Consider the following 57671-nt stretch of genomic DNA (forward strand, 5'->3'; position numbering starts at 1 on the left):
GCAGCGGACTGCGGGCCGCCCGGGACGCCCTGACGGAACTCGGCCGACCGGCCCCCGACGGCGCGCTGGAAGCCGTATGAGCCAGACATCCGCAAGCGAAGGAGAACCCGTGACACCGGCCCACGAGCAGCTGGCAGCGCCACAGGCGCAGCAAGGCGTCACCGCGCTGCTGGAGCGCGGGCGGACCCTGTCCACCCCCGTCCTGCGCGCGGCGGTGGACCGGCTCGCGCCCCCCATGGACACCGTCGCCGCCTACCACTTCGGGTGGATCGACGCGGCGGGCAACCCCACCCGCGGCGACAGCGGCAAGGCGGTCCGCCCGGCGCTCGCGCTGATGTCCGCCGAGGCCGCGGGCGCCGCTCCCGAGGCGGGCGTGCCCGGCGCGGTCGCGGTGGAACTCGTGCACAACTTCTCGTTGCTCCACGACGACCTGATGGACGGCGACGAGCAGCGCAGGCACCGCGACACGGTGTGGAAGGTGCACGGCCCGGCGCAGGCCATCCTGGTCGGCGACGCGCTGTTCGCGCTGGCCAACGAGATCCTGCTGGAGCAGGGCACCGTGGAGGCGGGCCGGGCCACCCGGCGGCTGACGGTGGCCACCCGCAAGCTGATCGACGGTCAGGCCCAGGACATCTCCTTCGAGCACCGCGAGCGGGTCACCGTCGAGGAGTGCCTGGAGATGGAGGGCAACAAGACCGGTGCCCTGCTGGCCTGCGCCTGCTCGATCGGCGCGGTGCTCGGCGGCGCCGACGAGGCCACCGCCGACGCGCTGGAGAGCTACGGCTACCACCTCGGCCTCGCCTTCCAGGCCGTCGACGACCTGCTCGGCATCTGGGGCGAGCCCGCCGTCACCGGCAAGCAGACCTGGAGCGACCTGCGTCAGCGCAAGAAGTCCCTGCCCGTGGTGGCCGCGCTCGCCGCCGAGGGTGAGGCGGCGGAGCGTCTGGGTGAACTCCTGGCGGCGGACGCCAAGAACCCCGAGATCGGGGACTTCAGCGAGGAAGAATTCGCCGACCGCGCCGCGTTGATCGAACAGGCCGGTGGCCGGGAATGGACCTCGCGCGAGGCCCGTCGCCAACACGCCACCGCCCTCGCCGCACTTGACGGAGTGGCGATGCCGGAGGAGACCAGGCGAAACCTCTTCGCGTTGGCCGACTTCGTTGTGGTACGAGAAAGATGACAACTGCAACTGCCTGAGCGCAGTCGCCGACCGCGTCGCGTGCGACGCCGGCCGACGGACGCCCCACCGGCGCAGTGCCACACTGCAGAAGGGGAAGCCATGACAGCGACGACCGACGGAAGCGCGGGACCACTTCCACCTCGTGCCACCTCGGCCAGCGAACGGTCCGGCCCGGCCGCCACCACGGCGGCCACCGGACCGCTCGACCCCGTGGAGCGGGTCGCGGCCCGCACCGCGGAGCGCGCCACCGCCCACCTGCTCGCCGCCCAGCATCCGGACGGCTGGTGGAAGGGCATCCTGGAGACCAACGTCACCATGGACGCCGAGGACCTGCTGCTCCGTCAGTTCCTCGGTATCCAGGACCCCCGCGTCCTGGACGCCGCCGCCCGCTGGATCCGCTCCCAGCAGCGCGAGGACGGCACCTGGGCCACCTTCCACGGAGGCCCCGGCGAGATCTCCACCACCGTCGAGGCCTACGTGGCGTTGCGCCTCGCCGGGGACCAGCCGACCGACGACCACATGGCCGCCGCCGCCGCCTGGGTGCGCGCCCACGGCGGGGTCGCCGCCACCCGGGTGTTCACCCGCATCTGGCTGGCCCTGTTCGGCTGGTGGAAGTGGGAGGACCTGCCGGAACTGCCGCCGGAGATCATCTACCTGCCGAAGTGGTTCCCGCTGAACCTCTACTCCTTCGGCCAGTGGGCCCGGCAGACCATCGTGCCGCTCACCGTGGTCGGCGCGCACCGGCCCGTGCAGCCCTCGCCGTTCCCCATCGACGAACTGCACACCGATCCCTCGGTGCCCAACCCGCCGCGGCCCGCCGCCCCGCTGCACAGCTGGGAGGGCGTCTTCCAGCGCCTCGACAAGGCACTGCACGCCTACCGCAAGGTCAGCATCAGGCCGCTGCGCCGCACCGCGCTGGGCGTCGCCGCCCGCTGGATCATCGAACGGCAGGAGAACGACGGCTGCTGGGGCGGCATCCAGCCACCGGCCGTCTACTCCATCATCGCCCTGCGGCTGCTCGGCTACGACCTGGACCACCCGGTGATGCGGGCGGGCCTGGAATCCCTCGACCGGTTCGCCGTCTGGCACGAGGACGGCAGCCGCATGGTCGAGGCCTGCCAGTCCCCGGTCTGGGACACCTGCCTGGCCACCATCGCGCTCGCCGACGCGGGCCTGCCCGCCGACCACCCGGCCCTGGTCAAGGCCGCGGACTGGATGCTCAAGGAGCAGATCGGCAAGCGCGGCGACTGGTCGGTGCGCAGGCCCGAACTGACGCCGGGCGGCTGGGCGTTCGAGTTCGACAACGACAACTACCCGGACATCGACGACACCGCCGAGGTCGTCCTCGCCCTCAAGCGCGTCGACCACCCCGACCGCGACCGGCTGGCCTCCGCCATCGACCGCGGAGTGCGCTGGAACCTCGGCATGCAGTCGAAGAACGGCGCGTGGGGCGCCTTCGACGTCGACAACACCAGCCGCTTCCCCAACCGCCTGCCGTTCTGCGACTTCGGCGAGGTCATCGACCCGCCGTCGGCCGACGTCACCGCGCACGTCGTGGAGATGCTCGCCGCGGTCGGCCTGCGCGACGACCCCCGCACCCGGCGCGGCGTCGACTGGCTGCTGGCAGAACAGGAGCGGGACGGCTCGTGGTTCGGCCGCTGGGGCGTCAACTACGTCTACGGCACCGGCTCGGTGGTGCCCGCGCTGGTCGCGGTCGGCCTGCCCACCGCACACCCGGCGATCCGCCGCGCCGTGGCCTGGCTGGAGAGCGTGCAGAACGCGGACGGCGGCTGGGGCGAGGACCTGCGCTCCTACCCCGACCAGGAATGGGCCGGACGCGGCAACTCGACCGCGTCGCAGACCGCCTGGGCGCTGATGGCGCTGCTGTCGGCCGGGGAGCGGGACGGCAAGGCGGTCGAACGCGGCATCCGCTGGCTCGCCGACACGCAGAACGAGGACGGGTCCTGGGACGAGCCGTACTTCACCGGCACCGGCTTCCCCTGGGACTTCTCCATCAACTACCACCTGTACCGGATGGTCTTCCCCGTCACCGCGCTCGGCCGCTACCTGCACGGCGAACCCGCGCTCCTGGCCGACCCGCTGGAGGAGGCCGCCTGATGCCCCGTCCCTCACGCTCCTCCTCCCGTCCCCGCGCCGATCCCGTCCCGCCGTCCGCGCCACCGCGCGAACCCCTGCTCGTCGTCTGCGCACTGGCCGTCGAGAAGACGGCCCTGCGCGGCGGCGCGGCCGGCTCCCCGGCGGCGTCGGTGACGCTGCTGCGGACCGGCATGGGGCCGCGCGCCGCCGAGCGCGCCGTCGCCGACGCGCTGCGCGGTGACCCCGCGCTGCGCGGCGCCGCCGTGCTCGCCACCGGGTTCTGCGCCGGGGTGGCGCCCGGCCTGCTGCCCGGTGACGTCGTCGTCGACGAGCGGTCCGAGTCCGCCGCGCCGCTCGCCGACGCCCTAGCCCGGCACGCCCACGGCCGTGCCCGCGTCCACACCGGGCGCATCGCCGAGTCCGATCACGTCGTACGCGGCGCGGAACGGCTGCGGCTGCGGACCCGTGGGGCGCTCGCCGTCGACATGGAGTCCGCCGCCGTCCGGCGCGCCGCGCTCGCCGACGCGCCGCGTCCGGTGGCCGCCGTCCGTGTCGTGGTGGACACCCCTGAGTACGAACTCCTGCGTGTCGCGACGCTCCGCACCGGGATCACCGCGTTCCGCGTGCTGAGGTCAGTTTTCCCCGCCTTCCTCGATTGGCACCGTAACCACGCTCTCCCCTGGAGGTGAGCCAGATGGCCATGCCGCTCCGACAGTCCGTCCGGGTCGGGACGTACCTCTTTGAACAGAAAATGCTCCGCAGGCGCGAGAGGTTCCCGTTGATCGTGGAACTTGAACCGCTCTTTGCGTGCAACCTCAAGTGCGAGGGCTGCGGCAAGATCCAGCACCCCGCCGGAGTGCTCAAGCAGCGCATGCCCGTGGCACAGGCGGTGGGCGCCGTGGTGGAGTCCGGCGCGCCGATGGTCTCCATCGCCGGCGGCGAGCCGCTGATGCACCCGCAGATCGACGAGATCGTGCGGCAGCTGGTCGCCCGCAAGAAGTACGTCTTCCTGTGCACCAACGCGATGTTGCTCCGTAAGAAGCTGGACAAGTTCACCCCTTCCCGCTACTTCGCCTTCGCCGTCCACATTGACGGGCTGCGGGAGCGGCACGACGAGTCGGTCGCCAAGGAAGGGGTCTTCGACGAGGCGGTCGCGGCGATCAAGGAGGCCAAGGCACGCGGCTTCCGGGTCACCACCAACTCGACCTTCTTCAACACCGACACCCCGCAGACCATCATCGAGGTGCTGAACTTCCTCAACGACGACCTCCAGGTCGACGAGATGATGATCTCGCCCGCCTACGCCTACGAGAAGGCGCCCGACCAGGAGCACTTCCTCGGCGTCGAGCAGACCCGCGAGCTGTTCAGGAAGGCCTTCGGCGACGGCAACCGCAAGCGGTGGCGCCTGAACCACAGCCCGCTCTTCCTGGACTTCCTGGAGGGCAAGGCGGACTTCCCCTGCACCGCCTGGGCCATCCCCAACTACTCGCTCTTCGGCTGGCAGCGGCCCTGCTATCTGATGAGCGACGGTTACGTCCCCACCTATCGGCAACTCGTGGACGAGACCGACTGGGACAAGTACGGGCGCGGCAAGGACCCGCGGTGCGCCAACTGCATGGCGCACTGCGGCTACGAGCCCACCGCCGTGCTGGCCACCATGGGCTCGCTCAAGGAGTCGCTGCGCGCGGCCCGGGAGACCGTGGCCGGGAATCGAGGCTGATCACCATGACCACCACCACCAGCCAACCCGTCGCCCTCGGCATGCCGTCCGTTCCGTTGAAGCTCGCTGAGCGTCGTAAGAGCCGGAAGATCCAGGTGGGGTCGGTGGCGGTGGGTGGGGATGCTCCGGTGTCGGTGCAGTCGATGACGACGACGGTGACGGCGGATGTGGGTGCGACGTTGCAGCAGATCGCCGAGTTGACGGCGTCGGGGTGTCAGATCGTGCGGGTGGCGTGTCCTTCGCAGGATGACGCGGACGCGTTGCCGGTGATTGCGCGGAAGTCGCAGATTCCGGTGATCGCGGATATTCATTTCCAGCCGAAGTACGTGTTCGCGGCGATTGACGCGGGGTGTGCTGCGGTGCGGGTGAATCCGGGGAACATCCGGCAGTTCGATGACAAGGTGCGGGAGATCGCGAAGGCGGCGTCGGATGCGGGGACGCCGATTCGGATCGGGGTGAACGCGGGGTCGTTGGACAAGCGGTTGTTGGAGAAGTACGGGCGGGCGACTCCGGAGGCGTTGGTGGAGTCGGCGTTGTGGGAGTGCTCGTTGTTCGAGGAGCACGGTTTCACGGATATCAAGATCTCGGTGAAGCACAACGATCCGGTGGTGATGGTGAATGCGTATCGTCTGCTGGCGAGCAGGTGTGATTATCCGTTGCATTTGGGGGTGACGGAGGCGGGGCCGGCTTTTCAGGGGACGGTGAAGTCGGCGGTGGCGTTCGGTGCGTTGTTGTCGGAGGGGATCGGGGACACGATTCGGGTGTCGTTGTCGGCGCCTCCTGTGGAGGAGGTGAAGGTGGGGATCCAGATTCTTGAGTCGTTGGGGTTGCGGGAGCGGCGGCTGGAGATCGTGTCGTGTCCGTCGTGTGGTCGTGCGCAGGTGGATGTGTACAGGTTGGCGGATGAGGTGACGGCGGGTCTGGAGGGGATGACGGTGCCGTTGCGGGTGGCGGTGATGGGGTGTGTGGTGAACGGTCCCGGTGAGGCGCGTGAGGCGGATCTGGGTGTGGCGTCGGGGAACGGGAAGGGGCAGATCTTCGTGAAGGGCGAGGTCATCAAGACCGTGCCGGAGTCGAAGATCGTGGAGACCCTGATCGAGGAAGCCCTCAAGATCGCCGAACGGATGGAGGTGGACCCGCAGGAGGCGGACGGAGCCGGCCCGACGGTCACCGTCGCCTGAGCCGCCGTCCGGGCCGCCCGCCCGCGCGGCGGCCCGGACGCGGCCGCACGCCCGGTTGGGGAGAACCAGCGAAAGGAGGCCCCACCATGTCGTTGTTGGAGAGCATCCGAGGCCCGCAGGACCTCAAGGCGCTCGACGCCGGACGACTGGACGAACTCGCAGGTGAGATCCGGACGTTCCTCATCGACGCGGTCGCGAGGACCGGAGGCCATCTCGGCCCGAACCTCGGCGTGGTCGAGCTGACCATCGCACTGCACCGCGTCTTCGAGTCCCCCAAGGACAAGGTGCTCTTCGACACCGGTCACCAGTCCTACGTGCACAAGCTCCTGACCGGCCGTCAGGACTTCTCCAAACTGCGGGCCAAGGGCGGCCTGTCCGGTTATCCCTCGCGGGCCGAGTCCGAGCACGACGTCATCGAGAACAGCCACGCCTCCACCGTGCTGGGCTGGGCCGACGGCCTGGCCAAGGCCAACGAGGTGCTCGGCAACCACCACCACGTCGTCGCGGTCATCGGCGACGGCGCGCTGACCGGCGGCATGGCGTGGGAGGCGCTCAACAACATCGCCGCCGCCCGCGACCGCCCGCTGATCATCGTGGTCAACGACAACGAGCGCTCCTACGCCCCCACCATCGGCGGCCTCGCCAACCACCTGGCCACGCTGCGCACCACCAACGAGTACGAACGCGTGCTGTCCTGGGGCAAGCAGGTGCTCCAGCACACCCCGGTCGTCGGCCGCCCGCTGTACGAGTCCCTGCACGGCGCCAAGAAGGGGTTCAAGGACGCCTTCGCCCCGCAGGGCATGTTCGAGGACCTGGGCCTGAAGTACGTCGGGCCCATCGACGGCCACGACATCGCGGCCGTGGAGTCGGCGCTGCGCCGCGCCAAACGGTTCCACGGCCCCGTCCTCATACACTGCCTGACCGAGAAGGGCCGCGGATACGCCGCCGCCGAGCAGGACGAGGCCGACCGCTTCCACTCGGTGGGCGCCATGGACCCGCTGACCTGTGCCCCGCTCACCCCGTCGGCGGGGCGCTCGTGGACGTCGGTGTTCGGTGAGGCCATGGTCGAACTCGGCCGCGAGCGCGAGGACGTGGTGGCCGTCACGGCGGCCATGCTCCAGCCGGTCGGCCTCGGGAGGTTCGCCAAGGAGTTCCCCGACCGGGTCTACGACGTCGGCATCGCCGAGCAGCACGCCGCCGTCTCCGCCGCGGGGCTGGCCACCGGCGGCCTGCACCCCGTCGTCGCCGTCTACGCCACCTTCCTCAACCGCGCCTTCGACCAGGTGCTGATGGACGTGGCGCTGCACCGCTGCGGTGTGACGTTCGTGCTGGACCGCGCCGGGGTGACCGGCAGCGACGGTGCCAGCCACAACGGCATGTGGGACATGTCGATCCTCCAGGTCGTCCCCGGCCTGCGGATCGCCGCGCCGCGCGACGCCGACCAGTTGTGCGCCCAACTGCACGAGGCTGTCGTGGTGGACGACGCGCCGACCGTCCTGCGCTTCCCCAAGGAGACCGTGGGCGAGCCGATGCCCGCGATCGACCGCGTCGGCGGCATGGACGTGCTGCACCGCGGCGAGCGCGAGGACGTGCTGCTGGTCTCGGTGGGCACGCTGGCGTCCACCTGCCTGTCCGCAGCCGCCCTGCTGCGCGACCGCGGCATCGGCGTCACCGTCGTCGACCCGCGCTGGGTCAAGCCGGTGGACGAGGCGCTGCCGGGGCTCGCCGCGCGCCACCGGCTGGTCGCCGTGGTGGAGGACAACGGCCGCACCGGCGGCGTCGGCTCGGCGGTCTCGCAGGCTCTGCGCGACGCCGAAGTGGACGTACCGGTGAGGGACTTCGGCATCCCCGCGCAGTTCCTGGCGCACGCCAAACGCAGCGAGGTGCTGGCCGACCTCGGGCTCACCCCCGCCGAGATCGCGAGCCGCGTCGGTGCCACCCTGGCCCGTGTGACCGCGGCCTCCGCCGTGGCCCGCGCGCACGTCCCCCCGGCGACCGTGACCTCCGGCCCGGCCACCACCACCGTCATAGAGAAGGAGGAAGCCGATGGCCGATGAAGCCGGGCCCGAGGCGAAGGGATTCGACCTCGCGAAGCTGCTGGCGGAACGTGGCGCCGAGCGCTACGAACTGCACGCCAGGCACCTCAACCACCAACTGCCGCGCATGCTGCACACCATCGGCTTCGACAAGGTCTACGAGCGGGCCGAGGGCGCGTACTTCTGGGACGCGGACGGCGACGACTACCTCGACATGCTCGCCGGTTTCGGTGTGATGGGACTGGGGCGCCATCACCCGGTGGTCCGCAAGGCGCTGCACGACGTCCTGGACGCGGGGCTCGCGGACCTCACCCGGTTCGACTGCCCACCGCTGCCGGGACTGCTCGCCGAGAAGCTGCTGTCCCACACCCCGCACCTGGACCGGGTGTTCTTCGGCAACAGCGGCACCGAAGCGGTCGAGACCGCGCTGAAGTTCGCCCGCTACGCCACCGAGCGCCCCCGGGTGCTGTACTGCACGCACTCCTTCCACGGACTGACCACCGGGTCGCTGTCGGTCAACGGCGAACCCGGCTTCCAGGACGGCTTCGCGCCCCTGCTGCCCGACACCGCGATCCCGATGGGCGATCTGGCCGCGCTGGAGCGGGAGTTGCGCAAGGGCGACGTGGCCGCGCTGATCGTCGAGCCCATCCAGGGCCATGGTGTGCACATCGCCCCGCCCGGCTACCTGGCCGCCGCGCAGGAACTGCTGCACCGGCACAAGGCCCTGCTGATCTGCGACGAGGTGCAGACCGGCCTCGGCCGCACCGGTGAGTTCTTCGCGTACCAGCACGAGACCGGCGTCGAACCCGACCTGGTGACCGTCTCCAAGGCGCTGTCCGGCGGCTACGTGCCGGTGTCCGCGACGCTCGGCAAGGAGTGGATCTTCAAGAAGGTCTACTCCTCGATGGACCGGGTGCTGGTCCACTCGGCCAGCTTCGGGTCCAACGCGCAGGCGATGGCGGCGGGCCTGGCCACGCTCAGCGTCATGGAGGACGAGCGGATCGTGGAGAACGCCCGGGTCACCGGCGATCTGCTGCGCACCCGTCTCGCCGCCCTGACCGACCGCTACGAGATGCTGCACGAGGTGCGCGGCCGGGGCCTGATGATCGGTATCGAGTTCGGGCGCCCCAGGTCGCTGAAGCTGCGCAGCGGATGGACGATGCTCCAGGCGGCGCGCAAGGGGCTGTTCGCGCAGATGGTCGTGGTGCCGCTGCTGCAACGCCACCGCATCCTCACCCAGGTCTCCGGGGACCACCTGGAGGTCATCAAGCTGATCCCGCCGCTGATCATCGGCGAGCGCGAGGTCGACCGCTTCGTGGACGCGTTCACCGACGTGATGGACGACGCCCACAAGGGGAGCGGCCTGATGTGGGACTTCGGCCGCACCCTGATCCGTCAGGCGGTCGGGAACCGCTGACCCCCACCGGTCCCGTCGGCGGCCAGGGAAGGGGCTGCCGACGGGACCGACCGCGTTGCGATCAGCGGCTTGACGGCTCGTCAGGCAGTGAGCCCGCGCCGGGCCAGCAGCGGTTCGATGCGCGGCGGGCGGCCCACCACGGCCTCGAACGCCTCCATCAGGTCCACGCTGCCGCCGCGCGACAGCAGGCCCTCGCGGAACGCCTGACCACTCTCACGCACGGACCTGCCATTGGTCTCGAACCACTCGACGGTGTCGGCGTCGAGCACCTCGCTCCAGATGTAGGAGTAGTACCCCGCGCTGTAGTCGCCGGCGAAGACGTGGCTGAAGTACGTGCTGCGGTAACGCGGCGGGATCTCGGGCATCGCCAGCCCCGCGGTCTCCAACGCCGCCGCCTCGAACTCCTCCACGTCCCCGGGCTGCCGGCCGTCCGCCAGGGAGTGCCAGGCCCAGTCGAGCACGGCCGCCGCCAGGTACTCCACGGTGTGGAAGCCCTCGCCGAAGCGACGTGCCTCCACCAGCCGGTCCACCACCGCCTCCGGCAGCGGCTCGCCGGTCACGTGGTGGCGGGCGTACCGGGCGAGCACCTCGGGCCGCAGCATCCACATCTCGTTGACCTGGGAGGGGTACTCGACCACATCGCGCGGCACGTTCGGGCCGGAGAAGGACACGTTGCGCACGTCGGAGAGCAGGCCGTGCAGCGCGTGACCGAACTCGTGGAAGAGCGTCTTGACCTCGGTCACGGTCAGCAGGGTGGGCTCACCGGCGGGCGGCTTGGTGATGTTGCTGTTGTTGACGACGACCGGACGGGTGCCCAGCAGCCGCGACTGGTCGACCAGCGCGTGCATCCAGGCGCCGCCGCGCTTGGTGCCGCGCGCGTAGAAGTCGGCGAGGAACAGCCCGATGGGGCTGCCGTCCTCCTCGAAAACCTCGAAGACCCGCACGTCCGGGTGGTAGCCCACCAGATCGGGCCGCTCGGTGAAGGTGATCCCGTAGACCTGCCCGGCGGCGAAGAAAACACCGTCGTGCAGCACGCGTTCCAGCTCGAAGTAGGGGCGCAGGGCCGCCATGTCGATGTCGTACCGCTCCTTGCGGACCTTCTCCGCGTAGAACGACCAGTCCCACGAGGCGAGTTCACCGCCCGCCGCCTCGCGCAGCGCGTCGGCCTCGGCTCGGGCGTTGGCGACCGCGGGCGGGACCAGCCGGGCGAACAGGTCCTCGACCGCTTTGGTGCTGCCGGCCGTCAGGTCGTCCACGGCGTACGCGGCGTAGCTCGGGTAGCCCAGCAGTGCGGCCTTCGCCGCCCGCAACGTCGCCAGACGTGCGACCAGTTCACGGTTGGAGTCCAGTCCCCGGCTCAGCGAGGCGGTCATCAGCCGCTCGCGCACCGACCGGTCCTCCAGCCACGCCAGCTCGGACTGATTGGTGAACAGCTTCAGGCTCAGGACGTACTTGCCCTCGTGCCCCAGCGACCTGGCGTTCTCCGCCGCCGCGGCGATCGCGTCGTCGGAGAGCCCGGCGAGGTCCTCGGCGCGATCCAGCACCAGCGCGCCCGCCTTGGTGTCGTCGAACAGGTTCTGCTGGAACGCCGTCGCGGCACGGGCGAGTTCACGGTTCAGCTCGCGCAACCGCTCCTGCTGCTGCGGCGTCAGGCCCGCACCCGCGCGCAGGAAGTCTTGGTGGCGGCGCTCCAGCAACCGCAGATCCTCGGGGTCCAGGCCCAATTGGTGGCGCTCGGCGAACAACGCGTCGATCCTGGCGAACAGGGCGCGGTCCAGGTGGATGGCGTCCTGGTGGGCGGCGAGCCTGGGGCGGTACTCCGCGTCCAGAGCCTGGATCTCAGGGGTGGCGTCGGACAGCGACACCGTGGAGAGGGCGTAGTCCGCCCGGCGCAACAGCTCGCCGCTGCGCTCCAGGGCGGCGACGGTGTTGTCGTAGGTGGGCGGCGACGCGTCGCCGGTGATCGCGGCGATCTCGGCGAGCTGCTCGGCCATGCCCCGGTCCAGCGCCGGAGCGTAGTGCTCGACGCGTATCTCCTGGAAGGGCGGCAACTCGTAGGGAAGCTTGCTCCTGGTGAAGAAAGGGTTCGCGGTCACCCGGCCGACCTTAGCCGTTGCGGTCCTCCAGGAGGAGGGCGCGCAGCCTCTCCCGGCGCTCGTCGGACAGGCCCAGGCCGTCGGCGAGGTAGCGGTCGGCGGAGCCCCAGCGCTCCTCGATGGTGTCGAAGGCGGCCGTCAGGTACTCGATCCTCGCCTCGAACAGCGGGCTGAGCAGGGCCATGACCTCCGGCGTCGTCGCGGGCTCGGCGTGCGCGGCGCGCTGCACCCGGTACCGGCGGTGCGCGTCGTTGCTCAGCAGGTAGTCCGCCTCGATCTCGTCCCGCCGCACGCCGAGGGCCAGCAGGATGATCGCCATCGAGGTGCCCGCGCGGTCCTTGCCGGCCGCGCAGTGCAGCAGCACCGGCACCGCCGCGGAGTCCGCGATCAGCTCCAGCATGCGACCGTGCTCGGCGGTGCGCTCCAGGACGAGCGATCGGTAGGCGCCGATCATCCGGCGTTCGCCCCGCCCGTCGCCCAGCGCGGCGTGCAGCGTCTCCAGGTCCCCCTCGCGCACCGACAGCCAGAAGTCCGCGCCGGCCGCCGGGTCGCTCAGCGGCATGTTGAGGTTGCGCACCCCGTCGAGGCTGACGTCCGGCCCCTCCAGCGCGATGTCGGAGGAGTTGCGGAAGTCCAGGATGGTGTGCAGGCCCAGGGCGGAGAGGCACGCGGCGTCCTGCTCGGTGGCGTGCGCGAGGTGACCGCTGCGGTAGAGCCTGCCGCGGGCGACCCGGCGTCCGTCCGTGGTGGCCAGCCCGCCCACGTCGCGGAAGTTGCGCACCCCCGTCAGCTCGGGCTCGGGCTGTGCCGTCACGGACTGCGGCGTCTGCTGGGTCACCGGGGCTCCTCATGGACGGCCGACGGTACTGGTCACCGCCGCACAAGCCAATGCCGACGATACGACAAGACGACAGGATGCGTACCAGCCGGTATGTGCCGGGGAGGGTGTCCGCCCGGTGGCACGCCCCCGAGTCCGCCGCCCGCCGCGGCGATCCGTGTGTCATGCACCTTCCGTCTTATTCCGCTCCCCGGGCCTTGGGCCGGGTGGGATGAATCACGTCGCGTCAACCCCTCATTACGGTCGCGTAGGTCACGTCGCGCGGTGAAAGATGTCGCGAGTGGCTGATGTGAACACTCCTGACTCCCCGTCCATGTCGGGTGCGGCGGCCATCGGGTCGTACGCGGCGATCGGCGACAGCTTCACCGAGGGCGTCGGCGACCCGGGACCCGACGGCACCTTCACCGGCTGGGCCGACCGCCTCGCCGTCCTGCTGGCCGACCGCCGTCCCGAGGGCGACTTCCGGTACGCGAACCTCGCCGTGCGCGGCCGCCTGCTCGACCAGATCGTGGCGGAGCAGGTCCCGCGCGCGGTGGAACTCGCCCCCGACCTGGTGACCTTCTGCGCCGGCGGCAACGACATCCTGCGCCCCGGCACCGACCCCGACGACGTGGCCGAGCGCTTCGAGGCGGCCGTCGCGACGCTCACCGGCGCGGCCGGGTCCGTCCTGGTGGCCACCGGCTTCGACACCCGCGGCGTTCCGGTGCTCAAGCACCTGCGCGGCAAGATCGCCACGTACAACGCCCACCTGCGGGCCATCGCGGACCGCTACGAGTGCCCGGTGCTCGACCTGTGGTCGCTGCGCTCGGTGCAGGACCGGCGGGCCTGGAGTGAGGACCGCCTGCACCTGTCCCCCGAAGGCCACACCCGGGTCGCGCTGCGGGCCGGGCAGGTCCTGGGCGTCCCCGTGCCGGCCGACCCCGACCAGCCGTGGCCGCCACTGCCCCCGGTCACCGCGGCCGACGCCCGCCGCGACACCATCCACTGGGCGCGGGAGTTCCTGGTGCCGTGGATCGGCCGCAGGCTGCGCGGGGAGTCCAGCGGCGACAACGTCACCGCCAAGCGCCCGGACCTGATGCCGCTGTAGCCACGGTTCCCGCGATCACGCCCCCGGCGAGGACCGCCACGACCGCGACCGGAGGGGGAGGCGGGGCTGCCCGGGTCGGCCGGAGGGGCCCGGGACGTCGGGAGGCGCGCCTCAGGCCTTCGGGCTCAGTGGCTGCGCGCTCGCACCCGCGTCGCGCAGGACCGCCCACACCAGGCGGCCCCCGCCGTCCGGGCAGGACTGCACGCCCCAGGCGGTGGCCAGCGCGTTGACCAGGAGCAGACCGCGTCCGCCCTCCTCGTCGACCTCCGCCCGGCGTGGCTGAGGCTCCGTCAGGCCACGCCCCTGGTCGGCGACTTCGATACGGATGGCATCGCCGATGACACGCAGGGCGCACGATATGCGCTCGCTGTCGCTGTAGCGGACGGCGTTGGTGAACAGCTCCGAGAGCACCAGGCCGGCGTCGTCCCCGACCTCGCCGTGGACACCGCGCTCGGCCAGCAGGGCGCGGAGCCTCCCGCGGGCCTCGCCCACGCACGATCCGAGAGCGGGCAGGTGGAACACGTCCGTTCGTGACGTGCACGGCTGCCGCCGGGCGTCGAGGCCGGCCGGGCGCTCCAACTTCAGAGCGTCGTGGGAGGAAGGCACTCCGACACTATGCGCGGTGCGCTCAACAGATGGCAAGATGCGTTCTGTAATTTGCAGAATCGGAAACCCCAACCGGTCACTCACCTGACGACGTGACACACTGCTTTGTCCGTAGGGGAGTTGACCGTTCAAGCAGGGACGACAGGATCCAGGGTCCGAGGGCGTGGGGACCCGAGAGCTACAGGACCAAGGAGCGGCGGTGGCGGAGTCCCGGGGTTCAGGTGCGCCGACAGTCCTGCGCGTGGTGCTCGGCAAGCGCCTCGCGGATCTGCGGGAGAAGGCGGGTATCGGCTACGAGCAGGCCGCCGCCGCGCTGGACGTCACGCACGCGACGATCCGCAGGATGGAGAAGGCCGAGACCGGCCTGAAGATCCCGTACGTCGAGAAGCTGCTGACGACCTACGGCGTACGCGACCCGGAGGAGGTCGAGGGCTTCCTCGCGCTGGCCCGGGAGGCCAACCGGCCCGGCTGGTGGCACCGTTACCGCGACGTGCTGCCCGAGTGGTTCAGCGCGTTCGTCAGCCTGGAGGGCGAGGCGAACCTGATCCGCGCCTACGAGCCGCACTACGTGCCCGGTCTGCTGCAGACCGAGGACTACGCCCGTGCCGTGCTGCGCGCCGGCCTGCCGCACGCCTCCGACGAGGAGATCGACCGCCTCGTCGCCCTGCGGCTGGCCCGGCAGGCCCGGCTGACCGGGGACGAGCCGCCGCTGCTGTGGGTGGTGATGGACGAGACCGTGCTGCGCCGGCCGATCGGCGGCCGGGCGGTGATGCGCGCGCAGGTCGACCGGCTCGTCGAGGCCTGCGCGATGCCGAAGGTCAGGCTCCAGGTCATGCCCTTCGCCGCGGGCCCGCACCCCGCCATGTACGGACCGTTCCACATCTTCCGGTTCGAGCTCCAGGAACTGCCCGACATCGTCTGCTCGGAGAGTCTGGTGGGCGCCGTCTACTTCGACGAACGCGAGGACGTGTCGACCTACCTGGAGGCGCTGGACCGGATGTGCGCGCAGGCCACGCCCGCACAGAGCACCGAGGCCTTCCTCGGCGGCGTTCGCAAGGAGATCTGACCGATGGACCGCAGGTTTGACGGGGACCGCAATCACCCGGGCAGGGAACACCTGTACGGGGAACGTATATACAACGGCATGCCCGCCGCCGAACTGGGCACCGAGGGCTGGCGCAAGCCATGGAGCGGCGGCAACGGCGGCAGTTGCGTCGAGGCCATGAGACTGTGCGACGGCCGGGTGGCGATCCGGCAGTCCACCGACCCGGACGGGCCGGCGCTGATCTACACACAGCACGAGATCCAGACGTTCATCCAGGGCGCGAAGGCCGGCGACGCCGACTTCCTCCTCGCGTCACCCACCAAGTGCACCGAACGGAGCAAGGCGTGAGCGAGCAGGACCTCACCGCAGCGGGGTTCCCCGTCGAGCGGATCGACACCAGCAAGCCCCACCCCGCCCGGATGTACGACTACTACCTCGGCGGCTGGGACAACTACGAGGTCGACCGGGCGGCCGCGGAGCAGGTCATCACCATGGCACCGGAGGCCAGGGCCAGCGCCCGCGCCAACCGCGCCTTCCTCGGCCGCGCGGTGCGCACCGTCGTGCGCTCCGGGATACGCCAGGTCATCGACATCGGCACCGGCATCCCCACCTCGCCCAACACCCATGAGGTCGCCCGCGAGATCGACCCGTCGGTGCGGGTCGCCTACGTCGACAACGACCCCATCGTCGCCACCCACGCGGGCGCCAAGCTGACCGACACCGGGCAGGCGGGCTTCGTGCTGGCCGACGTGCGCGACCCCGAGTCGATCCTGGAGAGCCCGCTGGTACGGGAGTTGATCGACTTCGATCAGCCGGTCGCCCTGCTGTTCGTCGCCGTGCTGCACTTCATCAAGGACGCGGAGGACCCCGCCGGCATCCTGCGCGCCTTCACCGAGCGGCTCGCCCTCGGCAGCCACCTCGTCCTCACCCACGGCACCACGGACTTCCACCGGGACGCCGAGGGCGACGCGCGGGAGGTCTACAAGAACGCCACCGCCCACCTCACGCTGCGCGGCTACGACGAGATCCTGCCGTTCTTCGACGGTTTCGAACTGCTGGAGCCCGGCGTCGTCCAGGCCCCGCTGTGGCGTCCGGAAGGCGCCCTCCCTGAGGCGTCCGAACTGCACCGTATCGCCTTCTACGCGGGCGTCGGCGTCAAGGAGTGAGGCGGCCGGGGCGCCGGGCGGTGATGGCGCGAGGCGGCCCTGGCGTGAGGGGCCACGGGCGCCGGGCGGTCAGGCCGTCGGGCGGTCAGGGCGTCAGGCGCTTGGCGAAGAAGTGATCGGCGTACGGCCCGTCGTGGTACGCGGGGACCTGCGCGTACCCGCGTGCCGCGTACAGCGCCCGTGCCTCCACCAGGTCCGAGCGGGTGTCCAGGCACAGCAGTGCCGCGCCCAGCCGCTCGCGTGCCGCTCGTTCGGCGGCCGTCAGCAGGCGTGAGCCCAGCCCGCCGCGCCGGACGGAGGGCGCCACGTAGACCCGCGTCAGCTCGGCCTTCCCCGGCGCGAGCAGACGCACTCCCGCGCAGCCGTGAGCGATTCCGTCGCGCCGCGCGACCAGGAACAGCCCGCCGGGCGGCGCGAGATGGCCGCTCGGCTCGGCGGTCATGGCCGCGTCCACCTCGGCGGCGGTCGCCGCGCGGCCGTGATGGTGGCGGTGGTAGCGGTCGACGATGTCCGAGTAGTACGCGCGCAGCAGCGCGCCGGAGTCGGCCGAACCGACCGGCTCCGGCGCGATCTCCCATACGGGGGCGGCCTGTTGGGGCTTCGATGCCATGCGGCGATTATGCGCGGGCCGCGGGCCGCGGGCCGCGGATCAGTGGCGGTGGCCGCCCAGTTCGAAGAGCAGGAAGAGGAACGCCGCGAACAGGTGGGAGCCGACGAGATAGATGGCGAGTCGCACGACCAGGCCGCGGTTGAGCCACTTGCGGTTCCGCGACGGGATGGTGGCGGGTTGCGTGACGTGCTGCGTTCCGGTTTCGGGCATGGCGGAAGCGACCTTCCTGCGTGAACGGCGTGTAATGCCGTTGGTGAGGGGAGCCGTCGGCCGGGGGGGCTCGGCTCCGGTGCGGGTCTCGGGGATCAGTGGGCGTGCCCCGGCGGATCGATGCACAACGCGCCGGCCGGGGTCTGCAACAGCGTGTGCACGAACAGCACTTCGGCGTGACCCTTCGTCGCGGAGGCCAGCCGGTGCGGGGTCAGTGAGTCGAAGTGCGCCGCGTCGCCCGGGTCGAGCAGGTGGACCGCCTGGCCCAGGGTCAGCCGCAGCCGCCCGGACAGCACGTACAGCCACTCCTCACCGGGGTGCACCCGGACCACCGCGTCCTGGACCGACGGCGGGATGCGCAGCCGCAGGGCCTGCATCGCCCGGTCCGGCGCGCCCGTCCTGCGGTAGCCCCAGCCGCCCGCGCGGCCGGGCTCGATGCGGCCGGCACGGATGACCGGATCGCGGGGCGCGGTCTCCTCGCCCAGCAGTTCCGCCACGGTCGTGGCGTAGGCTCGGGACAGGCCGAGCAGCACGGGCAACGAGGGCTGGCGCCGTTCCGTCTCCAGGCGGGACAGATACGCGGGCGACAGACCGACCCGGGCCGCGGCGGCCTCCAGGGTGAGCCCGCTGCGACGGCGCCGCTCCCGCAGCCTGCTGCCGAGGCCGGTCAGCTCGGGGCCGGCGGGGTCCGCGGGTTCGGCGACGGTGTGCGCTGCGGGGGAGGTCATGCCGCAAGTCCACACCCGGCAGTGCCTGACAGGCAAACTTTGTGCCTCAGGGGCAAAAGTGCTGCAAAAGCCCCGCTGGAGGGCCGAGTGCCCGGCGGGAGTCGAGGTCAGGACGAGGCGGTGGCTTGCTGGTACAGCGCTTCCACGGAACCGCCGAAGGCCACGCTGTAGGAGACGTCGGGCGTGTCGCCGCCCTGCTCGTAGCCGCCGATGACCCCCATGACCGTGGTGCCGCCGGTGACCCAGGCGGTCCCGCTGGTGCCGCCGCTGTAGGCGGTGCAGGCGATGCGCAACTGCGTGGCGCTGAACGACGAGGCGCGGTTGACACAGGTGAGCGGCGCGTCGTCGACCTCGGGGTAGCCCGTGATGCGCACCGTGCTGGTCGGGCTGCGGTCGATGCCGAGGGTGTAGCCGCCGACAACGGACTGGACCTGACGCCCGCCGAGCGCGTCGACGCTGACGAAGGCCACGTCGTAGTCCGGGTTCTGGCCGCTGGTCCAGTGCGGGTCCAGCGTGGTGTGGTCCAGTTTCCACACGCCGTACGGTGCGATCCCGTCGTGGTATCCCGGGGCGAAGTACAGCGGGCCGGTGCCGTTGGTCACGCAGTGCGCGGCCGTGACGATCAGGTCCTTGCCCGCGCTGTCGACCACGCTCCCGGTGCAGAAGTGGTCGCCGGAGGAGGACACCTGGCCGTTGAAGATGGCGCCGACCATGGCGAACTGCCGGGTGTCGTGGATCTCCTTGGAGACGCCCATCGAGGACGAGGAGTCGGTCAGGGCGGCGGCACTCGCGGTACTGCCCACGGCGACCAGGACGAGCCAGGAGAGCGTGAGGGCGGAGTTGCGGCACAGGCGTCGGGACACGGCGCGCGCGAATCGGGAGCGCCGGAGGGACGACCACCTGTACGGCATACGAGGCCCTTCTTGTTCGAGGGCGGCAGGGACGGCGAGTGTACTCGCGCCAATGATCATTGACGACGTTCATGAGAATCCGATGTGAAGCCCGTCAGAGCCTGGTGATTCTCGGCATCGCGCGGGTGATTCTTCGGCCCGGCGCCGCCCGGGACACCGTTTCGCCGCCCGGCGCGGGCCGCCGTGGCGCATGATCCGTAGCAGGGAGACGCGTCGCGTGCCCGCGAGCGGAATGCCTCCGCGTCGCGGCGTCGCAACGACCATCGCAACCACATCACCGGAACTCAGGAGGTACCCCGTCGTGGCCACCACCCGCACCGCGCACACCGTCTGGGAAGGCAACCTGCTCGAGGGCAGGGGCACCGTCAGCTTCGACTCGTCCGGCATCGGCTCCCAGCCGGTGTCCTGGCCCGCGCGCTCCGAGCAACCGGGCGGCCTGACCAGCCCGGAGGAGCTGATCGCGGCGGCCCACTCCAGTTGCTTCTCCATGGCCCTCTCGCACGGTCTGGCGGGCGCGGGGACGCCGCCCACCCGGCTGAACACCCGCGCCGACGTCACGTTCCAGCCCGGCGAGGGAATCACCGGCATCCACCTCACCGTCGAGGGAGACGTACCGGGCCTGGACGCCCAGGGCTTCGAGTCGGCGGCGCAGGATGCCAAGAAGAACTGCCCGGTGAGCCAGGCCCTTTCCGGCACCACGATCACCCTCACCGCGACCCTGGTCTGACCCGCCCGCGCGGCCGGACCACGGGAGCGCGCACGGGCTCTGGGGGGCGCGCCCAGCTCCGAGGTGTACGCGCCGGGCTCCGTGGCGTGCGCGCCGGGCTCCGCGTGGTGCGCGCCGGGCCTGGAAAGGCGTACGCCAGGCCTGGAGGGGACCATACCGGCGGGAATCACCCGTTCGGGGAACATGTGTACGGGAACCTCCAGGTCCCTGGCGGCGTTGAGCGGTCAGAGCGGATGATGGATCCGCGGTGTCGCGGCCGGTGCCGCGGACGGAGGACGATAGCGATGTCGAAGCGCACGGGATACGTAGTCGGAGGAGTCGCGGTAGGCCTGGTCCTGCTTTGGGTGCTGCCGCTGTGGGCGGCGCTGCTGATCATCGTCGGCGTGCCGGTCGGCGGCTACCTCGCGCTGGACAAGTCGCAGCGGGCCCGCCTCAAGCGCGTCACCCGCAAGGAGATAGGCCGCTAGCCGAGCCGTTCCGGCCGCGCGGGCCGTCCGGCCGGAACGGTGGCGTGCGGCACCCGTGCCGGCACGGCGCCTCCAGGGCCTGCGCGCGGACCTCAGGTCAGGGTGAAGTACGCCAGGCTGCCCAGGCCCGCCACCGTGCAGTAGATCGCGAAGGGGGTCAGCGTCCGGGTCTCGAAGTACTTCGTCAGGTACTTCACGGCCACGTATCCGGCGACGAAGGCCGCCACGCTGCCCGCCACCACCTGGCCCCTGATGCCGTCCCCGGCCGGGCCGAGCAGCGAGGGGACCTTCAGCAGCGCCGCCGCACCGATCACGGGGGTGGCCAGCAGGAAGGCGAAGCGTGCCGAGTCCTCGTGGTTCATGCCCCGGAAGATGCCCGCGCTGATGGTCGAGCCCGAGCGGCTGATGCCGGGGCACAGGGCGAGGATCTGCGCCGCGCCGATCCAGGTGGCCTGGGCGAAGCCGAGCCGGGTGATGCGCCGGTCGGACAGCTCCTCCTCGCTCAGGTGCTCCTCGCCGGGCGCGGGCGCCGCTCCGGCGCGTCTGCGGCCGGTGCCGCCCCGGCGCAGTTGCTCGGTGACGTACAGGACGATGCCGTTGAGCGAGAGGAAGATCGCTGTCGGGACCGGCTTGCCGAGGGTGGTACGGAAGACGCTGTCGAGCGCGAGCCCGGCTACGCCCACCGGGATCGTGGCGACCACCAGCAGCCAGGCGAGCCGCTGCTCGACGGTGGCTATCCGCCGCTCCAGCACGGAGGTGAACAGCCCGCGGACCACCCGGGCCCAGTCCCGCCGGAAGTACACCACCAGCGCCAGCGCGGTCGCCAGGTGCAGGCCGATCAGCACGTTGAGGTACGGCGATCCGTCGGCCGACACGTTCAGGTCCCGCTCGACCTGGCCGCCGACCAGTGCCGGCACCAGGATGCTGTGGCCGAGGCTGGAGACCGGGAACAGCTCGGTGACGCCCTGCAGCAGGCCGACGCCTATGGCTTCTGGGTAGGTCAGGACGGACATCGGTGGCCTTCGGTCAAGGAGGGGAAGCGCCCGGAGTGCGGCGACGCCGATCACGGGGGAAGCCGGGCGACGTGCCGGGGCAGCAGCGAAGCTACTACAGGAAAAGATCACCTCCGACGGCCCGGGGCAGGTGTTCACCTGGTGCTCCGCCGGTGTTCACGCGGGGTACCGGGGCGGGTCGGGGTGCCGCCGGGAGCGTGGGGCGCATGACGCCCCGCGTGACCTGGAACACCTGGTCGGGGCCGTGCGTTGAGGGCGGTATGACGGGAACCGACGAGCGCGACGACGCGCTGCTGCGACTGCTCAGCGAAGTGGACGGCGGGGTGCTGGTCACCCTCAAGAAGGACGGACGGCCGCAGTTGTCCAACGTCAACCACCACTACGACCCGGACACCCGGGTCATCCGGGTCTCCCTCACCGACGACCGCGCCAAGACCCGCAACCTGCGCCGCGACCCACGGGCCACGTACCACGTGACCAGCGCGGACCGCTGGAGCTGGACGGCGGCCGAGGGCACCGCCGAGCTGTCGGCGGTGGCCGCCGCGCCTGACGACGCTGCCGTCGAGGAGCTGGTCGACCTCTACCGCGCGCTGCGCGGCGAGCACCCGGACTGGGACGAGTACCGCGCGGCGATGGTCGCGGACCGGCGGCTGGTACTGCGCCTGCGGGTGGAGCGGGCCTACGGACAGCCCGGGCGGGCGTCATGAGCGCCCCGCGTCCGCTCTCCTTCGGCGCCCCGCCCAGCGGCGAGCGGCTGGCCCGCATCCACCGCTCGCCGAACTTCGCGGACGGCGTCTTCGTCAACCCCGCAGGCCCCGGCAAGCCGCCACGCGGGCCGGGCCCCGGCCTGCTGCGGACCATGCTGCGCAAGGCGGACCGGGTCCGCAGGCGCCCGGCGGGAGACGTGCCGGTGCACCCGTTCACGCTCTCCGACCTCGCCAGGCCCGCCGTCTCAGGACTGCGGCTGACCTGGATGGGGCACTCCAGCGTGCTCGCCGAGATCGACGGCCACCGGGTGCTGTTCGACCCGGTGTGGGGCGAGCGCTGTTCGCCGTTCTCGTTCATCGGGCCGCGTCGGGTGCACCCCGTGCCGGTGCCGCTCGCCGAACTCGGGCCGCTGGACGCCGTGGTGATCTCGCACGACCACTACGACCACCTGGACCTGCCGACCATCCGCCAACTGGTGCGCACCGGGACGCGGTTCGCCGTGCCGCTGGGCGTCGGCGCCCATCTGGAGCGCTGGGGGGTGCCGGAGCGGCAGATCGCCGAACTGGACTGGAACGAGTCGGTCGGCGTCGGCGGTCTCACGCTCACCGCCACGCCCGCCCGGCACTTCTGCGGCCGGGGCCTGCGCAACCCGCAGCACACGCTGTGGGCGTCGTGGGTGGTCGCCGGGCCCGAGCACCGGATCTACCACAGCGGCGACACCGGGTACTTCCCCGGTTTCGCCGAGATCGGCGAGCGGCACGGCCCGTTCGACGCCACCATGATCCAGATCGGCGCGTACAGCGAGTTCTGGCCCGACATCCACATGACGCCGGAGGAAGGGCTGCGGACCCACCTCGACCTGTCCGGCGGCACCCCCGAGGGCACCCTGCTGCCCATCCACTGGGGTACGTTCAACCTCGCCCCGCATCCGTGGGACGAGCCGGGCGAACGCACCCTCGCCGCCGCCGAGTCGGTCGGCGTACGAGTCGCGGTGCCGCCGCCGGGCAAGCCGTTCGAGCCGGACGGGGAGCTGCCGGTCGCCCCGTGGTGGCGCGCGGTCGCCGCACCGGGCCCGCGTGCCGTGCCGCTGCCGGTGCCGCCCGCCGCCGCGACGGCACCGGGGGAGGCGGGGCGTCGACCCGACGCCGACGTCGGCGCGCACCCGGCGGGTGGCACCGTTCCGCAGCCGGACGGCGCCTCGGCCTGAGGCGAGCCCCGGCGGGCGGGGCATCCGCCGCGGACGCCCCGCCCGCCGCCCCTTCCGCGCCCGCCTCCGTTCCGCACCCGTCCGCCCTCGTTCTGCGCCCCGCCCGGCCAATCCCCTTCCGGCGGCTCAGTTCAGCGGGTGGAACGTGAACGAGAAGTGCGCCGGACGCGCCAGGAGCCGGTAGGGCGGCAGCACCCCGGGACCGCAGGAGGCACTGCCCAGACCGTGCTGCGCGTGATCGAGGGTGAGCCACAGCCGCTCCTTGTCCGGCACCAGGTCCGCGGTGTGCGTGGCGGCGTCCAGCGCCTCGCTGGTCCAGCGCCGCGCCGTGAACCAGAACACCGGGTCGCCCTCCACCAGCAGCCCGCTCCCGTCGGGGCGGCGCAGCCTCAGCCATCGCACGTCGGCCCGCGCGCCGTTCTCCTGCGGGCGCACGTACGGCGTCTGCAACGCGTCCACCGGCATGGCGTACCGCCCGATGCGGGACGCGGAGCGGCTGTCCGGGTAAGCCTCGCCGGGGCCGCCGCCGAACCACTCGGCGTGCTCCAGCGTCCCGCACGTCCCCAGCCGCACCCCCAGCCGGGGCAACGGCACCCGCCAGTCGCCCTCCGGTGTCACGTCCACGTCGAGCCGTAGCCGGTCGTCCCGCGCGGTCCAGGTGCGGACCGTGCGCAGTCCCAGCGACGCGGCGGCCGGGGCGACCCGGGTGATGACCGTCAGCGCGTCCCCGCCGACCGACACCCGCACCGTGCGGTGCAGCATCCGGTGCAGGCCCAGCTCCCGCCAGCGCGGCTCCAACCGGTCGGCGGGCCGTGCGCCGGAGCCCGCGTCGTTGTCGGTCGGCGCCCGCCACACGTCGAGCCGGGGCCCGGACACCGCGAACCCGCCCAGGTACCGCAGCTCCCCGTTCGCAGCGTCGAACATGCCCGGCCCCAGCACCACGACCCCGCCCTCGGCCCGACGCGGCGTACGCGGCCCGCCCCTCAGGGCGCGCCCCGGCTCGGCCCGACCGGGCGCCGCTCGTCCCAGCGCAACCGGCCCCCGCACGGCCCGACCCGGCGGCATCGCCGCGCGCCCGTCGTCGGCCGGGAACTGCGTCCACGCGACCTCGTGTCCCGCCGGTGCCCACGCCGTCGCGGTCCCCAGCACGGCCCGCACGGTCCACCACGCCTCTCCTGACGGCGCGTCACGAGGCGTATCGGGCAGGGGTACCTCCGCTGACTCGCCCGGTTCCAAAGCGGGGACGGCGAGTTCGCCGTCACCGAAGGGGCGCCCCTCCACCTCGTACACCCAACGGAACGCCAGGTGACGGGAGTTGATGGTGCCGTACCGGTTGGTGATTCGGAGTGCGCCGGGAGGGACGCCGGAGGCGGCGGACGGTGGCTCGATCCGCACCGGCTCGACGACCTTCTTGTACTCCGTCAGGCCAGGCGACGGGGTCCGGTCGGGGAAGAGCAGCCCGTCGCAGACGAAGTTGCCGTCGTGCACCTCCTCCCCGAAGTCGCCGCCGTAGCCGAAGCGCCGCTCGCCAGGATCGCCGCCGAGGCGCAGTCCGTGGTCGATCCACTCCCACACGAAGCCGCCCTGACAGCGCTCGTAGCTCTCGAACAGCCGCTGGTACTCGGCCAGTCCGCCGGGCCCGTTGCCCATGGCGTGCGCGTACTCGCACAGGACGAACGGCATCGCCCTGCGGCGTGTGTCCGCGCATGCGTCCGGCAGTGGCTCCTCCTCGCGGCGCCCGATCCGCTCGACCTCGGCGTGGTCGGCGTACATCCGCGAGTAGACGTCGGTGTACGCGCACGTGGGATCGCCCTCGTAGTGCAGCGGGCGCCCCGGATCGCGCTGCTTGATCCACGAGGCCATGGCCCGAAGCCCTTCGCCCGTGCCGCACTCGTTGCCCAGCGACCACATGATGACGCTCGGGTGGTTCTTGTCGCGTTCCACCATGCGCGCCGCACGGTCCAGCAGCGCGGGGGTCCAGCGCTCGTCGGCGACCGGGTTGCCCGGATTGGGCGGGCGGACGAAGCCGTGCGTCTCCAGATCGCACTCGTCGACCACCCACATCCCCAACTCGTCGCAGAGGGAGAGGAATCGAGGATGGGGCAAATAGTGGCTGGTGCGGACGGCGTTGATGTTGTGACGCTTCATCAGGACCAGATCGCGGCGCATCGTGGCGACGCTCATCACCCGGCCGCGGTCCGGATCGAACTCGTGCCGGTTCACCCCGCGCAGCAGCACGCGCCTGCCGTTGACCCTCAGCACGCCGCCCTCCACCGCGACGGTGCGAAAGCCCAGACGCAGGGGTATCCGCTCACCGTGCAGCGCGAGTTCGGCCCCGTACAACGTGGGCGACTCGGCGCTCCACGGCTCCACCGGCACCGTGGCGGCCTCGCCGGTCGGCAGGTCGAGGCCGAGCGCGGGCACGGTGACGCGGCCCGGCGGCTCGCTCTCCACTCGCAACGTGCCGGTGCCGTCCCGGTGGTCGTACGAGGCGTGCACGAAGAAGTCCGCCACCGCGCCGTCCGGCCGGTGCAGCAACGTCACTTCCCGGAAGATCCCCGGCAGCCACCACATGTCCTGGTCCTCCAGGTAGCTGCCCGACGACCACTGGTGGACCCGCACCCCGAGCACGTTGCGACGCGGCCGCAGCAGCGCGCCGGCCGCGAACTCGTGCGGCAGCCTGCTGCCCTTGAAGACGCCCAGCTCGTGACCGTTGAGCCAGACGCGGGCGCAGGACTCGACCCCGTCGAATCGCAGTACCGTTTCGCCACCCGAGGGCCAGTCGGACGGCAGGTCGAAGACGAGGCGGTGGTCGCCGGTCGGGTTCTGCGTCGGCACGTGCGGCGGCTCGACGGGGAACGGATAGCGCGTGTTGGTGTACGCGGGCGCACCGTGGCCCTCCAGCACCCAGTGCGCGGGGACGGGCAGCAAGTCCCATCCCGACGTGTCGAAACCCCGCCGCGCGAAGGTGCCTTCGGGATCGTGCGCCTCCGCGGTCGGGGCGAGGCGGAAACGCCAGACGCCGCACAGGTCCATGCGCCGGGCGGAGGAGTCGGCGTACCACGCGCGGGGTGGCAGCGTGCCGTGCCCGGGGGACGGATCCTCGTAGTACGGGAGGAGGGCGCCCGCGTCGGGGAGCGGGAAGGGGCCTGCGTCGGGGAGCGGTGGTTCCGGATCGTGAGGCGTGCGCTCCGGATCGCTGGTCATCGAACTCCTAGCCTCGGGAGGTGCGAACGGTACGAAAGCTGCGGGGGGATGAAAGGCGGCCGGGCCGACGCGCTTGACGGCCGAAGTACCGACGGAGCGTCAACCCTGCTTCCGCCGGCTGAATTCGATGCTGCCGGAAGGCGGCGATGGTGTGAGCGCGTCCGCGTGCGGGCGGGCGCTCACGCCCGAAGTTCCGTGCCGTCGGGGAATCGGATCACCACCTCGCCGTCCGTCGGTTCCACCGCGGTTTCCTCCCTCGTCCGGCGCAAACACTCCTCGTCCAGCGGCACGCCGGACAGGCCGACGAGTGACACGTAGACGTGCCCGCCGGGCGTCGCCTCCGGCGCGCGGCCACTGCCGCCGTCACGCTGCCCTCCCGCAGCGGTCAGATACGGCACGGCCGAGTGCCGCCCGAAGGCGTTCGCGTCCACCGCGTGCTCGACCGCCGCCGCGTCCCACCCGTGCAGCCCGACGACGGCGCTGGTCAGGCCGTCACGGCGGCGGACCAGTGCCCAGCCGTCCCCGGTGGCCGCGACCGGCTCGGCGGCGTCGGCGAGGGCGTGGCCCCCTTCGCGGGCGGCGGGACGGCAGGCGGCAGGGTGGCGGGCCAGGGGGTGCCCGGGGGCGGCACAGCCGGCGGCGGGACGGCGACCGGCGAGGCCGGGGGCCGCGGCGGCGTCGGGCTCGACGCGCCGCACCCGGTGCACTCGCGCCTCCCACGCCCCGTACGGCATCGCGGTCGTCTCCACACGGTAGGCGACCGAGGACGGCGTGCCGGTGGCCGAGCGCGTGCGCCCCGCGTCTCCCGGCGTCTCCACGCGTGCGGTGTGCCAGGAGGACGCCGCTCGGCTGGTCACCGCGATCGGGTGGACCGCGGTGCGCGAGGAAGGGGCGCCGTCGGGGGAGAGCAGGGCGAAGTGGTTGTCGATCCCGCGCCGCCAGGCCTCCGGCGCGGACTGCGGTGCCGTACGGGAGGAGTAGGCGAGCTTCGCGTAGTGCGGGTCGCCCGCGACCGCGTCGGTGACGGCATTCACGACCGCGTCGGTGGCGGCGTCCGCGCCGGCGCGCCCGTCCGGCGGCCCGCTGCCCGCCCCGCCCGCCACTTCGTGATCGCTGCCGTGGTTGAGCAGGCGCACGATCCCGTCGCGACGCGTTCCGTGCAGCAGCCACCCCGGACCGCGCAGTGCCACCGTCACGTCCGACTCCTCGACGGGACAGGGGAGTTCGCGTTCCGTCCACACCGGGTGTGTCGCGGGCAGCAGCAGGCCGAGGAAACCCTTGCTCGCCCAGTACGGCGACCCGGGCCCCGAGTACGTTTGTGTCACCGGCAGGAACGGCCCGTACCAGCCGAGCCGCAACAGGCCGTCCGCGTCCGGCGCCCCGCGCTCCGCGAAGTGCCGCAGCGTGCCCGAGGCGATCCGCCGGGTCAGGCCCGGCGCCAGCGGCGTGGCGTCCGCGAGCGCGCCCATCCACAGCGGCGCCGCCGTCGCGAACCGGTAGGTCAGCGAGCGCCCTTGGTGCACCGGTGCGCCGTCCGCCCCGAAGAAGTACCGGTAGCCGTCGAGGAACAGCCGCAGACGCTCCCGGTACGCCGCCACCCGCGCCGGATCGGCCCCGCGGCCCGGAGTCGACGCGGCGATCCGCGACCACAGCAACGGGTAGAAGTGCAGCGCCCAGGCGTTGTAGTAGTCGAAGTGGCGTCCCTCGCCGTCCGAGTACCAGCCCTCGCCCACGTACCAGTCCTCGATCCGGTCGAGCCCGCCCTCGATCGCCTCCCGGTCGTACGGCGCCCCCACCGATGCCAGGAACTGCTCGACGACGACCTGGAAGAGCCGCCAGTTGTTGTCCCAGGTGTGCTTGCCGGTGAAGCCGGACAGCCACTCGACGACGCGCAGGCGCTCCCGGTCGTCCAGCCGGTCCCAGATCCACGGGCGGGTCTCGTGCAGCCCGATGGCGACGGACGCCGCCTCCACCATGGGCTGGGAGCGCTCGGCGATGGGCGGCCAGGCGTCCGGGCGGGACGGGTCGGTGCCCGTTGTCAGACCCCGCGCGTAGCGTGTGATCAGTGCTTCGACCGGGCCGTGCGCGGGGAGCGGGTGCCTGGTCGTGGCGGACGCGAGCGCGCCCGCGATCCGGAAGGAGGCGAGCAGGAATGACCGGGCGAACCCTTCGAGTCCGTCGGACCGCGGCCCTGACCGGCTGCCGCGCCCCGGCAGGTCGTAACGCGCGAAGCCCGGCGAGGCGTACGGCACGAGCGCGTCCAGCAGCCGGTCGGCCACCGCCTCCCAGTGCGCGCGGGTCCAGCCGGTTCGGGGTGACAACTGCCAGTCCTGCGCGGGCAGTCGAATCCCCGCGGCTGCGCGGTGCGCGGTGGAGGTCCGGGTCGCGGGGGAGGCCTGGCTCCTTGCGGGGGCCTGCCTCGTGGCGGGGGTCCGGCTCGCGCCGGGGGATCGGCCCGCCCCGGAGGACTGGCTTGCGGTGGAGGCCTGGGTCGCGGGGGGCGGTCGGCGTGCGGCGGTGGACCGGCTTGCGGTGGTGGGGCGCTTGCCTGCGGGCGTTCGGCCGCTCGCGGTCGTGGGGGCGACTGCCGGCGTTCGGGTGCCCGCGGTCGTTGGATCGCCTCCCGGCGTCGGGGCGTCTGCGGGCGTCGGGTTGCCTGAGTGCGCGTGGTCACCGGCCGGTGGGCGGTCACCGGTCGGCGTGGGCGGGCGCTTCGGCGTGGGCGCGGACGGGCGTTCGGGCATGCGTGATCTCCCGGGGGCGCGGCGATCGGGTCGGCATGCGTCCCGCACCGGACAACGGATACCGGACCTATCCTGTAAGCGCTTGCTGTCCTGGGCAAGGGCCTCGGCCCGTTCCGGCGGGCGAGTCGTGGACGGGGACGACGCGTGAGGCGGGAGGGGTGCGCCTGGTGCGACGGTGGCCGCACTCGTCGCGTGGCACGGGCGCGGTTCGCCGTCGTGGGCGGGACCCCTGACCGTGAGGTGCGCCGGTGGGCGGCCGGTTCCCGTTCTTCCGACGAGCCGGAGGGCGAGCCGTACTGCGACGGGCTCTCGATCATCGCGCACCCGACCGATACCCTCGGACCGTGAGCGAAGACCACGAGCTTGAGGGCCGGAACACCCCCGTGTTCGAACGAGGCACGGACGGTCCGAAGGTGATCGTCGCCGGGGTGGACGGCTCCGACTCGTCCTGGCGTGCCGCCGCCTACGCGGCCGGGCTCGCCCGCCGCCAGCGGTCCCTGCTCGCGCTGGTCTACGTGCAGCCGATCGCGATGGCCGGCACGGCGGGCCTCGGCGTTCCGATGGCGGAGGCCACGTCGCAGATCGCCGAGGAGATCGTCGCGCAGGTCAGGGAGGCCAGCGACCGGCTGGGGGAGGACTTCCAACTGCGGTGGGAGTTCCACACCTTCTCCGGCGATCCGTTCAGCGGCCTCGCCCAGGCGGCTGACGACCTGCGCGCCGACGCGGTGGTGGTCGGCGCCTCGGAGCAGGCGGGACACCGGATCATCGGCTCGCTCGCGGTGCGTCTGGTGAAGGCGGCCCGCTGGCCGGTGACGGTGGTCCCGTAGCGCGGACGGCCCGCGGCCGAGGGTCCCGTCAGAAGGCCGGTTCCTGATCCGGCGGTGGTCGGGGTTCCGGGTCGCCGCCCGGAGCCCCGACCGTCGCTCACACGCAGGAGGTGAAGGTCGGGCTGGTGTGCGCGACGTAGACGGTCGCGCCGCCGCTGGGGTCGTCCTTGAGCGGAACGGTGATGGTGTCGGCCGCCGTCCACGGGAAGCCGCGGGCGTCGAAGGTCCAGGTGCCGGTCACCTTCTTCGCCAGTTCCGACAACGTCACCCAGCCGTACTGCCCGGCGGGCACCGGCACCGTGACGCTGTTGTTGACGCTGGTCGAACCGTTCCAGACGTTGGTGAACGTCAGGCTCGCGGAGACCTTGGTCTGCAACGCGCCCGCCGCACCGCCCGACAGGTCGCTGGAGACGGAACTGGCGATGGTGTCGGACCACCCGGTGGTGTTGTTCACGGCGAAGGCCTGCGAGATCGGGCCACTTGTGTCGTTGTACCAGACCGCCGAGGCGCAGACCTGCGGCAGCGGGGCCGCCGCCGACTCACTCGACTCCGCCCAGGTGCACGTCGAAGTGTCCTGCTGGCACTGGGCCGCGGCGTGCGCGACCGCGAGGTTCCAGGCCGCGGAGGCGTCCGAGGCGGGAGCGGCCGAGGACAGCGTCCACCGCTGGTTCACCGTGCCGTTGCAGGTGTACTGGTCGGTCCAGGCGTCGTCGTACTGCGCGCCGAGCAGCAGGTCGAGGCAGGTGTTGTCGCCCTCGTGCCGCAGCATGAACGTCCTGGTGCCACCCGCGACCGGCTGGAAGTACCACTCCTGGCTCGCCTGGCCCGCGCAGGTCTCCTGCCGCAGCGCTGGAAAGCTGACATCGATGCACTTGCCCGTGTCGTTGTTGACGATGGTGAACGACGAGTCGGACGGGTTGACGTTCAGGTGCCACGCCTGGTGGTAGCCGGGTGCGGAATTGGTGACGATGTAGGCGCCGTCACCCATGGTGCCGTTCTGCACGTCGAGTTGGCGGCCGTTGCTCGCCGAGGTGAAGCCCACGCACTGCAACGCCGTGCCGCAGCCCGCCGCGGGCCGCGCGGCGGCGGACGCCGGCGACGCCACGAGCCCCAGGACCGCGCAGCAGACGGCCAGGAGTGCGGCGATCGGGCCCAGACATCTCGCCAGGGCACGTTGCGGTGGCGCGCTGAGGGAACGGGATAAGTTCACGGTTCGATTGCCCTTCGTGGGTGGGTGGTTGGGGCCTCAGGTCTTGGCTTCTGGGCCGGACGCCGGACGCCGGACGGGGTGTTCGGCAGGAGTGGTCCGGGCCGTGGATGCCGAGACGAACGCGGCTTCCGGAGGGGGCATGGGATCCGCGAGGTCCTGTCCCCGGCAGCCCGGCGTGCGACCGCCCTGGCACTCGGCGCCCCGCTGAGATCGGTGGCCGTGCCGGTCGCGGTGCGACGCGGGAGAGGCCTGGCCGTCGGTCGACGATGCCTGGTCGTCAGCGTGGGCGCGTGCCGCGCGGGCGCGGGCCGGGCGGACACGGGTTCGTGGCTGCGCGAGCCGGACAGTGGCCGAACGAACGTATGGGCGCAGGCCGACGACGTCGAACTCATCATCCCCCCTGAGAGCTTGCGTTCCCGGGCCCCATCCCAGCGCACCAACACCCCGCGCGCCAGAACGTGATCCGGCCCATGTGGGTCACTCGGCGCACGCTCGCCACCCGTGAGGTGATGTCGGGCAGTTGACTCGCCGTGGCCGCCGATCGGCACTGGCACTCATGGTGGAACTGCGGTGCCCCGATCCGGACCCGGGGCCCGGGTGCGCGTCGGGTCCGGGGCTCAGCGCAGGAAGGCGGTGATCCGGCGCCGTAGCCCGGCCGGGTCCAGGCCGTGCGCCGTGACGTGCTCCGCCCAGGTGCCGTAGCGGCGCAGTTCCGTCCGGCAGGTGCCCAGGGCCAGCAGGCGGTGCGGGGTGTCGGCCAGCGCCTCGGCCGCGTACGGCACCGAGGTCCCCGCGAGGTACGGCTCGACGAGCACCACGTCGGCGGCCCCGGTGCGGCGCGCCTCGGCCCTCAGGGTGTGCGTGTCGAAGGGCCGCACGCTGGACGCGTACAGGACGCTGACGTCCAGCCCCTCGACCGCCTCCAGTGTCGCGTCCAGCATCGGCCCGACCGCCAGGACGACGCCCGCGCCGCCGGTGCGGACGGTCCGGAAGACGCCGGGCGGCACGTGGAGGGGATCGCGGTTGGACTGCTCGCTCAGCCGTACGTAGACGCGGCTGTCGCCGTCCGCCACCGCGTGCCGCAGCAGTGCCTCCGCCTCGTCCGGGTGGCCGGGAACGTACACCGTCCAGCCGTCGAGCGTGTCCAGCAGGGCGACGTCACCGGGCGCCTGGTGGGTGCGGCCGCCCGCCGCGATGTCGTACGAACCGCCCGCGCTGACCAGCACGGCCCCCGCGTCCTGGTGGTCCAGGTCCAGCTTGACCTGCTCGAACGGGCGCTCCACGAGGAAGCTGGCGAAGGTGTGGGCGATCGGCCGCATCCCGGCGAGGGCCAGCCCGCCGGTCGCCCCGACCAGCAGCTGCTCGCGGATCCCGACGTCGACCACCCGGTCCGGATGGGCCCGGGCGGCCTCCCTGAAGCGGTCGGACGAGATGACGGCGAGCACCACGGCGACCCGGGGGTCCTCGTCGAGCAGCCGGGAGGCGGTGGTGGCGAAGCGATCACGCATGGTGTCCATGGGTCCTCGTGGGTGTCAGGGGCGAGGGGAACGGAGAAGGAGGCAGGTCGACACATCGCCCGACGTGGGCTCGGGTCGACGGACCGGACCGGACCGGGCCGAGGCGCGGAGCGGGTGCCGGACGTTGCGGCGCGGAACCGGTGGTCAGGGCCGCTTGGGCTCGACGCGGGCGACGACGGCGTGCGGGCGGCCGGGGTGGGCGGCGGTGAACGCCTCGTACAGCGCCGCGTGATCGCGCCCGTCCACCGTGAGCGCGGACCAGCCCTCGGCGGCGAAGCGGGAGGCGAGGCCGCCGCGCCAGCCGTAGGTGGCGGAGGAGTTGTCGACGGCGACGACGTGCAGGCCTTCGAGCCCGACGGCGCCCGCGAAGGCGATCGCCTCGTGGTTGCTGCCCTCGTCCATCTCCGCGTCGCCGACCAGTACCCAGGTACGAGCGTCGAGCCCCTGGGCCCGCAGGCCGAGCGCGGTGCCGACGGCGAGGGGGAGGCCGTGCCCCAGTGAGCCCGACCCGATCTCGACGCCGGGCACGAGGGTGCGGTCCGGGTGGTGGCCGAGCGGCGAGTCGAAGCCCCCGAAGCCGGACAGCCAGGCTTCGGGCAGGAAGCCCTTGGCGGCGAGGACCGCGTAGTACGCCATCGGGCCGTGCCCCTTGGACAGCAGGAAGCGGTCACGTTCGGGCGCGTCGGCGGTCCCGGGGGACACGCGCAGCACGCGGTCGTAGAGCACCCACAGGACGTCGAGGGTGGAGGTGGCGGCGGGCCCGTGCTTCTCGTCACCGGTCATGAGTGACATCAGGCGGCGTAGATCGTCGTACGAGTACGGGGAAGTGGCCTGCGTGGAAGGCGATTTGGGAGTGGCGGACATCGGTGTCGAGGTCATGCGCAAAGCCTGCGACTTCAAGCGGACTTGAAGTCAAGCGCTAGGGTCGCGGCATGTCCGTCCACGACCGCCTGACCATCGGCGAACTCGCCGCCCGCAGCGGCCTCGCCACGTCCGCGTTGCGCTACTACGAAGAGCTCGGCCTGATCCACGCCGAACGCACCGCGGGCGGCCAGCGCCGCTACCCGCGCCCCACGTTGCGGCGGCTGGCCTTCATCAGGGCCGCGCGGCAGGTGGGACTGTCCCTGGACGAGGTCCGCGCGGCGCTCGCGGACCTGCCCGCGGACCGCACGCCGAACGCCGCCGAGTGGGCGAAGGTCGCCCGCTCCTGGCAGCGCCGCATCGACGCCCACATCGAGTCCCTGCGAGCCCTGCGCGACCGCCTCACCGGCTGCATCGGCTGTGGCTGCCTGTCGCTGACCAAGTGCGCCCTGTACAACCCGTCCGACCAGGCGTCGACGAGCGGCCCCGGGGCCCGCTACCTCCTGGGCGACACCCCGCCGGCACCGAAGGCACCCTGAGAGGTGCGGCGATCACGCTCCGTGTCGCTTTGATCACGCACCCGGGGTGCGAGCAACCAGCCCCCGGAGTGCGGTATTGTTCTCGTGCGCGGTCAGCCGGGGCGAACACCCCGACCGACACGAGCACCGGGACGTGGCGCAGCTTGGTAGCGCACTTGACTGGGGGTCAAGGGGTCGCAGGTTCAAATCCTGTCGTCCCGACGGTGCAGTTGGCTTTGGAGCCCAGGTCAGGGCCCTGTTTCGCTCGGCGAGACAGGGCTCTTGATCGTTTCCGGGTCCGTCGTCTCACGATTTCTCACAGTCAGTTGTTGATCATGCTTGGCCGAGCAGCTCGTTCAGCTTCTCCGAACCCGCCTTCAGACTCTGCGGGTCCGCATGCACGTACACCTTCTTCGTGACGCTGAGATCCGAGTGGCCGGCCCACGCCGACACGACGGTGTCGGGCACCCCGTTGTTCGTCATCCATGACAGACACGCGCGACGGTCGTCGTGCAACCGGACCTGACCTTGCGCACGCCCGGCCGCCGGTACGCGTCGTGCGCGCCTATCTCAAGGCGCTCGCCGAGCACGGAGGCGTCGACGGGTCGCTGCTACGCCGCATCTACCGCTGGGGCAGCTGGGAGTGGGCGGCATGCCCGGTGCCGCGGTCAACGAGGTGGTACAGCGGTTCGCGGCGGCGGCCGGTCTGGAGAACGCCGTCGATTTCACCGCCCATGGGCCCAAGGAGCGACGTGAGCCGCGCAGTCAAGCCTATTCCGAGTTCCTCGCTCGGGAGCTGGTAGTTGGGCCCGCCCCTTGGACGTTGTTCCATGAATGGCTTGGCGAATCTGAGAAGAGTTCGACAGCACGGCCGGTGTGGCTGAGGCAGAGAGCCAAGCGCGGCCCCTTGACCTGCCCGGCGCCCGAGTCGCAGTCGAAGGGCCCTGCTAGAGGCTGTCCCGCAACTCGGACAGGAGTCCGCGCGGGGTGCACTGCCCGCATATGCGGCCTTCGGCGCCACGTGACAAGTCGGCGCAAAACGGCTTTAGTTAACGGGGTGGGCGGGCGCGAGGCCGCACTCGAAGGGATTACGGGACAGCCCTTAGGTCGGAGCTATGGCCGGAGGCCTGGCCTATCGCCGTAATCGATGCGTTGGAGGCCGATGGAGCAAGACGCCAGGTGGCGGCGGCGCGCGCCTTTTGGGGTGTTCGAACCTGACGCCTGCGCATTCTGGACCCTGCGTCGGTAGGCCTTCTGTCGGCAGGCTGCGGCGCAGGTGCGGGGGGTCGGCGCGGCCGGTCGTGATCGGCTTCCCGCGCCTCTGCCGCCGAGCGGCCGAAGTTCCGCGTGCTCCTCGACCACACGCGGCAGACGCGGCTCTGCTTTTCGCCGCCAGGGGTCGGCTCCGGCGCACTCATGGCGGTCGTGGCGCCTCATCGTCATACGCCCGGGTGGTTTGCCCAGCTCGCCCGCCGAGTGAGCCTTCGTCACCCTTAGTCTCGCTGAGTAGTCATCCGACTACTCTGGGCAAAAATGAGGAGATCTCTGTGAATTCCACGCTGAAGAAGGCAGGCGCTTCCCTTACGGCAGGGGCGGCAATGGCTCTCGGTATCGTTTACGTAGCAGCCTCCCCCGCAGTCGCTGTCGAGCGGTGCGAGCACCACACCGCCGCTCAGTCTTTGTACGGGTACCGCGCTGAATTCGACTTCTGTATCCGGGCGGAGGAGGGTGAGGTGAGGGTCTCGATCGAGAACTTCATCTGCTTCCACGATGAATTTCGCAACACGTACTACAACCGCTGTAAAGTGACCGGAGGCATGGTCCAGACACTGAAGAACGGGATCGGTACCTACAATCCCCCGATGCCGCTCGTGTGGACGGGTGTTGGCGACCCTCCCGGGCATTGGGAGGTGAGCCTCCCGGGATGCGAAGACGGAGACTACGTCAAGGCATTCATTGACGACCTTCGGATCTCCTACGCGCACGCCGATCTTTTCGGGAGTGTCGGATGGAAAGAGGTCGCCTATCAAGAGCACTTCGTCAACAACGGCGTCCGTTGTTGAACTTATTTTTTTCAGACCGTCGTGCGGGAGAAAGCCGGTACTGGCCTCCGCGCGGACTTCCTGACCGCTTCAAGTGACTGGGCGACGTCGAGCGGGCCGCGCAGACCAGGCGGTGACCCTGGCGTCGGGTTCGCTCGGTGACAATCGATCCGGCGACCGAAGCTGACACGGAGACGTGTCGGCCCTGATCGGCGAGATTGAGGCCTACTACGGGGGCGCCTACGCCCCTGGAGGTACCGACCAGATCCGTGGCGCGCTCTTCGGCAAGCGGCCCTTGGCCACTGTTCTGCTTGCCCGCGACGGCGACCAGGTTGTCGGCATGGCCTCGTACTCGTTCCGGTGGCCGGCGCCGAGGCGTCGCTGTACCTGAAGGAGCTGTATGTGCGGGCCGAGGCCCGGCGCGCAGGCGTCGCCAGGGCCTTGATGGAGCGTCTGCGGGAAGAAGCACGCGCCGCTGCCGCAGTTGCGTCGAGTGGACCGCGGACGTGACAACCGCCTGCGCTCGCCCTGTATGAGGCTCTGGGCGTGACTCCGAACCAGGGCAAGGTCTTCTACCGCTAGCAGGCTTAGCCGCAAAACGAGAGCGCCTCTGCGTCCGTCAACTCGGCGGCGGTAAGGGCGCTTTCGTGTAGCGGCTGTTCCTTGGGTGCGGCTTCACGGACCTGGGAAGCGGCCCGTCCGGCGACCACAAGGACGCCGGCGATGGTGTTGCCGGCCATGGGCAGGGTTCGCGCCCGCGGTACCGGTGAGGCCGATGGGGGATCCGCCGGCGAGGATCAGGAACGTGATGACGGCTGCGGGCGCCGCTCACCGGTGAACAGCGAGCCTCCTGGTACCGCATCGGGACGGACCGCGGAGCGGAGATCTGCCTGGACGAGTCCGGGGCGGTACGGGCCGAGTTCGTCGGCGTGGGCCTGGCGGGCGCCTTCGTCAACGAGAGCCTGCCGCTGTTCCTCGAATCGCTCGTCGCGCTGGACGAGGCCCTGTCGCTGATCGCCGCCGCCAAGTCCGTGCCGGACAGCGTCACACACCTGCGCCTCCTGCTCAAGCGCCTGGCGAACATCGAGGTGGAGACCGTGCAGTCCGCCGACACCTGGTGGTCGCGGGTCGTCGAGGACATCCGGCACACCGCCTCGCACTCCGCCTACGCGGCCTTCGAGATCGCGGACGCCCACGGGCGGCCGGAGACCGTCACCGCCTCGGGGACGCTGTGCGCGCACCCGGAGGAGCGGCTGTGGAGCGAACTGCGGTCCGCCGGGCTGCCGCCCGACCGGGTGCGCAAGGTGCACACCGAACTGGAGCCGTGCCTGATGCCCGGACACTACTGCTCGTTGTGGATGGCGTCGGAATTCCCGGACGCGCAGTTCACGCACAATTTCGACTACGGCCAGACCGCCGCCTCCCGTGAGCAGGGTTTCGTGGAACTGCTGCGGCACGCGGCCTCGGCCCGAAGCTGACCGCCCACCCCACACGCCGCCGTACCACCGAGGGAATCAGATGACGTTCGCCATTTCACGGGAAGCGATGGAGAAGGAGTTCGGCGCCGGCCACCTCATCAGGGTGCCGGCGGACCGGATCAACTCCTCGGTCACGGACGCCCCGACGGTCCGGTTCCTTTCGGAGGTCGGCCTGCCCCGGGCCGAGGAGTTCGTCTTCACGCCCGACGAGGAACTGCCCTCGGGCCTGCGGCGGGCGCTGGACGTCTGGCCCGGCCTCGCCGACAGCACGGACGAGCCCGCCGACGCCTGGGTCGTCCTCGGATCGTTCATGGGCGACGGTTTCCTGCTCGACGGGGCGAGCGGCGCGGTCCGGCTGTACGTCGAGGGTGAGGACGCCATCCGGTTCATGAACACCCGCATCGACTTCTTCGCCCGCTTCCTCGCCTCCTTCCACCGCGACCGCGAACTCCTCCACCCCGACTTCGCGACCCCTGACGAGATCGAGGAGGCGATGAACAACCTGGTCGTGGAGATGCGCGGGATCGACCCCGGCGGCGTCGACCACGAGAGCGGCTACTGGAATGACCTGGCCGACCGCGTCGCCTGGCAGTACTGACCGCGTCCGGTGGCAGGGGAGCGACCGTGACCGAGAAGCTGTCCACCGACCGGCCCGACGAGGTGGGCGCGGGCCGTGAGCCCGCGGGCCGGGCGCTGCTCGACTGGGTCAGGGACCCGGACGCCGAGCGCCTGTGCCTGGTGACCGGTCGGGCTGGAGCCGGCAAGAGCCATCTGCTCGCCTGGCTGCTGGGCACCGTACGGCTCGACGCCATGGTGCCGGGCGAGGGGCTGCGGCTGGCCGAGGCGGTGTGGGGGCTGTCCGGGCAACTGTGCTACGACGGCTGGTCCGTGGCCGACCTGCTGCGGGGCGCCGCCCGGGACGAACGCCCGTTGTGCGTCGTGGTCGCCGACGCCCACAAGCTCGACACCGGCGGCAGGGCCCCCGGCACCCTCCTGCTGACCGAGGTACTGGCACCACTGCTCCAACTGCCGTGGGTACGCGTGCTGGCAGAGTTCCGTGACCCCGCCGACAGCCCGTTCACACTTCCCGCGCGGGTCGTCGACCTCGACGACCCGGCCATGACGGACGAGACCGAATACGCCCGCTGGTACGGGCAGTTGGCGGCCGGCGCCCCTTCCGTGCCGGTCGGCGAGGTCTTCCCGCATCCCGTACTCGGGCAACTGGCCGCCGCCCTGCCCGACGGGCTCCCCGAGGGCGGGGACATCCCGGCCGTGTGGTGGGAAAACCTCAGCGAACCCGTCCGGGAGGCCCTGCGGACCCTGGCGGTGGCCCGCGGCTGGATGGGCGTCGCGACCTGGCGGCTGCTGCACGCCCGGCTGCACCCGCAGGAGCCGCGGGCTGCCGAGGCCGTGGACGAGGCGGCGGCCCGGCTCACCCGGCGGGTGACCGACTACCGGCTGCCACTTCCCCGGCTGCTCTCGCTCGCCCGGCGGGAGGACGGCCCGGACGAGCGGATTCCCGACCCGCGGCGGGTCTTCGAGATCCTGCTCGGCCTCGTCCCCCGCGACCGCGGCGGCCGCCCCGACTGGCAGCGCGCGCCGCGCTACGTGCTCGACCACATCCTGGCCCACGCACCCGAACCCCGGGCGGCCGGCGAACTGATCAGCGACCCGGGATTCCTGGTGCACGCCGACGCCGGCGCGATCAGCCGGGCGCTGGAGGACCCCCGCGTACCGACGCCGCCGTCGCTGCGGGCCGCCTGGTACCCGGCGGCGCCCATCCTCTACGGGGAGGCGTACGACGCGCCGCGCACCGAAGGGGCACGTGCCGCGGTCCTGCACGCCACCGCGCTGGCCAACGCGCCACGACTGGCCGGTCTGCTGGAGCCCGCCGCCCGCGCCGGCGGCTTCGTCACCCGGTGGTCGCTTCCCCGGCGCGTCGTGCCCGTGCCGGGCGGCCCGGCCACCCGGCCGGCCTGGCCCGGGGCGGTCACCGCGCTGGCCGGCGGTGCCGGAGGGACGGTTGTCGCGGCGGATCCGCTGGGCCAGTTGCGCACCCTCAGCACGGCCGACGGCGCGGTCACCGGCCGCACCGTCAACACACCGGTCACCGGCGCGGCGGGGCTGGCGCGGCTGGCGGACGACGCGTTCGTCCTGCTGGACGCCACCGGCAGTGCGCTTACCGTGGGCCCGGCCGATCCGGCGACGTGGGCGGTGGCGGCGGGTCGGGCCGAGGACTCGGAGGCGGTCTGCCTGGGCGGCGACCCGGACGGCCGGGCAGTGGCGGTGGGACACGCCGACGGCACGGTGCGGCTATACGACGCCGCGGGGCGGGAGTCCGCCGCCGCTCGGGTCTCGCGGGTCCCGCTCACCGCGGTGGGCGTCCTGCGGCCGCGGGACGAGGCCGACGTGGCGCTCGTCGCGGGCGCGGACGGCCATCTCACGGTGTGGGCACCGCCGAAACCGCCGCTGGACCAGGCGTTCTGGATGGAGGGCTCCCCGGCGACCGCCATCTCGCTCGCCGAAACCCCGGTAGGCGCGGTGTACGCCGTGGCCTGGACGCACCGCGTGATCACCGTCGGCCGTCTGGAGTACGGCTCCGCCCGCAAGCTCCACGTCCCGCACGATGTCGCCGCCGTCACCCTCGCCCCCGACGGCACCCTGGTCGCCGCGGGTTACGACGGCATCACGTGCTGGGAGTGCGACCTGGAGGCGCTGCCGTAGAGCCGCCGGGACGTTTTCCGAGGTCACGGCGGTGAAAGCGAGGGAGAAGCCGCCTTTGGCGGTCCGTGATCCGTTGGTGGGCGAAGCGACCCCGGGTGTTGTTCAATGAGGTGTGCGGTCAGGGATCTCGGGGCCCCGCCGCACGGGTCCGAGTACGCCCCGGCACCGTGCCGGGGACTGCTGAGAGAGCCGCATGGACTCCACACCTCCGCCCTCGTCCTCCTCGCCCTTCGACCTGGTCAGCGGTGCCCTGGGGCACTACATCCCCCGTGGCTCCGCGGCCGCCGGCGCCGGTGACGCCCAGGGCGACGCGGCGGCCCGCCGAGACGTGCCCGACGATCCGGAAGCGGGCCCTGCGGACCAGATCCTCGGCGCGGTCAACCTGGACAGGGACTTGCGGATCACCCGCTGCAACCTGGACGCCCCCGTGTTCGCGGGCCTGGACGCCGTGACCGGGCGCCCCTTCGTCGACCTCCTGCCCCCGGGAGACGTACCGACGGTCACCCGGCGGTTGCGGCAGGTCCTCCGGACCGGTGAGGCGCACGTCGCCCGGATCCAACGCCTGCACCGCGGCGACGGGTCCGAACTGGTGGTCTCGATGAGCATCCTGCCCGCCGCCGCGCCGCAGGAGGGGCTGACCGTCTCCCTGATCGCCATGGCCAAGAGGCTGCACCTGTACGCCGCCGAGACCGCGATCGGCACCTCGCTCGACATCGGCGACACCGCGCACTCGCTGGCGCAGTCCCTGCTGGCCTGGGGAGAGGTCGCCGCCGTGGACCTCGACTTCGCCGTGTGGACGGGCGAGGGGGTCACCACCGGTCACGGGCAGGGGCGCATCCGGCTCCGGCGGGCCGCCCTGGTGCCGGACCGGGCGTGGCCCGAGGGCTACGTGACGGAGGGCGAGGACCTCCCGGGCGACGCGAGCCGCCTGCTGGCCCAGGCGGTGCGGCGCGACGACGCCCCGCAGGCCATCGTCATACCCGACCGGGAGGCCGTCGAGCGGGTGCTCGGCAGCCCCCGGGTGCTGCGCGCCCTGGTGCCCGGCGTCCGGTCGGCGGGCGTGGCGTGCGTCCCGCTGGTCCTGGACGGCGACCCGCCGATCGTGCTGGGCGTGGCCGAGGTGTGGCGGCGGGCGGACAGCCCGTTCCGCGACAGCGAGCTGCTGGACCTGCAGGAACTGGTCGCCAGGACCGCCCACCACGTGGACCTCGCCCGTCAGCACCAGCGCGAGCACACCCAGGTGCTGGCGTTGCAGCGACGGCTGCTGCCCCGGACCGGCGGCGACACCATCGAGGTCGCCAGCGTCTACCAGCCCGCCACGCCGGACAGCGCGGGCGTCGGCGGCGACTGGGTCAACAGCTTTCCGCTGCCGGACGGCCGTACCGCGCTGGTGGTCGGCGACGTCGTCGGACACGGCCTGGGAGCAGCCGCGACGATGGGCCAGCTGAGCATGGAGGCCCGTGCCCTGCTGTCCGCGGGGCTCGCGCCCGACGAGGTGCTCGAACACCTGGACGAGACCGTGACGCTGCTGGACGACGCGGAGTCCGGGCTGGCGGCCGGCTACAGCGCCCTCGGGTCGACCTGCTGCATCGTCCTGTACGACCCGGTCAGCCATCAGGCGGCGCTCTCCAGCGCGGGCCACCTGCCGCCGGTCCTGGTCTCCCCCGAGGGGAGCGCGGCCCCGCTGGACATCCGCCCGCACCCCGGTCTCGGCGCCGAGTTCGCGCTGCGGGAGCCGTTCGAGGTCCACACCTTCGCCGCGCCCCCGGGCACCCTGCTCGCGCTGTGCACCGACGGCCTGGTGGAGGACCCGGCCGTACCGATCGACGAGGGCATCGCCAGGCTGGCGGACGCCGTGTCCAGGGTGCATCCCTGGGACGCCCTTCAGCCGGCCGCGCGGCAGGTCGTGGCCACGCTCGCCCCCGCGCCCCAGCGCGACGACGTGACCCTGCTGCTGGCGAGGATGATCGGCTACCGCAAGGAGGACACCGCGACCTGGCGGCTGCCGGCCCGCGACGACGCGCCCGCCCGTGCGCGCGCCCACGTCCGCGCGCTGCTGCGGCGCTGGGACACCAGGGAGCGGACCAGGGACAACGCGATGCTCCTGGTCGACGAGCTGGTCACGAACGTGGTGCGCTTCGCCACGGGACCGGTCACGGTACGGCTGATCAGGACCGGCGACGGCCTGCTGTGCGAGGTGGGTGACACCGGCAACGGCAGGCCGCGTCTGAGCCGGGGCGGGCTCCTCGACGACGGAGGCCGCGGCCTGCACGTCGTGCACCGGCTCACCACCCGGTGGGGGGTGCGGTGGACGGACGCGGGCAAGGTGGTCTGGGCGGAGATCGCGAGGTGACGGCACCCGCGGTGAGGTCACGCGGGGGCGGCTACGGTACGGGCCGCCGGGGCGTCATCGGAAACTACAGCCACTCGCCCTCCAGCGCGGTGGCGGTCAGGCCCGGCGCCGCCGCGTACAGGACGGCACGATCGCCCGGCTTCTGACCGGCGTCGTACGCCCGCCGCATGATGTCGAAGACGGCGGCGCCTCCGCGGTTGCCGGTGGTGTAGCTGGCTCTGCTGTGCTCCAGCAGCCCGGCAGGCCACTCGTCGGGCATCGTCTGCTCCATGTACTCCAGCACCCGGGTCCCGCCGGGGTGCGCCAGCAGCACGTCGGGGTGCCAGGAGCCGGGGTCGTCCTGGTGGCGGACCCGCAGCCACTCCCACATCGCGGTGACCGTCTCCTGCACGGCGCGCGGTCCGCGCCGGTCCATCACGAAGTGGGTGCCGTCGGCCCGCGTGTCCAGGCGGTGCAGGTCCTGCGTGCCGGGCAGGGTGTGGTGCCAGGCGGCGTCCAGCCTCAGCATCGACTCGCGCCGCGGGCGGCCGGTGACCACCGCGGCGACCGCCGTGTCCGCGAACAACAGCCGGACGATCAGGGACTCCAGGGTGTCGTCCGCGGGCTGGTAGGTCGTGCTCAGCGCCTCCGCGATCACGACGAGGACCACCCGGTCCGGGTCCGCGGCCACCAGGTCGGCCGCGAGCGCGAGGGAGCGGGTGCCCGCGATGCACGCCCACTGCGTGGCCGGCAGCAGCATCACGTCGTCGCGGAGCGGGAGTTTGTTGGCCAGGGCGACGTCGAGACCCGGCAGCGCCGGAGTGGTGGAGTGGCTGGTGATCAGGCAGTCGACGTCGGAGGCGTCGAGACCGGCGATCTGGAGGGCGCCGCGCGCCGCGCGCTCGCCGTAGGACCGCACGGCCTCCCAGGCCGGGGCGGTGCGCTCCTGCACGGTCTGCGGCGCGGGTATCGCCTCCAGGGCGGCGATCACCCGGTCCACGTCCTGCTGGGTGAACCCGTCGCGTACCAGAGCCTCTTGGGCCGCGCCGGCGCCGACGCCGCGCAGGCCGCCACCGTCGCCGGGCGCGACGGCGGCCTCCAGCGGCAGCATCCACCCGCGGCGCTCGATGCCGGTGCTCGCCGCGATGCGGTCGATCCGCGGCGCCCACGCCGCGTGCGGGTGGCGGTCGCGCACCTCCGCCACGACCTGGCTGGTCTCCACGGCGTGCTCGCCATTGATCACGGCGGGAGGGCAGAGGTATGCGGCCATCGTGAAGCACCTTTCTGAGGGAAAGCGCAGGGGATGCCACGAATGCTGTGTACTGGATCACTTCAGGGCATCTGCCCGTGGAATCGGTGGTGTGATCCTCTTCGCGGCGTGGTGTCCGTTTCAAGGATGGCCGCTAAATGGACATTTACGCTGTGATGCAGACAACTTGGGCGGACTTTGGGGGTGTGACGCGGCACACGCCCAACTCCAGGGCCCTCGGGCGGGCTACTTGAGGCGGTCCTCGACCCTCGCGACGTCGGGGGGCATGCCGAGGAGCCGGAAGAGGTCCAGGGCCTGGCGCAGGTGGGAGGTCCCTTCGGTGGTGTGGCCGGTGTCGAGCAGGATCCCGCCGATGCCTTCGAGCGCCGCGGCCTCGTCGTCGCGCTTGTTCAACTCGCGGTTCATGTCCAGGGCTTGTCGGTATGCCGCGAGGGCTTCCCCGGTGCGGTCGGCGTCCCTCACGGCGGCGGCGTAGTGGACGAGGGCCCACGCCTCGTTGCCGCGTTCGCCCATCTCGCGGAAGCGGCGCAGGACTTCGGCCAGGTCGGCCAGGGCGCCGGCGTGGTCGCCCACCAGGCGTTTGACGGTGCCCAGGTGGGTCGAGGCGATGGCCTGGCCGTCCGGCTGGTCGAGCCGCCGGTACAGCAGCAGGGCCCGGGCCAGGGTGTCGGGGGCGCCGGGGTGCTCCCCGGTCAGCTGCCGCAGTCGCCCCACCTCGACCAGGCTGCGGCCCGGCCCCCGGGGTCGTCCCGGGAGCCGGCCAACTCGGCGGCGGTCGCGTGGAGTTCCAGGGCGCGCGGCCAGGGGCCCCGGTGGTACAGGTACGACGCGAGCGCCGCGGGCAGGGCGACGGCGCCGTCAGGACGGGCGTGGGCGGCGGCCTGCCGGCTCGCGGCGAGCAGGTTGTCGATCTCGGCGGCCATCCAGCGTTCCGCGGCCTCGCGGTCCCTCAGCAGGGGTGGTGGCGCGGTGCCGGGACCGGGGTCGGGTGATCGGCGGGCAGGGTGCGCAGATGGCGGTCGGCCGAGCCCGCGGTGTGCCGGTAGTAGGCGAGGAGCCGTTCGAGCGCCGCCCGGCGCCGGGCCCTGCGTCCTCGTGCGCGGCGCGGGTTCGCGCGTACTCCCGCAGCAGGTCGTGCATCCGGAAGCGACCTGGGGGCGACTCGGCCGGCAGACTGTGGTCCACCAGCTCGTACAGCAGGCGCCGGGCGGCCCTCAGGCCGACGTCGAGCAGCGCGGCGGCCGGCGTAGGCGTCCAGATCGGGGCCCGGAACGGGTCCGAGGCGGCGGGGGCCGCCCGGCTTGCCCCCTCAGACGAAGAACGCGTTCATGCCCTCGACGTCCGACAGGTAGGTCTCGATGTCCGCGATCCTGCCGTCGCGCAGGCGGCAGACGGTGGACAGGTGCTCGTCGAGGCGGACGTCGCCCCGGCGGGCGGTGTTGTGCAGCGACAGCGCCATGTTCTCGCGGCTGACGAGGATGTGCAGCAGCTTGAAGTCGAGGCCGTGGGAAGTGATCTGCCGCGCACGCTCCACGACCGCCTCGGCGCCGTGCGCCGTGCCGGAGATCGTGTTGTCGCCGGGGAGCGTCCACGTGCAGTCGTCGGTGAGCAGGCTCCGGATGCCGTCCCAGTCACCGGTGGTGAGGAAGGCGTGGAACCGCTTGCCGAGCTGGTGGGCGGTTTCGTGCTGGGACATGGACCCCTCCAGGGACGCGCTAAAGCGTTGGCATCTGCTTTAAGGAGCGTAGAGAGGGATACTCCTAAAGCGCAAATCTATGCTTTAAGCTGAGGGGGTGACCGACAAAAGCGAAGCTGCCCGCCGCCCCGGCGGCCGCAGTGCCCGCGTGCTGGCCGCCGTGCACCGGGCCACGGTCGACCTGGTGGAGGAGGTCGGGGCCGACAAGGTGACCATCCCCGCGGTGGCCCGCCGTGCCGGGGTCAACCCCAGTTCCGTCTACCGGCGTTGGGGCACCACCTCCGCGCTCCTGGCGGACGTCGCCACCCGCCGCCAGGGCGAGAGCGCACCGGAACTCCTCGGTGACCTGCCCGAGGACCTGGAACGCGTGGCGGTGTGGACCCTCCAGGACCTGTCCCGGCCGGGCGGCGTGGCGTTCTTCCGCGCCGAGGTGGCGCCGGACGTGGACGAGCGGCGGGCCGGACTGCGCGAGTGCCTGGAGCGGGTCAGCTTCCGCTTCCAGGCCGCCCTGGACGCCGCCGCCCGACGAGGGGAGGAGACGCCCTCGTTGGGGCGGGTACTGGACCGGGTCGTCGCCCCCCTGTACTTCCGCGTGGTCTTCTCGATCCCGGAGACGGACGAGGACTACGCCCGCGGCCTGGTCGCCGACCTGTGCGATCCGCCTCCGGCACGTTGACCGGCCCCGGCGCACCACGCTCCTCAGCGGGGTGGTGGTTGTGCACGCGGGCCCAGCCAGCCGCGGGCGGCGGCCTGGACCCCCGCCTGGAAGCGCGTGGTCGCGTCGAGCAGGGTCATCAGGGTGTGGATGCGGCGCACCACCGTGCGTTCCGTGATGCCCAGGGCGCGGGCGATCGTGCGGTCCTTGGCCCCGGTGGCCAGCAGGCGCAGGATGTCCCGGTCGCGGGGGGACACGGTGTCGTTGAGGGGGGCCCGCGCGGTCGCGCACGAGCCGAGCGGGGTGGCCCGCTGCCAGAGCGTGTCGAAACTCAGCACGAGGGCGTCGAGGAGCGGCGAGGGCCGCACCAGCAGCCGGGTCGCTGCGTCGGTGCCGGTGAAGCTGATGGGAACCAGAGCCTGCTCCCGGTCCACGATGAGCATCTTCATGCGTGCCTCGGGCAGGCTGCGGGCCTGCTCGCCCGCCTCCAGATACCGTTCGAGCAACGCCAGCCGCCCGCTGTCGGCCAGCGCCTGGGCGTGGTAGATCGCCCGGTAGGTCACCCCGCGTTCCAGCGCCTGGATCTCGTTGGTGTTCAGGCCGCTCGCCAGGTACGGCGGGCTGTCGATGATCAACACCTCGTGCCGCGCCCCGAGTTCGAGCCGGGCGAGGGTGTGCCAGACCGCCTCCGCGCCCTCGACCAGTTCGATCAGCGGGCTCTGGGCGCCGGTCGTCTGCGCGCGCACCGACAACGCGCGTGCGTGCACCCGCAGTTCGTCCAGCTCGCGGTGGTGCTGGATGACCAGGGAATCGAGGGCCACTTCCGGCGGCGCCGCGACGTAGCGGGTCGGACGGCCGACCAGCTGGTTGCACAGGCCCGCGGAGGTCAGCCGTCGTAAGGACTGCCGGACGGTCGACGCGGACAGCGCCAGCGCCTGGGCGAGGTCGGCGGGGGTGACATGGGCGTGGGAGAGCAGCCGCAGGTAGACGTCGCTGTCGGTCTGGCCGAGACCGACCGGTTGGAGCAAGTGGGCCATGCGCGGACCTTAAGCGGCGGAGGCGGTGGGAAGAAGGGGTGCGGACGGGGGCTTTCCCAGCGCCCGCGCCGGGTCCCGGTTCCGGTGATCGAACGGGCCCGTTCCCGGAGCGGCGAGGCCACCGCCGCTCCGGGAACGGGTGTGTGGGGGGAGGGAGGACGCCCGTCAGGGCCTTGCGGAACAGGGCGTCACGGAGCCAACGCGTCGCGGAATCAGGGCGCCATGGCGTCAGGCGAGGACGGACCAGGTGAACGTCGTGGACCCGCTCGCCCCGCCCGAGTCGGTGGCCGTGACCTTGACGGTGTAGTCGCCGGCCCTGGTCGGGGTGCCGCTGATGATGCCGCTCGTGCTGATCCGCAGTCCGGACGGCAGCCCGGTCGCGCTGTAGGTCAACGGGAGGTTCGCGCTGTCGGTGGCCTTGATCCGCAGGGAGTTGATCGCGTAGCCGGTGATCCACACCTGGTCGCCGGGGTTGCCGACGGTCACCGTGGCGCTGCCGCCGCCGGAGGTGACGGTCCAGGTGAACGTCGTCGAACCGGCCGCGCCGGTGCTGTCCTTGGCGGTCACCGTCACCTGGGAGGTGCCGGCCGCGGTCGGGGTGCCGCTGATCGTGCCGCTGGAGGCGTCGATGGACAACCCGGCCGGCAGCCCGCTCGCCGACCAGGTGTACGGCGCCGTGCCGCCGGTGGCGGTGTCGCGCACCGGGGTGACCGCCGTGCCGACGGTGCCGTTCTGGTCACCGGGGTCGGCCACGGTGACGCCCGACGTGTCGCCGCCCGGGGTGAAGGCGCTCACGCCCTCCGGCGTGCCCAGGCCGGTCGGGCCGTCCCAGCCGGTACCGGCGTCGCACAGCGCCGTGCCGCAGCTGCCGTTGCTCCCGGACGTCACGTCGTTGAGCGCGCCGCGGTGGGCGTACGGGTACGAGGCCGGATCGTCGCTGGCGCCGGGGGTTCCGGCCAGCGCGTACATCGCCGTGATCAGAGGGGTGGCCAGGCTCGTGCCGCCGTACTGCTGCCAGCCGGGCGCGCTGTAGGTGTCGTAGATGGCGATGCCGGTATCGGGGTCGGCGTCGGCGGAGACGTCCGCGGTGCCCTTGGCGGAGGAGCCGCAACCGCTCACCACACCGCTCTGCCAGCTCGGTTGCCGCTCGTACGCCGAGCAGCCCGACCCGGCGCCGCTCCACGCCGACTCCGTCCAGCCCCGGCTGCCGCTGCCGCCCCTGCTGAGGGAGGTGCCGCCCACCGCGAGGGTGTAGCGCGAGGAGGCGGGGTACTGGGTCCCCATGCTGTAGCCGCTGTCGCCGGTGGCGAACGCGAACAGCACACCGGGCACGTCGAAGTGCGAGTCGCTCGACGTCTCACCCGAACTCTCGCTGTCGCTCCAGGAGTTGGAGACGAACTTCGCGCCCAGCTTCACCGCCTCGTCGTCGGCCGCGTAGAGGTTGTCGTCGTTGTTGTCGTTGGCCTCGACGAGCAGGATGTGGCAGGACGGGCACGCCGCGGAGACCGCGTCGAGGTCGAGGGTGATCTCCTCGCTCCAGCCGGAGTCGGCCTGCGGCGGGGTGGAGCCGCCGGTCTGGTCGACCTTGGTGAAGCAGCCGCTCGCGGTGGTGCAGGCGGGAAGACCGTACTGGCTGCGGTACGTGGCCAGGTCGCCGGCGGCGTTCGGGTCGTCGTAGGCGTCCACGATAGCGACGGTGGCGCCGGATCCGCCGCTCGGCAGGTCGTACGCGGACCGGATGTCGGACGGCCCGAGACCGGAGGGCGCCGCGGGGCGGGCCCCCGCGCGGCCGTCGGCGCCGGGCACGCCCTCGGCCCAGCACCGCGCGTGCCCTGGCCCGGCGTCGGCGCAGGCGTGGGTGTACGAGCCGGCACCGGACGCGGGGGAGGAGGCGGCGGCCGGCACGCTTCCCGCCGCCGCGAGGGCGAACACCGTACCGATGGCTGCCAGCAGTGCGGGGCCGGACCGGCCCGGCAGTCTGGGTATCGACTTCATGATGCCCCTTCGAAACCGTGGGGGGAGCCCGTGATCGGGTGGCGACACGCTAGGGCCGGGGCGGCGCCACGACAGCGTGTGAACATGACAATGTCGGAAACAGGACAGGGCCCTTGGGATCCGGTGGGTCCGCCCGGCGGCGGCTTGCCGGTCTCCCACTGCTGGCATGATCGAGGCCATGACCGAGCGAACGATTGCGGCCTGCGACGGAGCCGCGAAGGGCAACCCGGGGCCCGCGGCCTGGGCCTACGTGGTCGCGGACGCCGCGGGCGTGCCGCAGCGGTGGCAGGCCGGTGCCCTCGGGCACAGCACCAACAACGTCGGCGAACTGACCGCCCTGCGGGAGGTGCTGGCCGCCACGGACCCGGCCGTACCGCTGGAGGTCCGGCTCGACAGCACGTACACCCGCGACTGCGCGACCAAGTGGCTCGCCGGATGGAAGCGCAACGGCTGGAAGACCGCCGCGGGCAAGCCGGTGGCGAACCGCGAGCTGATCCAGGCCATCGACGAACTCCTCCAGGGCCGCGACGTCACCTTCACCTACGTGCGCGCCCACCAGGCCGACGGCGACCCGCTGAACGCGATCGCGGACAAGGCCGCCAGCGACGCCGCCCGCACGCAGGAGTCCGCCGGGGGAACCGCGGCCGACCTGCCGGTGCCCGACCCGGTCCGCGCCGTCCCGCCCCGTGCGCGCGCCTCGCAGGAGGGCGGCTCGGGGAAGAAGGCCGGCTCCGCCCGCAAGGGCTCCGCCTCGGGAGGTACCCGTACGCTCGCGGCGCGCTTCCCCGGCACCTGCCCCTGCTCCCGCCCCTACGGCAAGGGGGACACGATCACCCGGGTCGGCACGTCCTGGGGGCATCCGGAGTGCGTCGGCGCGTTCGCCCCCTGACGCGCGCCGCGACCGGGCCACCGTGACGTGCGGCGCGATCGCGGTGAGGGCTCGGACCGCGACGCGCACGGCGCGTTGTCCGGGCGCACGCCTGTGACCTGCGGTAAGGCCGGCTCATATGACCGTACTGCCGGTTCCTGGGGCTTCGAGTCGATATCCTCGGTCGCGAGCACCGGCTGAAACGGTCTCGGACACGGCAGGCGGGCCTGACCTGGTGCGGCGTGCGGTGTGCCCTCAGGACGAGCGCCCCGAGCGGCAGAGGTCAGCAGCGGATCATGAATCAGGACGGCCACCAGGACCGGTACGACGGCCCGGACGGTACGGCGGACGGGCAGCCGGGCATCCACGGCCTGCTCGACGCCGTCCTGTCGATCAGCCGCGAGCTGGAGCTGCCCGTGGTGCTGCGCCGCATCGTCAGTACCGCGATGACGCTGGTCGGCGCGCACTACGGGGCGCTGGGCGTGCTGGACGACACCGGCGAGGAGCTGGCCGAGTTCATCACCGCGGGCCTCGACGACGAGGAGATCGCCTGCCTCGACGGCGTGGAACTGCCCCGTGGACGCGGCCTGCTGGGGCGCCTCATCCGCGATCCGCGGCCGCTGCGCGCCGACTGCATCCCCGAGCACCCCGGTGCGGTCGGCTTCCCGCCCGGCCACCCGCCGATGCGCACCCTGCTGGGCGTGGCCATCGCGGTGCGCGGCACCGTCTACGGCAATCTGTACCTGACCGACAAGGTGGGCGGGAAACCCTTCGACGCCGACGACGAGGCCGTGCTGACCGCGCTGGCCGGCGCGGCGGGCATCGCCATCGAGAACGCGCGACTGTACGGGCGGCTGCGCGCCGGTGCCGAGCGGTTCCAGCGGTTGCTGCTGCCCAGCCTGCCCGACATGTCGCCGTTCCGGTGCGCCGCCGTCTACCGGCCGGCCGCCTCGCCGTCCCTGCTGGGCGGCGACTGGTACGACGCGATGACGCTGCCCGACGGCTCGCGCGTGCTGGTCGTCGGGGACGTCGTCGGCCACGACCTGGACGCCGCCGCCACCATGGCCCAGGTCCGCAACATGCTGCGGGCCCTCGTCCACGACGGCTCCGCCTCGCCCGCGACCGTCCTCGCCCGGCTCGACAGCACCCTGCACGCCGTCGAGCCCGCCGTCATGGCCACCGTGTGCCTGGCCCGCCTCGAACCGTCCCCCGACGGCAACTGGCTGATGCACTGGAGCAACGCGGGCCATCCGCCGCCGTTGCTGCTGTCGCCCGACGGCGCGGCCTGCTACCCGCAGGCCCCGGCCGACCTGCCCCTCGGCGTCGACGCCGCGATCGCCCGCAGGGACCACGTCCTGCCGCTGGCCGCCGGATCGACCGTCGCGATCTTCACCGACGGCCTGGTGGAACACCCGGGGCGGTCCATCGAGGAGGGCCTGCGCCTGGTCGCCGACGCGGCGGCGGGTGCCGGGGCGCGGGACCTGGAAGGCCTGTGCGAGGCGCTGGTCGCCGCGGGCCCCGGCGACGGCCACGACGACCTGGCGATCCTCGCCCTCGGCACCCCGCACGCCTGACCCCACCGCCGTCCGCGGAACCCTCGCGCTCCAGCACGAGTTCCCGCTGCTCCACACGACGCAGACGCTCGGTTTCGGGGTATCCGGCCTGGTGGCCCACCAGTTGGCGCGTCGGCCGATGGCGGCAACCGCCGCCGCCACCACGGCTGTCACCCTTGGCACGTACGTGGTCCTGACCGCCGGCCTGCTGCTGGGCGCGACGCCGACGGGCTGGACCCGTACCGTCCACCGAGCGCACACCGATGGAGAGACCGAGTCATGCCGACACCTTCGAACCCCGACGCACCCCGCGGGCGTCCGAGCCGCCGGGCCGTCCTGACCGTCGCCGGGGGAGCCGCGGCCGCAGCCGTGGCCGGTGGGTGCCTGCTGGAACCGGGCGGTGGCGACCGGAAGGGGCACGACGGCCCGCCGCCCCTCTCCCGCCTCTACCGCTTCCAACGCCTGACCGGGCCGGACCGCACGGTGGTCCGTGACGCGCGCGGCAGAACACTCGCGGTGCTGACGGACGGCGCGCGCACCGCCCTGATGACCGGGCCCGCCAGGACCTTCAGCGAACCCCGCACCACCACCGCCACCGTCCGCCACGGCATGTGGGTGCGGCTGATGCCCGCACCCTGGGCGCGGGAGAGCGCGGACGCGGCGTGGTTCGCCCGCTGGTTCCCCCAGGCGCTCACCGACCGCGGTCCCGACGTGCTCGCCGTGGCGTTCCAGTACGCACACGGCGCGCCCGACCGGCACGACTCCTCGGGCCTGCGGTACGCGGGGGCCGCGTCGTACGGGCCCCGCACCCCCGGGCAGCCTGGCGACTCCGCGCACGCCCGCCAGGAGGGCTCCGACTTCTACGACTACCTCGGCATCCCGTGGACGTTCCCCGGAAGTTCCGCCAAGCCGGACCGCTCGCGGTACGGCGACGTCGACTGCTCGGGCTTCATGCGCCTGGTGTGGGGCTACCGGATGGGATTCCCTCTGCACGGGACCAACGGCCCCGGTCCCGGCCTGCCCCGGCGGGCCTTCGCGATCGCGGCCTACGGGCCCGGCGCGTTGCTCACCCGGGCCACCTCCGGTCCGCCCGCCGACGCCGGGATGCTGCAACCCGGCGACCTCGTCTTCTTCGCCATCGACTCCGGCCACCCCTCCTTCGTCGACCACTGCGGCCTCTACCTGGGCAGGGACGACGCCGGGCACGGGCGCTTCTACTCCAGCCGGATCGTCGCCAACGGCCCGACGATGGGCGACGTCGCCGGGCCGTCGGTGATCGACGGGAACAGCTTCTACGCCCAGGGGTTCAGAGCGGCCCGCAGACTGTGAGCGGGCCCGGCGGCCACTACCGCCTCCACGGCTGCCGCCCTCCCCGCTGACCAGGGCCTTGGCAGGCAGACGGGGAATAGGAGCGGTCCGGCAGGTGTTGATCCTGGCGCCCCCCGCAACCGCTGAACTGGAGAGTCCCACCCATGCGCGTCGAGATCTGGAGCGACATCGCCTGCCCCTGGTGCTACGTGGGCAAGGCGCGCTTCGACAAGGCGCTCGAAGCCTTCCCGCACCGCGGCGAGGTCGAGGTCGTGCACCGCTCCTTCGAACTCGATCCCGGCCGGGCCAAGGGCGACACCGTCGCCGTGCTGACGATGCTCACCAGGAAGTACGGGATGACCGAGGAGCAGGCGCGGGCCGGTGAACGCGACCTCGGCGCGCAGGCCGCGGGCGAGGGCCTGGACTACCTCACCGAGGGCCGCGACCACGGCAACACCTTCGACATGCACCGCCTGCTGCACCTGGCCCGGGACCGCGGGACGCAGGAGGAACTGCTCGCATTGCTGTACCGGGCCAACTTCGCCGACCCGCGCTCCGTCTTCGCGGACGACGATCGCCTCGTGGAACTGGCCGTCGCGGCGGGCCTGGACGAGGCGGAGGCACGCGAAGTCCTCGCGGACCCGGCCCGGTACGCCGAGCAGGTACGGGCCGACGAACGCGAGGCGGCCGAACTGGGCGCGAACGGCGTCCCGTTCTTCGTCCTCGACCGCAGGTACGGCGTCTCGGGCGCCCAGCCCACCGAGGTCTTCACCCAGGCCCTGCACCAGGCCTGGACCGACCGCACCCCGCTCACCCCCATCACCACCCCCCAAGCCGACACCTGCGGACCGGAGGGCTGCGCGCTACCGGAGCGGGGGGTCGGCGGCTGACCACGTCGCGGAGGCCGCGCGGGTGGCGCTGACCCCGCCCGCGCGCCGCAGAGCGGCCGGCCGGCGTTCGCGTGGGGGTTCGTCCGTCCGCCGACCAGCCTCCGCGTGGGCGGATCGGGTGGCATGATGACGCCGTTGCGCGGCATTCGAGGGAGTGCGGTCGATGGCGGATGACGTCCGGGTCTTACTGGTCGAGGACGATCGCGAGACGGCCGGGATGCTGTCCGCGCTCCTGGCCGACGAGGGGTACGTGGTCGACGTGGCGCACGACGGCCAGCGAGGGCTCCACCTCGGCCTCGGCCGCGGCCACCAACTGCTGGTCGTGGACCGGGGGTTGCCGGGGATCGACGGCGTGGACCTGGTGGCGCGGCTGCGGCGGGCGGGGGTCACCGCGCGGGTGCTGCTGCTGACCGCCTTCGGTGAACCGGCCGACCGCGTGCTCGGGCTGGACAGCGGTGCCGACGACTACCTGGTCAAGCCGTTCGACATCGGCGAACTGCTCGCCAGGATGCGGGCGTTGCTCCGCCGCGACCTGGACCAGGCGGAGGCGCTGCCGCTCGGCGAGGCGGCCATCGACCTGCGGCGCCGCGAGGTGCTGCTGCCGCGCGGAGGGCCGGTGGCGTTGTCGGGGAGGGAGTTCGACCTGCTGCGGACCCTGGCCGCCGCACCGCGCACCGTCTTCCCCCGCGCCCGGCTGCGCGCCAGCGTCTTCGCCGAGGCCACGGCCGACTCCATCGTCGACACCTACGTGTACTACCTGCGCCGCAAACTGGGCCGCGGAGTGATCCGCACCGTGCACGGCCTCGGCTACCGGATCGGTTCGGTGTGATCACGGCGCGCGGCCGGCGCGAGCAGGACCGCCCCGATCCCGAACGCGTGGCGCTCGCGGCCGCCCGCCGCGCCTTCAGCATCCGCATCGCCGTCGTGCTGACCGTCGTCATGGCTTTCATCGGCATCGTTGTCTACGCCGCCATGCTGGCCACGCAGCACGCCGCGGAGGAACGCGATCTGCGGTACGCCATCCAGCGCGGCTCGGTGGCGAACCCGCCCGGCTGCGCCTGGCTCGTCGTCGAACGCGACGGCCGGACCGCCGCGTCCCCCGGGACCCCGCCCGGATTCCCGTGGCGTTCCGCCGTCGACCGGGTCGCCACGACAGGCACGCCCGTCACCGTCACCGTCGCCCACGACGGAACGCGCTACCGCGTGCTGACCGAGCGCCGCGGCGGGGCGATCGTGCAGGCGGTGTACGACGAGCGGTTCCAGGCCGAGGACCGCGACTGCCTGCTGATGGCCCTGGGGGTCGCCGAACTGCTGGGCGCCGCCGCCTCCGTGGTCGCCGGAGCCGCGCTGGCCCACCGCGCCATGGCACCGCTCGGCGAGACCCTGCGCAGGCAACGCCGCTTCGTCACCGACGCCAGCCACGAACTGCGGGCCCCACTCACCCGGTTGCACACCCGTGCCCAGCTGCTCGCCCGCACCGCGAAGCGCGACGAGGCGGCCGACCAACTCGCGGCGGAGGCGGCGCGGTTGGCGCAGGGCACCCGGCAACTCGGCGCCGTCATCGACGACATCCTGCGCTCCGCCCGCGTCGCGGCGCAGTCCGGCGGCCCCAGCACGGTGGACCTCGCCGAACTCGCCACGCAGGCCGTGGCCGAGGAGGACGCCAGGGCGGCCCAGGGCGCGGTGTCGCTCGACGTGGCGATCGGCCCGGGCCCGCATCTGGTCGCCGGCGCCGAGTGCGCGTTGCGCCGGACGCTGACGGCCCTGCTGGACAACGCCCTGCGCCACACCCCGCCGGGCGGGCGCGTCGTCGTCGCCGTCGCGGAGCACGGCCACGCCTCGGTACGGCTGTCGGTACGCGACACCGGCACCGGGTTCCCACCGGAGGCGGCGCGACGGCTCTTCGAGCGATTCGCCCGCGGCGACCACGGTCAGGGCGGGAGCCACGGCTACGGCCTCGGGCTCGCGCTGGCCCGTGAGGTCGTGGCGGCCCACCACGGCACCATCACCGCGGACGGCGTGCCCGGTGGCGGCGCGACGTTCACCATCACCCTGCCCGCCCTGCGGCCCGCACCCGTCCGTCTCAGGATCGGCCGCCGCGCCCCCGGACACCGCGTCGTGTCATGACGGCCCTCGTACAGACGTAAGCCTGCCGTGGTGACGCTTTCCGACCACTTCTGAGAACGTTCTGAGATCCGGCGACCAGTCTTCACCGTGCAGCGCTCTTCCCAGATCGTTCGTGTGGACGGAGACCGACGTGACCGACGTATCCGACGTGACCCACGACTACCTCGTGATCGGCGCGGGACCCGCCGGGGTGCAGATGGGACTGCACCTGAAGGAGGCGGGACGCGACCACCTGATCCTCGAAGCCGGCGACGCGCCCGGCACGTTCTTCCGCACCTTCCCCCGGCACCGCACCCTGATATCGGTCAACAAGCCGCACACCGGCAGCGACGACCCCGAGTTCAACCTGCGCATGGACTGGAACTCGGTGCTCGTCGGCGACGAGGGACCCACCTTCACCCGCTACACCGACCGCTACTTCCCCGCCGCCGACGACATGGTGCGCTACCTCGGCGACGTGGCGAAGGAACACGACCTGGCGGTGCGCTACCGCACCCGTGTCGAACGGGTGACGAGGGACGCCCAGGGGACGTTCACCGCCACCGACTCCGAGGGCGGCACCTACCGAGCCTCCTGCCTGGTGATGGCGACCGGCGTCAGCCGCCCCTACATTCCGGCGATCCCCGGCATCGAGACGGCCGAGCAGTACGCCACGATGCCGGTCGACCCCGAGGGGTTCACCGACCAGCGGGTGCTGATCCTGGGCAAGGGCAACTCCGCGCTGGAGACCGCCGACAACCTCGTCGCGCACGCCGCCGTCATCCACGTGGCGGGCCCCCACTCGCTGCGGCTCGCCTGGCAGACCCACTTCGTGGGCCATCTGCGGGCGGTCAACAACAACTTCCTCGACACCTATCAGCTGAAGTCGCAGAACGCGATCCTCGACGGCGACGTGCTCGACATCGCCGGCGACGGCGACGGCTACCGCGTGCGGTTCTCCTTCGCCCGCGCCGACGACGTGGTCAAGGAACTGCGGTACGACCGCGTGCTGGTGTGCACCGGTTTCCGCTTCGACGCCTCGGTGTTCGCCGAAGAGTGCCGTCCCAAACTGGTGATCAAGGACCGCTTCGCCCAACTGACGCCCGCCTACGAGTCCGTTGACGTCCCCGGGCTCTACTTCGCCGGGACCGTGATGCAGCAGCGCGACTTCAAACGGTCCACCGGCGGCTTCATCCACGGCTTCCGCTACGCGGTCCGAGCGCTGCACCGCGTCCTGGAACAGCGCAGGGAGGGCGTCCCCTGGCCGTCGCACACCGTGCCCGCCACCCCCGAGGGACTCGCGGCGGCCGTCGTGGCCCGGGTCAACCGCACCTCGGCGCTGTGGCAGATGTTCGGCGAACTCGGCGACGCCTTCGTCGTCGGCGACGGCGCGGCGCGCCACTACGAAGAGGTCCCGGTGGCCTACGCGCACGACAACGCGGCCTTCGGCAGGGACGAGGACCTGTTCCTGGTCACCCTGGAGTACGGCCCGGACCACGACAGGATCGACCCGTTCGACATCTCCGTGCGCCGCGTTCCGCAGGACGAGGCCGGTTCGGCCCACGACGCCGCGTACCTGCACCCGGTCATCCGCCACTACCGCGCGGGCGTCGCGGCGGGCGAACACCACATGGCGGAGAACCTGGAGAACGAGTGGGACCGGCCGGACGCCCACGTCCGCCCGCTCACCGACTTCTTCGCCCGCGCGCTGTCCGGCGCCGGCGTCCCGGTGGACGGCGGCAGCGCCCCCGCGGTCAGCGGCGGCGACCCGGCGGACGTCCGG

General features: G+C 72.3%; 51 protein-coding genes, 1 tRNA gene and 1 pseudogene (2 of these 53 only partly in view). 33 read left to right on the forward strand and 20 right to left on the reverse strand.

Features of this window, described 5'->3' with window-relative positions:
- The 8 genes from hpnE to CK485_RS22340 all read left to right on the forward strand — a co-directional run.
- On the forward strand, positions 1–80 hold the 3' portion of the coding sequence (hpnE, locus tag CK485_RS22305) for a hydroxysqualene dehydroxylase HpnE (RefSeq protein ID WP_109453646.1). The gene continues 1351 nt to the left of window position 1, outside the view; 80 of the gene's 1431 nt are visible here — the last part of the coding sequence; the start codon falls outside the window, past its left edge; its stop codon occupies positions 78–80.
- Positions 77–1180 carry a polyprenyl synthetase family protein gene (locus CK485_RS22310; protein WP_109453647.1) on the forward strand — a complete coding sequence of 368 codons (1104 nt, stop codon included), beginning with the start codon at positions 77–79 and terminating at the stop codon, positions 1178–1180. The genes hpnE and CK485_RS22310 overlap by 4 nt, the downstream gene beginning before the upstream one ends.
- 99 nt (positions 1181–1279) lie before the next feature.
- Positions 1280–3298 carry a squalene--hopene cyclase gene (gene shc, locus CK485_RS22315; protein WP_109453648.1) on the forward strand — a complete coding sequence of 673 codons (2019 nt, stop codon included), beginning with the start codon at positions 1280–1282 and terminating at the stop codon, positions 3296–3298.
- Positions 3298–3966, forward strand: coding sequence for a 1-hydroxy-2-methyl-2-butenyl 4-diphosphate reductase (locus CK485_RS22320; protein ID WP_109453649.1), 669 nt, complete (start codon positions 3298–3300; stop codon positions 3964–3966). Before shc ends, CK485_RS22320 begins: the two co-directional genes overlap by 1 nt.
- Positions 3967–3971: 5 nt before the next feature.
- A complete protein-coding gene (hpnH, locus tag CK485_RS22325) occupies positions 3972–4997 on the forward strand; it encodes an adenosyl-hopene transferase HpnH (RefSeq protein ID WP_109453650.1) in 1026 nt (341 codons plus the stop codon).
- A gap of 5 nt (positions 4998–5002) precedes the next feature.
- Entirely contained in the window at positions 5003–6178 is a 1176-nt protein-coding gene (ispG, locus tag CK485_RS22330) for a flavodoxin-dependent (E)-4-hydroxy-3-methylbut-2-enyl-diphosphate synthase (protein ID WP_109453651.1), read from the forward strand.
- Between the two features lie 86 nt (positions 6179–6264).
- Positions 6265–8235 carry a 1-deoxy-D-xylulose-5-phosphate synthase gene (dxs, locus tag CK485_RS22335; protein WP_109453652.1) on the forward strand — a complete coding sequence of 657 codons (1971 nt, stop codon included), beginning with the start codon at positions 6265–6267 and terminating at the stop codon, positions 8233–8235.
- Complete coding sequence (locus tag CK485_RS22340) at positions 8225–9631, forward strand: aspartate aminotransferase family protein (RefSeq protein WP_109453653.1); 1407 nt, start codon at positions 8225–8227, stop codon at positions 9629–9631. The genes dxs and CK485_RS22340 overlap by 11 nt, the downstream gene beginning before the upstream one ends.
- An 80-nt stretch (positions 9632–9711) precedes the next feature.
- Here the strand turns inward: CK485_RS22340 and CK485_RS22345 are convergent, their stop codons facing one another.
- Complete coding sequence (locus tag CK485_RS22345; RefSeq protein ID WP_109453654.1) at positions 9712–11727, reverse strand: M3 family metallopeptidase; 2016 nt, start codon at positions 11725–11727, stop codon at positions 9712–9714.
- A 10-nt stretch (positions 11728–11737) separates the two neighbouring features.
- On the reverse strand, positions 11738–12565 hold the full coding sequence (locus CK485_RS22350; RefSeq protein ID WP_109453655.1) for a tyrosine-protein phosphatase: 828 nt from the start codon (positions 12563–12565) through the stop codon (positions 11738–11740).
- A gap of 313 nt (positions 12566–12878) precedes the next feature.
- Here CK485_RS22350 and CK485_RS22355 point away from each other — a divergent pair, with 313 nt between their 5' ends.
- Entirely contained in the window at positions 12879–13652 is a 774-nt protein-coding gene (locus tag CK485_RS22355; protein WP_109453656.1) for an SGNH/GDSL hydrolase family protein, read from the forward strand.
- A 111-nt stretch (positions 13653–13763) separates the two neighbouring features.
- Here the strand turns inward: CK485_RS22355 and CK485_RS22360 are convergent, their stop codons facing one another.
- Positions 13764–14258, reverse strand: coding sequence for an ATP-binding protein (locus CK485_RS22360; protein WP_241968529.1), 495 nt, complete (start codon positions 14256–14258; stop codon positions 13764–13766).
- A gap of 199 nt (positions 14259–14457) precedes the next feature.
- Here CK485_RS22360 and CK485_RS22365 point away from each other — a divergent pair, with 199 nt between their 5' ends.
- The 3 genes from CK485_RS22365 to CK485_RS22375 are packed head-to-tail and all read left to right on the forward strand — an operon-like array spanning position 14458 to position 16469.
- Entirely contained in the window at positions 14458–15324 is an 867-nt protein-coding gene (locus CK485_RS22365; protein ID WP_109453657.1) for a helix-turn-helix transcriptional regulator, read from the forward strand.
- A gap of 3 nt (positions 15325–15327) precedes the next feature.
- Positions 15328–15651, forward strand: a complete 324-nt coding sequence (locus CK485_RS22370) for a DUF397 domain-containing protein (RefSeq protein ID WP_109453658.1) — start codon at positions 15328–15330, stop codon at positions 15649–15651.
- On the forward strand, positions 15648–16469 hold the full coding sequence (locus tag CK485_RS22375) for an SAM-dependent methyltransferase (protein WP_275124656.1): 822 nt from the start codon (positions 15648–15650) through the stop codon (positions 16467–16469). Before CK485_RS22370 ends, CK485_RS22375 begins: the two co-directional genes overlap by 4 nt.
- 85 nt (positions 16470–16554) lie before the next feature.
- Here CK485_RS22375 and CK485_RS22380 read toward each other — a convergent pair whose 3' ends face one another.
- The 4 genes from CK485_RS22380 to CK485_RS22390 form a co-directional block, all read right to left on the reverse strand.
- On the reverse strand, positions 16555–17079 hold the full coding sequence (locus CK485_RS22380) for a GNAT family N-acetyltransferase (RefSeq protein WP_109453660.1): 525 nt from the start codon (positions 17077–17079) through the stop codon (positions 16555–16557).
- Positions 17080–17118: 39 nt separating this feature from the next.
- Positions 17119–17289: a DUF6126 family protein gene (locus tag CK485_RS29130; protein ID WP_199239533.1), complete on the reverse strand. Its 171-nt coding sequence runs from the start codon at positions 17287–17289 to the stop codon at positions 17119–17121.
- Positions 17290–17384: 95 nt separating this feature from the next.
- Positions 17385–18017, reverse strand: a complete 633-nt coding sequence (locus tag CK485_RS22385) for an XRE family transcriptional regulator (RefSeq protein ID WP_109453661.1) — start codon at positions 18015–18017, stop codon at positions 17385–17387.
- Positions 18018–18124: 107 nt separating this feature from the next.
- Positions 18125–18880 (reverse strand): trypsin-like peptidase domain-containing protein, encoded by a 756-nt coding sequence (locus CK485_RS22390; protein WP_241968530.1) that lies wholly within the window; start codon positions 18878–18880, stop codon positions 18125–18127.
- Positions 18881–19229: 349 nt separating this feature from the next.
- On the opposite strand from CK485_RS22390, the gene CK485_RS22395 reads away from it, so the two are divergent.
- Both CK485_RS22395 and CK485_RS22400 read left to right on the forward strand, forming a co-directional pair.
- Positions 19230–19655, forward strand: coding sequence for an OsmC family protein (locus CK485_RS22395; RefSeq protein ID WP_109453663.1), 426 nt, complete (start codon positions 19230–19232; stop codon positions 19653–19655).
- Between the two features lie 284 nt (positions 19656–19939).
- Positions 19940–20122 (forward strand): hypothetical protein, encoded by a 183-nt coding sequence (locus CK485_RS22400; protein ID WP_109453664.1) that lies wholly within the window; start codon positions 19940–19942, stop codon positions 20120–20122.
- Between the two features lie 92 nt (positions 20123–20214).
- On the opposite strand, the gene CK485_RS22405 is transcribed toward CK485_RS22400, so the two are convergent.
- Positions 20215–21135, reverse strand: a complete 921-nt coding sequence (locus CK485_RS22405; protein WP_109453665.1) for an undecaprenyl-diphosphate phosphatase — start codon at positions 21133–21135, stop codon at positions 20215–20217.
- A 260-nt stretch (positions 21136–21395) separates the two neighbouring features.
- Between CK485_RS22405 and CK485_RS22410 the strand changes: the two genes are divergently transcribed.
- Entirely contained in the window at positions 21396–21842 is a 447-nt protein-coding gene (locus CK485_RS22410; RefSeq protein WP_109453666.1) for a PPOX class F420-dependent oxidoreductase, read from the forward strand.
- Positions 21839–23050 carry an MBL fold metallo-hydrolase gene (locus CK485_RS22415; protein WP_109453667.1) on the forward strand — a complete coding sequence of 404 codons (1212 nt, stop codon included), beginning with the start codon at positions 21839–21841 and terminating at the stop codon, positions 23048–23050. The genes CK485_RS22410 and CK485_RS22415 overlap by 4 nt, the downstream gene beginning before the upstream one ends.
- A gap of 126 nt (positions 23051–23176) precedes the next feature.
- Here the strand turns inward: CK485_RS22415 and CK485_RS22420 are convergent, their stop codons facing one another.
- Positions 23177–26257 carry a glycoside hydrolase family 2 TIM barrel-domain containing protein gene (locus CK485_RS22420; protein WP_109453668.1) on the reverse strand — a complete coding sequence of 1027 codons (3081 nt, stop codon included), beginning with the start codon at positions 26255–26257 and terminating at the stop codon, positions 23177–23179.
- Between the two features lie 179 nt (positions 26258–26436).
- Complete coding sequence (locus tag CK485_RS22425) at positions 26437–28578, reverse strand: DUF2264 domain-containing protein (RefSeq protein ID WP_241968531.1); 2142 nt, start codon at positions 28576–28578, stop codon at positions 26437–26439.
- A 767-nt stretch (positions 28579–29345) separates the two neighbouring features.
- On the opposite strand from CK485_RS22425, the gene CK485_RS22430 reads away from it, so the two are divergent.
- Positions 29346–29828 (forward strand): universal stress protein, encoded by a 483-nt coding sequence (locus CK485_RS22430; protein ID WP_109453669.1) that lies wholly within the window; start codon positions 29346–29348, stop codon positions 29826–29828.
- Positions 29829–29925: 97 nt separating this feature from the next.
- On the opposite strand, the gene CK485_RS22435 is transcribed toward CK485_RS22430, so the two are convergent.
- The 3 genes from CK485_RS22435 to CK485_RS22445 form a co-directional block, all read right to left on the reverse strand.
- A complete protein-coding gene (locus tag CK485_RS22435; RefSeq protein WP_109453670.1) occupies positions 29926–31038 on the reverse strand; it encodes an RICIN domain-containing protein in 1113 nt (370 codons plus the stop codon).
- 617 nt (positions 31039–31655) lie between these two features.
- Positions 31656–32555, reverse strand: a complete 900-nt coding sequence (locus CK485_RS22440) for a transketolase (protein WP_109453671.1) — start codon at positions 32553–32555, stop codon at positions 31656–31658.
- 144 nt (positions 32556–32699) lie between these two features.
- Positions 32700–33419, reverse strand: coding sequence for a thiamine pyrophosphate-dependent enzyme (locus CK485_RS22445; protein WP_241968598.1), 720 nt, complete (start codon positions 33417–33419; stop codon positions 32700–32702).
- Positions 33420–33487: 68 nt separating this feature from the next.
- On the opposite strand from CK485_RS22445, the gene soxR reads away from it, so the two are divergent.
- The gene (gene soxR / locus CK485_RS22450) at positions 33488–33955 is read left to right on the forward strand and encodes a redox-sensitive transcriptional activator SoxR (protein ID WP_109453673.1); all 468 of its coding nucleotides are present in this window, start codon (positions 33488–33490) and stop codon (positions 33953–33955) included.
- A 127-nt stretch (positions 33956–34082) separates the two neighbouring features.
- Positions 34083–34156 (forward strand) — tRNA-Pro (locus tag CK485_RS22455).
- A 111-nt stretch (positions 34157–34267) separates the two neighbouring features.
- Here the strand turns inward: CK485_RS22455 and CK485_RS22460 are convergent.
- Positions 34268–34465, reverse strand: a pseudogene (locus CK485_RS22460) (tyrosine-type recombinase/integrase); the annotation flags it as partial.
- Between the two features lie 1016 nt (positions 34466–35481).
- Here CK485_RS22460 and CK485_RS22465 point away from each other — a divergent pair.
- The 6 genes from CK485_RS22465 (at position 35482) to CK485_RS22495 (ending at position 42531) form a co-directional block, all read left to right on the forward strand.
- Positions 35482–35997 carry a hypothetical protein gene (locus CK485_RS22465; RefSeq protein ID WP_146214573.1) on the forward strand — a complete coding sequence of 172 codons (516 nt, stop codon included), beginning with the start codon at positions 35482–35484 and terminating at the stop codon, positions 35995–35997.
- A gap of 339 nt (positions 35998–36336) precedes the next feature.
- Positions 36337–36486 (forward strand): GNAT family N-acetyltransferase, encoded by a 150-nt coding sequence (locus tag CK485_RS30220; RefSeq protein ID WP_109453677.1) that lies wholly within the window; start codon positions 36337–36339, stop codon positions 36484–36486.
- A 305-nt stretch (positions 36487–36791) separates the two neighbouring features.
- Complete coding sequence (locus CK485_RS22480) at positions 36792–37454, forward strand: nucleic acid/nucleotide deaminase domain-containing protein (protein ID WP_275124676.1); 663 nt, start codon at positions 36792–36794, stop codon at positions 37452–37454.
- 40 nt (positions 37455–37494) lie between these two features.
- Positions 37495–38052, forward strand: coding sequence for an SUKH-4 family immunity protein (locus tag CK485_RS22485; protein ID WP_109453679.1), 558 nt, complete (start codon positions 37495–37497; stop codon positions 38050–38052).
- A gap of 26 nt (positions 38053–38078) precedes the next feature.
- Positions 38079–40178, forward strand: coding sequence for a hypothetical protein (locus tag CK485_RS28835; protein WP_109453680.1), 2100 nt, complete (start codon positions 38079–38081; stop codon positions 40176–40178).
- 193 nt (positions 40179–40371) lie between these two features.
- On the forward strand, positions 40372–42531 hold the full coding sequence (locus tag CK485_RS22495) for a SpoIIE family protein phosphatase (RefSeq protein ID WP_109453681.1): 2160 nt from the start codon (positions 40372–40374) through the stop codon (positions 42529–42531).
- 64 nt (positions 42532–42595) lie between these two features.
- On the opposite strand, the gene CK485_RS22500 is transcribed toward CK485_RS22495, so the two are convergent.
- The 4 genes from CK485_RS22500 to CK485_RS22515 all read right to left on the reverse strand — a co-directional run bounded on the left by CK485_RS22500 (position 42596) and on the right by CK485_RS22515 (position 45476).
- Positions 42596–43780 carry a polyketide synthase gene (locus CK485_RS22500; protein WP_109453682.1) on the reverse strand — a complete coding sequence of 395 codons (1185 nt, stop codon included), beginning with the start codon at positions 43778–43780 and terminating at the stop codon, positions 42596–42598.
- 225 nt (positions 43781–44005) lie between these two features.
- Positions 44006–44494 (reverse strand): tetratricopeptide repeat protein, encoded by a 489-nt coding sequence (locus CK485_RS22505; RefSeq protein WP_158288236.1) that lies wholly within the window; start codon positions 44492–44494, stop codon positions 44006–44008.
- Positions 44473–44703 carry a hypothetical protein gene (locus tag CK485_RS22510; protein WP_109453684.1) on the reverse strand — a complete coding sequence of 77 codons (231 nt, stop codon included), beginning with the start codon at positions 44701–44703 and terminating at the stop codon, positions 44473–44475. The genes CK485_RS22505 and CK485_RS22510 overlap by 22 nt, the downstream gene beginning before the upstream one ends.
- A gap of 386 nt (positions 44704–45089) precedes the next feature.
- Positions 45090–45476, reverse strand: coding sequence for a nuclear transport factor 2 family protein (locus tag CK485_RS22515; protein ID WP_109453685.1), 387 nt, complete (start codon positions 45474–45476; stop codon positions 45090–45092).
- Positions 45477–45573: 97 nt separating this feature from the next.
- Between CK485_RS22515 and CK485_RS22520 the strand changes: the two genes are divergently transcribed.
- Positions 45574–46152, forward strand: coding sequence for a TetR/AcrR family transcriptional regulator (locus tag CK485_RS22520; RefSeq protein WP_109453686.1), 579 nt, complete (start codon positions 45574–45576; stop codon positions 46150–46152).
- Positions 46153–46175: 23 nt separating this feature from the next.
- Here the strand turns inward: CK485_RS22520 and CK485_RS22525 are convergent, their stop codons facing one another.
- Together CK485_RS22525 and CK485_RS22530 are read right to left on the reverse strand one after the other, a co-directional pair.
- Positions 46176–47168 carry a LuxR family transcriptional regulator gene (locus CK485_RS22525; RefSeq protein ID WP_109453687.1) on the reverse strand — a complete coding sequence of 331 codons (993 nt, stop codon included), beginning with the start codon at positions 47166–47168 and terminating at the stop codon, positions 46176–46178.
- A 228-nt stretch (positions 47169–47396) separates the two neighbouring features.
- Positions 47397–49163 (reverse strand): putative Ig domain-containing protein, encoded by a 1767-nt coding sequence (locus tag CK485_RS22530; RefSeq protein WP_109453688.1) that lies wholly within the window; start codon positions 49161–49163, stop codon positions 47397–47399.
- 178 nt (positions 49164–49341) lie between these two features.
- On the opposite strand from CK485_RS22530, the gene CK485_RS22535 reads away from it, so the two are divergent.
- From CK485_RS22535 to CK485_RS22570, 7 genes are all read left to right on the forward strand, one after another.
- The gene (locus CK485_RS22535; protein ID WP_109454339.1) at positions 49342–50052 is read left to right on the forward strand and encodes a ribonuclease H; all 711 of its coding nucleotides are present in this window, start codon (positions 49342–49344) and stop codon (positions 50050–50052) included.
- Positions 50053–50327: 275 nt separating this feature from the next.
- The gene (locus tag CK485_RS22540) at positions 50328–51605 is read left to right on the forward strand and encodes a GAF domain-containing SpoIIE family protein phosphatase (RefSeq protein WP_109453689.1); all 1278 of its coding nucleotides are present in this window, start codon (positions 50328–50330) and stop codon (positions 51603–51605) included.
- Between the two features lie 258 nt (positions 51606–51863).
- Entirely contained in the window at positions 51864–52913 is a 1050-nt protein-coding gene (locus CK485_RS22550; protein ID WP_109453690.1) for an NlpC/P60 family protein, read from the forward strand.
- Positions 52914–53056: 143 nt separating this feature from the next.
- Positions 53057–53782, forward strand: coding sequence for a DsbA family oxidoreductase (locus CK485_RS22555; RefSeq protein WP_109453691.1), 726 nt, complete (start codon positions 53057–53059; stop codon positions 53780–53782).
- Between the two features lie 163 nt (positions 53783–53945).
- A complete protein-coding gene (locus tag CK485_RS22560; protein WP_109453692.1) occupies positions 53946–54611 on the forward strand; it encodes a response regulator transcription factor in 666 nt (221 codons plus the stop codon).
- Positions 54608–55909 (forward strand): HAMP domain-containing sensor histidine kinase, encoded by a 1302-nt coding sequence (locus tag CK485_RS22565; protein ID WP_241968533.1) that lies wholly within the window; start codon positions 54608–54610, stop codon positions 55907–55909. Before CK485_RS22560 ends, CK485_RS22565 begins: the two co-directional genes overlap by 4 nt.
- Before the next feature lie 148 nt (positions 55910–56057).
- Positions 56058–57671 carry the 5' portion of an NAD(P)-binding domain-containing protein gene (locus tag CK485_RS22570; protein ID WP_109454341.1) on the forward strand. Its footprint extends 12 nt past the window's final position, so only the first 1614 of its 1626 coding nucleotides appear in the window; it begins with the start codon at positions 56058–56060; its stop codon lies beyond the right edge, outside the window.

It is taken from the genome of Streptomyces sp. ICBB 8177, from assembly GCF_003144095.1.
Classification (GTDB): domain Bacteria; phylum Actinomycetota; class Actinomycetes; order Streptomycetales; family Streptomycetaceae; genus Streptantibioticus_D.

Excerpts from the sequence above, each read along its gene's own strand:
- CK485_RS22540 (WP_109453689.1), top strand. The coding sequence starts at position 50,328 with ATGAATCAGGACGGCCACCAGGACCGGTACGACGGCCCGGACGGTACG.
- ispG (WP_109453651.1), top strand. The coding sequence starts at position 5,003 with ATGACCACCACCACCAGCCAACCCGTCGCCCTCGGCATGCCGTCCGTT.
- CK485_RS22515 (WP_109453685.1), bottom strand. The coding sequence starts at position 45,476 with ATGTCCCAGCACGAAACCGCCCACCAGCTCGGCAAGCGGTTCCACGCC.
- CK485_RS22550 (WP_109453690.1), top strand. The coding sequence starts at position 51,864 with ATGCCGACACCTTCGAACCCCGACGCACCCCGCGGGCGTCCGAGCCGC.
- CK485_RS22405 (WP_109453665.1), bottom strand. The coding sequence starts at position 21,135 with ATGTCCGTCCTGACCTACCCAGAAGCCATAGGCGTCGGCCTGCTGCAG.
- CK485_RS29130 (WP_199239533.1), bottom strand. The coding sequence starts at position 17,289 with ATGCCCGAAACCGGAACGCAGCACGTCACGCAACCCGCCACCATCCCG.
- CK485_RS22555 (WP_109453691.1), top strand. The coding sequence starts at position 53,057 with ATGCGCGTCGAGATCTGGAGCGACATCGCCTGCCCCTGGTGCTACGTG.
- CK485_RS22310 (WP_109453647.1), top strand. The coding sequence starts at position 77 with ATGAGCCAGACATCCGCAAGCGAAGGAGAACCCGTGACACCGGCCCAC.
- CK485_RS22400 (WP_109453664.1), top strand. The coding sequence starts at position 19,940 with ATGTCGAAGCGCACGGGATACGTAGTCGGAGGAGTCGCGGTAGGCCTG.
- CK485_RS22560 (WP_109453692.1), top strand. The coding sequence starts at position 53,946 with ATGGCGGATGACGTCCGGGTCTTACTGGTCGAGGACGATCGCGAGACG.
- CK485_RS22525 (WP_109453687.1), bottom strand. The coding sequence starts at position 47,168 with ATGGCCCACTTGCTCCAACCGGTCGGTCTCGGCCAGACCGACAGCGAC.
- shc (WP_109453648.1), top strand. The coding sequence starts at position 1,280 with ATGACAGCGACGACCGACGGAAGCGCGGGACCACTTCCACCTCGTGCC.
- CK485_RS22485 (WP_109453679.1), top strand. The coding sequence starts at position 37,495 with ATGACGTTCGCCATTTCACGGGAAGCGATGGAGAAGGAGTTCGGCGCC.
- CK485_RS22355 (WP_109453656.1), top strand. The coding sequence starts at position 12,879 with ATGTCGGGTGCGGCGGCCATCGGGTCGTACGCGGCGATCGGCGACAGC.
- CK485_RS22535 (WP_109454339.1), top strand. The coding sequence starts at position 49,342 with ATGACCGAGCGAACGATTGCGGCCTGCGACGGAGCCGCGAAGGGCAAC.
- CK485_RS22340 (WP_109453653.1), top strand. The coding sequence starts at position 8,225 with ATGGCCGATGAAGCCGGGCCCGAGGCGAAGGGATTCGACCTCGCGAAG.
- CK485_RS22500 (WP_109453682.1), bottom strand. The coding sequence starts at position 43,780 with ATGGCCGCATACCTCTGCCCTCCCGCCGTGATCAATGGCGAGCACGCC.
- dxs (WP_109453652.1), top strand. The coding sequence starts at position 6,265 with ATGTCGTTGTTGGAGAGCATCCGAGGCCCGCAGGACCTCAAGGCGCTC.
- soxR (WP_109453673.1), top strand. The coding sequence starts at position 33,488 with ATGTCCGTCCACGACCGCCTGACCATCGGCGAACTCGCCGCCCGCAGC.
- CK485_RS22530 (WP_109453688.1), bottom strand. The coding sequence starts at position 49,163 with ATGAAGTCGATACCCAGACTGCCGGGCCGGTCCGGCCCCGCACTGCTG.
- CK485_RS22380 (WP_109453660.1), bottom strand. The coding sequence starts at position 17,079 with ATGGCATCGAAGCCCCAACAGGCCGCCCCCGTATGGGAGATCGCGCCG.
- CK485_RS22420 (WP_109453668.1), bottom strand. The coding sequence starts at position 26,257 with ATGACCAGCGATCCGGAGCGCACGCCTCACGATCCGGAACCACCGCTC.
- hpnH (WP_109453650.1), top strand. The coding sequence starts at position 3,972 with ATGGCCATGCCGCTCCGACAGTCCGTCCGGGTCGGGACGTACCTCTTT.
- CK485_RS22410 (WP_109453666.1), top strand. The coding sequence starts at position 21,396 with ATGACGGGAACCGACGAGCGCGACGACGCGCTGCTGCGACTGCTCAGC.
- CK485_RS22510 (WP_109453684.1), bottom strand. The coding sequence starts at position 44,703 with ATGGCCGCCGAGATCGACAACCTGCTCGCCGCGAGCCGGCAGGCCGCC.
- CK485_RS22320 (WP_109453649.1), top strand. The coding sequence starts at position 3,298 with ATGCCCCGTCCCTCACGCTCCTCCTCCCGTCCCCGCGCCGATCCCGTC.
- CK485_RS22445 (WP_241968598.1), bottom strand. The coding sequence starts at position 33,419 with ATGTCCGCCACTCCCAAATCGCCTTCCACGCAGGCCACTTCCCCGTAC.
- CK485_RS22495 (WP_109453681.1), top strand. The coding sequence starts at position 40,372 with ATGGACTCCACACCTCCGCCCTCGTCCTCCTCGCCCTTCGACCTGGTC.
- CK485_RS22370 (WP_109453658.1), top strand. The coding sequence starts at position 15,328 with ATGGACCGCAGGTTTGACGGGGACCGCAATCACCCGGGCAGGGAACAC.
- CK485_RS22385 (WP_109453661.1), bottom strand. The coding sequence starts at position 18,017 with ATGACCTCCCCCGCAGCGCACACCGTCGCCGAACCCGCGGACCCCGCC.
- CK485_RS22415 (WP_109453667.1), top strand. The coding sequence starts at position 21,839 with ATGAGCGCCCCGCGTCCGCTCTCCTTCGGCGCCCCGCCCAGCGGCGAG.
- CK485_RS22440 (WP_109453671.1), bottom strand. The coding sequence starts at position 32,555 with ATGGACACCATGCGTGATCGCTTCGCCACCACCGCCTCCCGGCTGCTC.